Source organism: Streptomyces capparidis (assembly GCF_054782095.1).
On the sequence record NZ_BAAGTD010000036.1, the window covers coordinates 1 to 54,883 of the forward strand.

The 54,883-nt window shown below is 76.7% G+C and carries 52 protein-coding genes (1 of these 52 cut by a window edge); 29 read left to right on the forward strand and 23 right to left on the reverse strand.

Annotated features, from left to right (window positions below; translation table 11 throughout):
- Positions 1-121: 121 nt before the first annotated feature.
- The 7 genes from ACYVO2_RS25450 to ACYVO2_RS25480 all read left to right on the forward strand — a co-directional run bounded on the left by ACYVO2_RS25450 (position 122) and on the right by ACYVO2_RS25480 (position 8,031).
- Positions 122-733, forward strand: coding sequence for a VOC family protein (locus ACYVO2_RS25450; protein ID WP_461010312.1), 612 nt, complete (start codon positions 122-124; stop codon positions 731-733).
- Positions 730-2,295 carry an FAD-dependent oxidoreductase gene (locus tag ACYVO2_RS25455; RefSeq protein WP_461010313.1) on the forward strand — a complete coding sequence of 522 codons (1,566 nt, stop codon included), beginning with the start codon at positions 730-732 and terminating at the stop codon, positions 2,293-2,295. Before ACYVO2_RS25450 ends, ACYVO2_RS25455 begins: the two co-directional genes overlap by 4 nt.
- A 199-nt stretch (positions 2,296-2,494) precedes the next feature.
- On the forward strand, positions 2,495-3,616 hold the full coding sequence (locus tag ACYVO2_RS25460) for an NAD(P)-dependent alcohol dehydrogenase (RefSeq protein ID WP_461010314.1): 1,122 nt from the start codon (positions 2,495-2,497) through the stop codon (positions 3,614-3,616).
- A 200-nt stretch (positions 3,617-3,816) separates the two neighbouring features.
- Positions 3,817-4,455 (forward strand): response regulator transcription factor, encoded by a 639-nt coding sequence (locus ACYVO2_RS25465; protein ID WP_461010394.1) that lies wholly within the window; start codon positions 3,817-3,819, stop codon positions 4,453-4,455.
- Between the two features lie 232 nt (positions 4,456-4,687).
- Complete coding sequence (locus ACYVO2_RS25470; protein ID WP_461010315.1) at positions 4,688-6,766, forward strand: sensor histidine kinase; 2,079 nt, start codon at positions 4,688-4,690, stop codon at positions 6,764-6,766.
- A 139-nt stretch (positions 6,767-6,905) separates the two neighbouring features.
- A complete protein-coding gene (locus ACYVO2_RS25475) occupies positions 6,906-7,049 on the forward strand; it encodes a hypothetical protein (protein ID WP_461010316.1) in 144 nt (47 codons plus the stop codon).
- A gap of 232 nt (positions 7,050-7,281) precedes the next feature.
- Positions 7,282-8,031 (forward strand): hypothetical protein, encoded by a 750-nt coding sequence (locus tag ACYVO2_RS25480; protein WP_461010317.1) that lies wholly within the window; start codon positions 7,282-7,284, stop codon positions 8,029-8,031.
- A gap of 72 nt (positions 8,032-8,103) precedes the next feature.
- On the opposite strand, the gene ACYVO2_RS25485 is transcribed toward ACYVO2_RS25480, so the two are convergent.
- Positions 8,104-8,871, reverse strand: a complete 768-nt coding sequence (locus tag ACYVO2_RS25485; RefSeq protein ID WP_461010318.1) for an SGNH/GDSL hydrolase family protein — start codon at positions 8,869-8,871, stop codon at positions 8,104-8,106.
- A 332-nt stretch (positions 8,872-9,203) separates the two neighbouring features.
- Positions 9,204-10,085, reverse strand: coding sequence for an RluA family pseudouridine synthase (locus tag ACYVO2_RS25490; protein ID WP_461010319.1), 882 nt, complete (start codon positions 10,083-10,085; stop codon positions 9,204-9,206).
- 279 nt (positions 10,086-10,364) lie between these two features.
- Here ACYVO2_RS25490 and ACYVO2_RS25495 point away from each other — a divergent pair, with 279 nt between their 5' ends.
- From ACYVO2_RS25495 to ACYVO2_RS25505, 3 genes are all read left to right on the forward strand, one after another.
- On the forward strand, positions 10,365-12,068 hold the full coding sequence (locus tag ACYVO2_RS25495) for an IclR family transcriptional regulator domain-containing protein (protein ID WP_461010320.1): 1,704 nt from the start codon (positions 10,365-10,367) through the stop codon (positions 12,066-12,068).
- A 143-nt stretch (positions 12,069-12,211) separates the two neighbouring features.
- A complete protein-coding gene (locus tag ACYVO2_RS25500) occupies positions 12,212-15,010 on the forward strand; it encodes an AfsR/SARP family transcriptional regulator (protein ID WP_461010321.1) in 2,799 nt (932 codons plus the stop codon).
- Positions 15,011-15,027: 17 nt separating this feature from the next.
- Positions 15,028-15,921, forward strand: a complete 894-nt coding sequence (locus tag ACYVO2_RS25505; protein ID WP_461010322.1) for a S1 family peptidase — start codon at positions 15,028-15,030, stop codon at positions 15,919-15,921.
- On the opposite strand, the gene ACYVO2_RS25510 is transcribed toward ACYVO2_RS25505, so the two are convergent.
- The gene (locus ACYVO2_RS25510; protein WP_461010323.1) at positions 15,915-16,625 is read right to left on the reverse strand and encodes a DedA family protein; all 711 of its coding nucleotides are present in this window, start codon (positions 16,623-16,625) and stop codon (positions 15,915-15,917) included. The genes ACYVO2_RS25505 and ACYVO2_RS25510 overlap by 7 nt on opposite strands.
- A 555-nt stretch (positions 16,626-17,180) precedes the next feature.
- Between ACYVO2_RS25510 and ACYVO2_RS25515 the strand changes: the two genes are divergently transcribed.
- Positions 17,181-18,305, forward strand: coding sequence for a sensor histidine kinase (locus tag ACYVO2_RS25515; RefSeq protein WP_461010395.1), 1,125 nt, complete (start codon positions 17,181-17,183; stop codon positions 18,303-18,305).
- Complete coding sequence (locus tag ACYVO2_RS25520; protein ID WP_461010396.1) at positions 18,305-18,940, forward strand: response regulator transcription factor; 636 nt, start codon at positions 18,305-18,307, stop codon at positions 18,938-18,940. The genes ACYVO2_RS25515 and ACYVO2_RS25520 overlap by 1 nt, the downstream gene beginning before the upstream one ends.
- Here the strand turns inward: ACYVO2_RS25520 and ACYVO2_RS25525 are convergent.
- Positions 18,925-19,641 carry a class I SAM-dependent DNA methyltransferase gene (locus tag ACYVO2_RS25525; RefSeq protein WP_461010324.1) on the reverse strand — a complete coding sequence of 239 codons (717 nt, stop codon included), beginning with the start codon at positions 19,639-19,641 and terminating at the stop codon, positions 18,925-18,927. The genes ACYVO2_RS25520 and ACYVO2_RS25525 overlap by 16 nt on opposite strands.
- Before the next feature lie 274 nt (positions 19,642-19,915).
- Here ACYVO2_RS25525 and ACYVO2_RS25530 point away from each other — a divergent pair, with 274 nt between their 5' ends.
- A complete protein-coding gene (locus tag ACYVO2_RS25530) occupies positions 19,916-20,467 on the forward strand; it encodes a GNAT family N-acetyltransferase (protein ID WP_461010325.1) in 552 nt (183 codons plus the stop codon).
- 28 nt (positions 20,468-20,495) lie between these two features.
- Here ACYVO2_RS25530 and ACYVO2_RS25535 read toward each other — a convergent pair whose 3' ends face one another.
- Positions 20,496-20,909: a VOC family protein gene (locus tag ACYVO2_RS25535; RefSeq protein WP_461010326.1), complete on the reverse strand. Its 414-nt coding sequence runs from the start codon at positions 20,907-20,909 to the stop codon at positions 20,496-20,498.
- Positions 20,910-21,038: 129 nt separating this feature from the next.
- Between ACYVO2_RS25535 and ACYVO2_RS25540 the strand changes: the two genes are divergently transcribed.
- A complete protein-coding gene (locus tag ACYVO2_RS25540; RefSeq protein WP_461010327.1) occupies positions 21,039-21,629 on the forward strand; it encodes a TetR/AcrR family transcriptional regulator in 591 nt (196 codons plus the stop codon).
- A 15-nt stretch (positions 21,630-21,644) separates the two neighbouring features.
- On the opposite strand, the gene ACYVO2_RS25545 is transcribed toward ACYVO2_RS25540, so the two are convergent.
- The 6 genes from ACYVO2_RS25545 to ACYVO2_RS25570 form a co-directional block, all read right to left on the reverse strand.
- Complete coding sequence (locus tag ACYVO2_RS25545) at positions 21,645-22,436, reverse strand: DUF72 domain-containing protein (protein WP_461010328.1); 792 nt, start codon at positions 22,434-22,436, stop codon at positions 21,645-21,647.
- 57 nt (positions 22,437-22,493) lie between these two features.
- Positions 22,494-22,997, reverse strand: a complete 504-nt coding sequence (locus ACYVO2_RS25550; RefSeq protein ID WP_461010329.1) for a cupin domain-containing protein — start codon at positions 22,995-22,997, stop codon at positions 22,494-22,496.
- A gap of 168 nt (positions 22,998-23,165) precedes the next feature.
- Positions 23,166-24,071, reverse strand: coding sequence for an aldo/keto reductase (locus ACYVO2_RS25555; RefSeq protein ID WP_461010397.1), 906 nt, complete (start codon positions 24,069-24,071; stop codon positions 23,166-23,168).
- A gap of 334 nt (positions 24,072-24,405) precedes the next feature.
- Positions 24,406-25,605 (reverse strand): amidohydrolase, encoded by a 1,200-nt coding sequence (locus ACYVO2_RS25560; RefSeq protein ID WP_461010330.1) that lies wholly within the window; start codon positions 25,603-25,605, stop codon positions 24,406-24,408.
- Positions 25,606-25,696: 91 nt separating this feature from the next.
- Positions 25,697-26,524, reverse strand: coding sequence for an ABC transporter permease (locus ACYVO2_RS25565; RefSeq protein WP_461010331.1), 828 nt, complete (start codon positions 26,522-26,524; stop codon positions 25,697-25,699).
- The gene (locus tag ACYVO2_RS25570) at positions 26,521-27,489 is read right to left on the reverse strand and encodes an ATP-binding cassette domain-containing protein (protein ID WP_461010332.1); all 969 of its coding nucleotides are present in this window, start codon (positions 27,487-27,489) and stop codon (positions 26,521-26,523) included. The genes ACYVO2_RS25565 and ACYVO2_RS25570 overlap by 4 nt, the downstream gene beginning before the upstream one ends.
- Positions 27,490-27,659: 170 nt before the next feature.
- On the opposite strand from ACYVO2_RS25570, the gene ACYVO2_RS25575 reads away from it, so the two are divergent.
- Positions 27,660-28,448 (forward strand): TetR/AcrR family transcriptional regulator, encoded by a 789-nt coding sequence (locus ACYVO2_RS25575; protein ID WP_461010333.1) that lies wholly within the window; start codon positions 27,660-27,662, stop codon positions 28,446-28,448.
- Between the two features lie 137 nt (positions 28,449-28,585).
- Here ACYVO2_RS25575 and ACYVO2_RS25580 read toward each other — a convergent pair whose 3' ends face one another.
- The 3 genes from ACYVO2_RS25580 to ACYVO2_RS25590 are packed head-to-tail and all read right to left on the reverse strand — an operon-like array spanning position 28,586 to position 31,548.
- Entirely contained in the window at positions 28,586-29,458 is an 873-nt protein-coding gene (locus ACYVO2_RS25580) for an ATP-binding cassette domain-containing protein (protein ID WP_461010334.1), read from the reverse strand.
- A gap of 4 nt (positions 29,459-29,462) precedes the next feature.
- Complete coding sequence (locus ACYVO2_RS25585; RefSeq protein WP_461010335.1) at positions 29,463-30,530, reverse strand: ABC transporter permease; 1,068 nt, start codon at positions 30,528-30,530, stop codon at positions 29,463-29,465.
- A 4-nt stretch (positions 30,531-30,534) separates the two neighbouring features.
- Complete coding sequence (locus ACYVO2_RS25590; RefSeq protein WP_461010336.1) at positions 30,535-31,548, reverse strand: substrate-binding domain-containing protein; 1,014 nt, start codon at positions 31,546-31,548, stop codon at positions 30,535-30,537.
- Between the two features lie 243 nt (positions 31,549-31,791).
- Between ACYVO2_RS25590 and ACYVO2_RS25595 the strand changes: the two genes are divergently transcribed.
- Both ACYVO2_RS25595 and ACYVO2_RS25600 read left to right on the forward strand, forming a co-directional pair.
- Entirely contained in the window at positions 31,792-32,826 is a 1,035-nt protein-coding gene (locus ACYVO2_RS25595) for a LacI family DNA-binding transcriptional regulator (protein ID WP_461010398.1), read from the forward strand.
- Positions 32,827-32,922: 96 nt separating this feature from the next.
- On the forward strand, positions 32,923-34,827 hold the full coding sequence (locus tag ACYVO2_RS25600; RefSeq protein WP_461010337.1) for an endoglycosylceramidase: 1,905 nt from the start codon (positions 32,923-32,925) through the stop codon (positions 34,825-34,827).
- 96 nt (positions 34,828-34,923) lie between these two features.
- Here ACYVO2_RS25600 and ACYVO2_RS25605 read toward each other — a convergent pair whose 3' ends face one another.
- Complete coding sequence (locus ACYVO2_RS25605; RefSeq protein WP_461010338.1) at positions 34,924-36,009, reverse strand: helix-turn-helix domain-containing protein; 1,086 nt, start codon at positions 36,007-36,009, stop codon at positions 34,924-34,926.
- A 284-nt stretch (positions 36,010-36,293) separates the two neighbouring features.
- On the opposite strand from ACYVO2_RS25605, the gene ACYVO2_RS25610 reads away from it, so the two are divergent.
- Positions 36,294-40,751, forward strand: coding sequence for a cation-translocating P-type ATPase (locus tag ACYVO2_RS25610; protein WP_461010339.1), 4,458 nt, complete (start codon positions 36,294-36,296; stop codon positions 40,749-40,751).
- Here ACYVO2_RS25610 and ACYVO2_RS25615 read toward each other — a convergent pair whose 3' ends face one another.
- The 4 genes from ACYVO2_RS25615 to ACYVO2_RS25630 form a co-directional block, all read right to left on the reverse strand.
- Positions 40,752-41,984, reverse strand: a complete 1,233-nt coding sequence (locus ACYVO2_RS25615; RefSeq protein ID WP_461010340.1) for a hypothetical protein — start codon at positions 41,982-41,984, stop codon at positions 40,752-40,754. It abuts the gene before it with no gap.
- A 4-nt stretch (positions 41,985-41,988) separates the two neighbouring features.
- Positions 41,989-42,510: a SigE family RNA polymerase sigma factor gene (locus tag ACYVO2_RS25620; RefSeq protein ID WP_461010341.1), complete on the reverse strand. Its 522-nt coding sequence runs from the start codon at positions 42,508-42,510 to the stop codon at positions 41,989-41,991.
- Positions 42,511-42,574: 64 nt separating this feature from the next.
- On the reverse strand, positions 42,575-44,491 hold the full coding sequence (locus ACYVO2_RS25625; protein ID WP_461010342.1) for a glycosyl transferase: 1,917 nt from the start codon (positions 44,489-44,491) through the stop codon (positions 42,575-42,577).
- Positions 44,488-45,243 (reverse strand): dolichyl-phosphate beta-glucosyltransferase, encoded by a 756-nt coding sequence (locus ACYVO2_RS25630; protein WP_461010343.1) that lies wholly within the window; start codon positions 45,241-45,243, stop codon positions 44,488-44,490. The genes ACYVO2_RS25625 and ACYVO2_RS25630 overlap by 4 nt, the downstream gene beginning before the upstream one ends.
- 221 nt (positions 45,244-45,464) lie before the next feature.
- Here ACYVO2_RS25630 and ACYVO2_RS25635 point away from each other — a divergent pair, with 221 nt between their 5' ends.
- Together ACYVO2_RS25635 and ACYVO2_RS25640 are read left to right on the forward strand one after the other, a co-directional pair.
- Positions 45,465-45,896: a GNAT family N-acetyltransferase gene (locus ACYVO2_RS25635; RefSeq protein ID WP_461010344.1), complete on the forward strand. Its 432-nt coding sequence runs from the start codon at positions 45,465-45,467 to the stop codon at positions 45,894-45,896.
- 115 nt (positions 45,897-46,011) lie between these two features.
- Positions 46,012-46,557: a hypothetical protein gene (locus tag ACYVO2_RS25640; protein ID WP_461010345.1), complete on the forward strand. Its 546-nt coding sequence runs from the start codon at positions 46,012-46,014 to the stop codon at positions 46,555-46,557.
- 22 nt (positions 46,558-46,579) lie between these two features.
- Here the strand turns inward: ACYVO2_RS25640 and ACYVO2_RS25645 are convergent, their stop codons facing one another.
- Positions 46,580-47,497: an alpha/beta fold hydrolase gene (locus ACYVO2_RS25645; RefSeq protein WP_461010346.1), complete on the reverse strand. Its 918-nt coding sequence runs from the start codon at positions 47,495-47,497 to the stop codon at positions 46,580-46,582.
- A 161-nt stretch (positions 47,498-47,658) separates the two neighbouring features.
- On the opposite strand from ACYVO2_RS25645, the gene ACYVO2_RS25650 reads away from it, so the two are divergent.
- The 3 genes from ACYVO2_RS25650 (at position 47,659) to ACYVO2_RS25660 (ending at position 49,795) form a co-directional block, all read left to right on the forward strand.
- Positions 47,659-48,255, forward strand: a complete 597-nt coding sequence (locus ACYVO2_RS25650) for a CGNR zinc finger domain-containing protein (protein WP_461010347.1) — start codon at positions 47,659-47,661, stop codon at positions 48,253-48,255.
- A gap of 161 nt (positions 48,256-48,416) precedes the next feature.
- Positions 48,417-49,142, forward strand: coding sequence for an SDR family NAD(P)-dependent oxidoreductase (locus ACYVO2_RS25655; RefSeq protein WP_461010348.1), 726 nt, complete (start codon positions 48,417-48,419; stop codon positions 49,140-49,142).
- A 143-nt stretch (positions 49,143-49,285) separates the two neighbouring features.
- A complete protein-coding gene (locus tag ACYVO2_RS25660; protein WP_461010349.1) occupies positions 49,286-49,795 on the forward strand; it encodes an allene oxide cyclase barrel-like domain-containing protein in 510 nt (169 codons plus the stop codon).
- 105 nt (positions 49,796-49,900) lie between these two features.
- Here the strand turns inward: ACYVO2_RS25660 and ACYVO2_RS25665 are convergent, their stop codons facing one another.
- Positions 49,901-50,416 (reverse strand): RICIN domain-containing protein, encoded by a 516-nt coding sequence (locus ACYVO2_RS25665; RefSeq protein ID WP_461010350.1) that lies wholly within the window; start codon positions 50,414-50,416, stop codon positions 49,901-49,903.
- A gap of 291 nt (positions 50,417-50,707) precedes the next feature.
- Here ACYVO2_RS25665 and ACYVO2_RS25670 point away from each other — a divergent pair, with 291 nt between their 5' ends.
- Both ACYVO2_RS25670 and ACYVO2_RS25675 read left to right on the forward strand, forming a co-directional pair.
- Positions 50,708-51,277 (forward strand): TetR/AcrR family transcriptional regulator, encoded by a 570-nt coding sequence (locus tag ACYVO2_RS25670; RefSeq protein WP_461010351.1) that lies wholly within the window; start codon positions 50,708-50,710, stop codon positions 51,275-51,277.
- Positions 51,278-51,288: 11 nt separating this feature from the next.
- Positions 51,289-51,885 carry a DUF4865 family protein gene (locus ACYVO2_RS25675; protein ID WP_461010352.1) on the forward strand — a complete coding sequence of 199 codons (597 nt, stop codon included), beginning with the start codon at positions 51,289-51,291 and terminating at the stop codon, positions 51,883-51,885.
- Positions 51,886-51,914: 29 nt separating this feature from the next.
- Here ACYVO2_RS25675 and ACYVO2_RS25680 read toward each other — a convergent pair whose 3' ends face one another.
- Positions 51,915-52,505, reverse strand: a complete 591-nt coding sequence (locus ACYVO2_RS25680) for a helix-turn-helix domain-containing protein (RefSeq protein ID WP_461010353.1) — start codon at positions 52,503-52,505, stop codon at positions 51,915-51,917.
- A 64-nt stretch (positions 52,506-52,569) separates the two neighbouring features.
- On the opposite strand from ACYVO2_RS25680, the gene ACYVO2_RS25685 reads away from it, so the two are divergent.
- From ACYVO2_RS25685 to ACYVO2_RS25700, 4 genes are all read left to right on the forward strand, one after another.
- The gene (locus tag ACYVO2_RS25685; RefSeq protein ID WP_461010354.1) at positions 52,570-53,244 is read left to right on the forward strand and encodes an AzlC family ABC transporter permease; all 675 of its coding nucleotides are present in this window, start codon (positions 52,570-52,572) and stop codon (positions 53,242-53,244) included.
- Positions 53,244-53,567, forward strand: coding sequence for an AzlD domain-containing protein (locus ACYVO2_RS25690; protein ID WP_461010355.1), 324 nt, complete (start codon positions 53,244-53,246; stop codon positions 53,565-53,567). Before ACYVO2_RS25685 ends, ACYVO2_RS25690 begins: the two co-directional genes overlap by 1 nt.
- A 63-nt stretch (positions 53,568-53,630) precedes the next feature.
- A complete protein-coding gene (locus tag ACYVO2_RS25695) occupies positions 53,631-54,164 on the forward strand; it encodes a DUF1697 domain-containing protein (RefSeq protein WP_461010356.1) in 534 nt (177 codons plus the stop codon).
- A 161-nt stretch (positions 54,165-54,325) separates the two neighbouring features.
- Entirely contained in the window at positions 54,326-54,652 is a 327-nt protein-coding gene (locus tag ACYVO2_RS25700) for a zf-HC2 domain-containing protein (protein WP_461010357.1), read from the forward strand.
- Positions 54,653-54,720: 68 nt separating this feature from the next.
- Here ACYVO2_RS25700 and ACYVO2_RS25705 read toward each other — a convergent pair whose 3' ends face one another.
- Positions 54,721-54,883 carry the 3' end of a PIN domain-containing protein gene (locus ACYVO2_RS25705; protein WP_461010358.1) on the reverse strand. Its footprint extends 221 nt past the window's final position, so 163 of the gene's 384 nt are visible here — the last part of the coding sequence; its start codon lies off the right edge, out of view; the stop codon is at positions 54,721-54,723.

Genomic DNA, 54,883 nt, shown 5'->3' on the forward strand with positions numbered 1-54,883 from the left:
GCCACCCCGCCCCCGCCGCCCCCGCCGCCCCGCCGCGGCCCCCGCGCCCGGCGTCCCCCGCCGCCGCGGCCCGAGCGGCCACCGCCCCCGAGCACCCCGAGCACCCCGAGAGGAACCCGTCATGACCCGCCTGCGCGTCCCCGGCGCCACCGCCGTCCACCACATCGCCTACACCGTGCCCGACCTGGAGCAGGCCGTCGCGTTCTGCACCGACGTCCTCGGCGCCGAGCTCGCCTACCGCACCGGGCCGATCCGCGACCCGGAGGGCGACTGGATGAGCCGCCAGTTGGGCGTCCACCGCAAGGCCACCGCCCACATCGCCATGCTGCGCCTGGGCCCGGTCACCAACCTGGAACTGTTCGAGTACTCCGCCCCCGGGCAGTGGCGCGAGCAGCCCCGCAACAGCGACTGGGGCGGGCACCACCTGGCGCTGCACACCGAGGACTTCGACGCCGCCGTGCGGTACCTCACCCGGCAGCCCGGGGTGCGGCTGCTCGGCGAGCCGCAGACCGTCGGCGAGGGGCCCATCGCGGGCACCCGCTGGGTGTACCTCACCACGCCGTGGGGGTTGCACCTGGAGCTGGTGGCCACCCCGGCCCGGCTGCCGTACCACGCGGACACGCCGGTGCGGCTCTTCGAGCCCGCCACCGCGCCGCGGGCATCCGTGCCCGCGCCGCACATCCCCGGCCCCGCGGGGCGGGCGGGGCGCGCGGGGAAGGGGGCCGCCCGATGACCGCCCGTGTCTTCGGCCCCGGCACCCCGCCCGTCGTGCGCGGCCACGCCGACACCTACGACGCCGACGTGGCCGTCATCGGCTCGGGGGCGGGCGGCGCCACCCTGGCCTGGGCCCTGTCCACCACCGGTGCCCGCGTCCTGCTGCTCGAACGGGGCGGGTTCCTGCCCCGCGAACCCGCCAACTGGTCCCCGAAGGCCGTGTTCGCCGAGGGCCGGTACCACAACGCCGGCCCCTGGCGGACCCCGGAGGGGCGCCGCTTCACCCCCTCGGCGCACCACGGTGTCGGCGGCACCACCAAGGTCTACGGCGCCGCGCTGCCCCGGCTGCGCGAGGACGACTTCGGGGAGGTTGAGCACGCCGGCGGCACCTCGCCCGCCTGGCCGTTCACCTACCGCGACCTGGAGCCGTACTACGCGGAGGCGGAGCGCCTGTACGCGGTGCACGGCCGCGCGGGCGCCGACCCCACCGAGCCGCCGCGCTCGGGGCCGTTCCCGTGGCCGCAGGTCCCGCACGAGCCGGCCGTCGCCGCCCTGGCGGAGCGGCTGCGCGCCCAGGGCCTGCACCCGTACCCGCTGGAACTCGGCATCGACCTGGCCCCCGGCGGCACCTGTGTGCGCTGCGGCACCTGCGACGGCTTCCCGTGCCGCGTCGGCGCCAAGAGCGACGCGGAGACCCGGGCGCTGTGGCCGGCGCTGCGCAGCCCCACGGTCCGGCTGCTCACCCACACCCGCGCGGAGCGGCTGCGCACCGACGCCTCCGGGCGGCGGGTCACCGCCGTCGAGGCGGTGCGCGGCGGGCGCAGGACGGTGGTGCGGGCGGGCACGGTCGTGGTGTCCTGCGGTGCCGTGGGCTCGGCCGCGCTGCTGCTGCGCTCGGCGTCCGCCGCCCACCCGGACGGGCTCGCCAACGGCAGCGGGCTCGTCGGGCGGCGGCTGATGCTGCACAACAACACGGTGCTGCTCGCGGTGGACCCGCGCCGCCGCAACCCCGTCACCTTCCAGAAGACCCTCGCCGTCAACGACCACTACCGCGCGGGGCCGGGCAGCCCGTACCCGCTGGGCAACATCCAGCTCATGGGCCGGGTGCCCGGCGAGGCGCTGCGGGCGGACGCGCCGTGGGCGCCAGGGTTCGCCCTGGACCTCGCGGCGGCGCGCGGGGTGCCCTGGTGGGTGATGTCGGAGGACCTGCCCGACCCCGGGAACCGGGTGCTGCCCGGGTCGGGGGACGCGGAGGTCACCGTGCGCTGGCGGCCCACGAACACCGCCGCCCACCGCCGCCTGGTGCGGGTCGCCGCGGCCATGGCGCGCCACGCCGGATACCCGCTGGTGCTGCGCCGCCGGATGGGTGTGGAGGCCACGGGCCACCAGTGCGGCACCACCGTGGCGGGCGAGGACGAGGCCCGCTCGGTGCTCGACCCGTACTGCCGCAGCCACCAGGTACGGAACCTGCTCGTGGTGGACGCCGGGTTCTTCCCGTCCTCCGCCGCGGTCAACCCGACCCTGACGATCGCGGCGCAGGCGCTGCGCGCGGCCCGCGCCCTGCACACGGCCGGGGGGTGAGGGCCCGCCTCCACGGGAGCGGCGCCCTCCGGAGGCCGGGGCGCCGCCCCCGGGCCCCCGACCCGTCGTCCGGCATCAGCCGTCCGCCGATGGCCATTAGCCGATCGCCGATCGCCGATGCGGCAATCACCGTCCGCCATCCGCCATCCGCCATTCCCCAATTGCCATTCCCCGTTCGCCATTCGAAAGAGGTTCCACCATGCCCATCGCCACCGCCGCCGTGGTCCGCTCCCGGGGCGGGCGCTTCGCCCCCGAGGAGATCCGCGTCGACACCCCCCGCGCCGACGAGGTGCTGGTGCGGGTGCGTGCCGCCGGGCTGTGCCACACCGACCTCAGCGTCCGCTCCGGCCGCACCCCCTTCCCGCTGCCCGCCGTCCTGGGACACGAGGCCGCGGGCACGGTGGAGCGGGTCGGGCCCGCGGTCACCGCTGTCGCGCCGGGGGACACGGTCGTGCTGACCTTCGACTCCTGCGGGGCGTGCCTGCCGTGCCGCACCGGTCGGCCGGTGGGGTGCGCGCACTGGCCCGCCCTGAACCTGTTCGGCGGCACCCGGCTGGACGGCAGCCCGACGGTGCGCGGCACCGGCCGCCACGTGGGCGCACCGCTGCACGGCCACTTCTTCGGCCAGTCGTCGTTCGCCACCCTGGCGCTGGCCAGCGAGCGCAACGCGATCGCGGTGCCCGCGGGGCTGCCGCCGCGGCTGCTGGCGCCGCTGGGATGCGGGGTGCAGACGGGCGCGGGCGCGGTGCTCAACGTGCTGCACCCCGGCCCCGGGGACACCCTGGTGGTGTACGGGGCGGGCTCGGTAGGCCTGTCCGCGGTGATGGCGGCGCGGCTGACCGCGGCCACCCGGGTGGTGGCCGTGGACCGGGTGCCGGCCCGGCTGGAGCTGGCCCGCGAGCTGGGCGCCACGCACACCGTGGACGCCCGGGACGGCGACCCCGCCGGGGCGGTGGCCGAGGCGACCGGGCGCGGCGGCGCCGAGTACGCGCTGGAGACCACCGGCAGCCCCCAGGTGCTGCGGCAGGCGGTGGACGGCCTGGCGGTCGGCGGGACCTGCGGTGTCGTCGGGGCGCCGCCCGCCGGGACCGAGGTGCGGCTGGACGTGCCCGCGATGCTGGACCGCGGGCCGCGCGTGGTCGGGATCAACCAGGGCGGCAGTGTGCCGCGGCGCTTCCTGCCGGTGCTGGCCGAGCTGTGCCGCTCGGGGCGGCTGCCGGTGGCGGCGATCACCCGGTCGTTCCCGTTCCCCGCGGTGGAGGAGGCCGCCCGGGCGGCGCTGTCCGGCGCGGTGGTCAAGCCGGTGCTGGAGATGCCGTGACCGGGCGTCCGGCGCCGGCGGGCGGCGCGGCGGCGCGGCCGGGCAGTCCCGGATATCCGGGCGTCGTCGGCCGCGCCGATCACCGTCCGTGCGCCGTGGCCACTAGTATCCGTGGCGGGGGCGATCCTGTGGACGTTTCTCCCGGCGATCCTGTGGGTGATCACGTGGGCGAGGAAGAGGACCGGCCCGAGCTGCGCGTCATGATCGTGGACGACCATCCGCTCTTCCGCGAGGGGCTGCGGTTCGCGCTGGAGAGCGCCGAGGGCGTGCAGGTCGTCGCGGAGGCCGAGACCGCGGCCGAGGTGCCGGGGGCGGCGGAGCGGGGCCAGCCCGACGTGGTGGTGATGGACCTTTCGCTGCCGGACGCCTCCGGCCTGGAGGCCACCCGCAGGCTGCACGAGGCCCACCCCGGGCTGCCGGTGCTGATGCTCACCATGAGTGACGACGACGGCAGCCTGCTGGCCGCCCTCCAGGCGGGGGCGCGCGGCTACCTGGTCAAGGGTGCCGGGCGGGAGGAGACCCTGCACGCGGTGCGCACGGTGGCCGCGGGCGGCGCGGTGTTCGGGTCGGAGGTGGCCAGCCGCCTGGCCGCGCTGGTCCAGGGCGGCCGCCGCAGGGACGCGGAGCAGTTGTTCCCGGAGCTGACGGCGCGCGAGGTGGAGGTGCTGGGGCTGATCGCCCGCGGGTACGACAACCGGCGGGTGGCGCGGGAGCTGGTGCTCTCGGAGAAGACGGTGCGCAACCACGTCACCCACATCTTCGAGAAGCTGCACGTCGTCACCCGGGCCGAGGCGGTGGCGAAGGCCAGGGACGCGGGCCTGGGCGCCGACGACGACTGACCCGCGCCCCGCCCGTCCGTTCCTCCCCGCCCGCCCCGGTCCCCCCGCCCCGTCCGGGCCGGTCCCTGGCCGCGCCCGTCCCGGCCGTCCGTGACCGACGACCGTGACCGGGACGGGACCGGGGTCCCGGGTGTTCGGGACATCGGGCGGTCCACGCTGGAAGGACGGGTGCGCGACGGGGGACGGGGGACTCGGGGGCCAGTCCGCGTGCCCCGCCGGAGGTGGAGGACCCGTGACCGCATCACAGACAACTCCCGTGTCGCCGCCCGGTCTGCTCCGCGCGTACGGCCTGTGCGCGCTGGCCCTGCTCGCCGCGTTCTGCTGGCTCGGCGCGGCCCTCGGCAACCTGGACACCCCCTGGATGGGCGACTGGTTCCCCTGGGGCGCCAGGAACCTGCTGCTGGGCTGCGCCCTCGCCGTCTCCGGCGCGTTCCTGGTGGCCCGGCGCGCGGCGCGGTCGCTGGGGTGGCTGCTGCTCGGCTCCGGCTGCGCCCTCAACCTCGCCGAGGCGGTGTCCCTCACGGCCGCCCTGGCCGGGGTGCCGCAGGGGCCTTACACGCTGCTGTTCTGCGCGGTGCTGGCGCTGCGGGCGCCGTATGTGGCGGTGATGCTGGCGCTGCCGCTGTGGCTGCCCGACGGGCGCCTGCCGCGCCGGTGGGGCCGCTGGGCGGTGGCGGCCGTCGCGGCCTGGTGCGCGCTGCTCGTGCTCCACGACGGGCTGCTGTGGGGCGAGCACTACGGGGTGCCGATCGTGCTGCCGGAGTGGGCGGGCGCCGGGCTGACCGAGGCGCTGGGCCCGGACCTCGACCTGCCGATGCTGGCGGTGACGCCCACGCTGCCGGTGGCGGCGCTGGCGGTGATGGCCGTGCGGTGGCGGCGCTCGCCCGGTCGGCACGGCGGGCTCGCCGTGCTGCTCACGCCGTACCTGCTGTGGATGGCGATGGTCTTCTCCGCCCCCCATCTGCCGCTGTCCCCGGTCGCCACCGAGGTGGTGTACCACGTGGGCACGGCGATCTGGCCGCTGGCCGTGGTGCAGGGCTTCGCCAGGGACCGCACCTGGTACCTGGACCGCACCGACCGGCGGGTGCTGACGGGCTTCCTGCTCACCTACGGGCTGGCCACGGTGTACGGCGGCGCGATCCTCGCCCTGTCGCTGCTGGTCCCGGGCGCGCTGACGCCGGGGGCGCTGTCCATGGCGGCGCTGGCGCTGGTCGTCGGCGCCCTGGCGCGTCCCACGGGGCGCTGGGCGGCGCGGATGGTGGACCGCTACTACTACGGCGAGCGGGCCCACCCCTACCAGGTGGTGCGGGAGCTGGTGGACCGGCTCGGCCGGGCCGGGGACCCCTTCGACGCCCCCCGGCTGGTGTGCGCCACCGTGGTGCACACCCTGGGGCTGCCCGGCGCCTGCCTGGTGGTGGACACCCGGAGCGGGCCCCGGGAGCTGGCTCGCCTCGGGGACGTGCGGCGGCCCTGCGAGGACCATTCCCTGACCTACCGGGGCGAGGTGATCGGCAGGCTGACGGTGCCCGCGCGCCCCGGCGAGCACGCCCTGGACCGCCAGGACCGTGCGGCGGTGCGGGACCTGGCCGACCACGCGGCGCCCGCGATCGCCTCGCTGCGGCTGTACCAGGATCTGCGCTCCAGCCGCGAGCAGATCGTCCTCGCCCGCGAGGAGGAGCGGCGCCACCTGCGGCACGACCTGCACGACGGCCTCGGTCCCGCCCTGTCCGGGCTGCGCCTCCAGGCGGACGCGGTCCGCTCCTGCCTGCCGCCCGACGGCGCCGGGGCGAGGGCCATGCAGGCCGTCTCCGAGGGCATCGGGCAGGCCATCACGGAGCTGCGCCACATCACCGAGGGCCTGGCCCCCGCGGCGCTGAGCCGGGCCGGGCTGACCGCGGCGCTGCGTCAGCTCGCCGACCGGATGGCCGGGCCCTCGTTGTCCGTGGCGACCGCGTTCCGGCCGGACCCGCTGCCGCCGTTCCCGGCCGCGGTGGAGGTGGCGGTCTACCGGATCGCGGCGGAGGCGCTGAACAACGTGGTGCGGCACTCCCGGGCGGAGCGGGCGGTGCTGGAGGTGCGGGTGGAGGGCGGAGCGGTGACGGTGGAGGTGCGCGACGACGGGCACGGCTTCCCGGTGCACCGGGAGGGCCCGGGGCTCGGCCTGCGGTCCATGGCCGAGCGGGCCGAGGAGCTGGGCGGCGCCTTCGCGGTGTCGAGCGCCGCGGACGGGACGAGGGTGAGCGCGTCGCTGCCGGGGACGGTGGTGGAGGGGGAGCGGGCCGCGCGGCGGGAGGCGTGCCCCGGCGGCTGACGGGCGCGGGCCGGGACGAACGCGGGACCGGTGCCTCAGGCGTCCGGGACAGGCCGGGGACCACAGTGGACGCAGTAACCGCACATCGACCCCGCGACGCGGGCCGGGGTCACGCACGGAAGGCACGGTCGCACCCATCATGACCCACAGCACCACTCGGACGAGCGTGAAGACGCTCACCGCCCTGACCGCGGTCGGCGGACTGTTCGCGTTCCTCGCGCCGAAGGGCGCGAAGAACGCCGTCCGGTCGCTGGCCCGCAAGTGCACGGGGCCGCACTGGTGAGCGCACCCCCCTCACGGGGGTCCCGGGGCCCGGGCCGGTTCTCCGGCCCGGGCCCTTCCCTGTGCGCCCGCCCGCGGCGGCGGGGTGGCCGTTCCCCACGTCCGCGGGCGGGCGCAACTTCTGTTGCTGCAATCGGGGGCCATGTCGGTATGGCGCGTAATGTCCGATATGCCGGTTCTTCTACTGTCTGTGATGAAAGGCACACCCACTTCTTCCACAGTGAGGTCGCTTCATGTCCAAGTCCATCTATCGCGCGGTCGCCGCCGCCGGTCTCGCGGTGGCAGCCACTGCACTGCCCCTGTCCGGCACCGCGAGCGCCGACGACATCTTCATCGGGGGCGGCTGCGGCGGGTACGGCGGGTACCACCACGGCGGCTACACCGGTGCCACGTACGACGACAACGGCTACGGCCACGGCTACGGCGACGACCGGGGCGCGAAGGACGACGGCCGCGGGGGTGACGGCCGCGAGGGCGACCGGTACCGCGACGGCGGTGACAACGGGTACGGCGGCGGCGACTCGTACGGCGGCGGCGACTCGTACGGCCGCGACGGCGGCGAGAAGGGCCGCGACGGCGGCGACGACCGGAACGGCGACGACCGGAACGGCGGCGACGACCGGAACGGCAACGGCCACGGTGACGAAGGCCGCAACGGCGGGAACGACCGCGACGGCGGCCGGTACGGCGACGAGGGCCGCGACGGCGGCGACGACCGCAACGGTGACGACGGCCGCAACGGCAGCGACGGCCGCAACGGCAGCGACGGCAGCGACGGCGAGGGCCGCCACGGCGACGACGGTCGCAACGGCGACGACAACGGCGGCGGCAACAGCTACGCCGAGGGCGAGGGCTTCGGCGGCGACCACAAGAACGGCTCGGTCTTCAACGGCGTGGGCGGCTTCTACGACCAGTGCAACTACTACAACTTCCTCAGCTTCCGGGAGTGGGCGCAGGCCGACGACGGCTTCGGTCTCTTCTGACGGGCGCGCAGCACCGCGGCGGCTCCGCCCTCCGGGGCGGAGCCGCCGCGCGTGTGCCGTGCCGCGGCGCCGTCAGGCCAGGCCGCGGGGCAGCACCGCCGTCAGCGAGGGGTACCAGCGGTCGGACATCTTGCGGTCGCCCGAGGCGTTGGGGTGCACCCCGTCGTAGGTGTCGGTGGCCGTGTTGAACCCGCTCCACTGGTCCACCACGGTGATCGGCGAGCGGGTGGTGCTCAGGCCGCGCGCCCAGCCCGGGATCGCCGCGTTGAGGTTGACCACGCGCTGCCCGCACGCCGAGCAGCTCGACGGCGTCATGGGGATGATCTGCGCGACCAGGATCCGCATGTTCGGGTTGCTGGCGCGCATCTGCCCGACCAGCTTGGTGTAGGCGTTCAGGATCGTCGCGGTGGGAACGTTGCTCCACACGTCGTTGGTGCCCAGGTGCATCATCACCACGTCGGGGCGAGTGGCCGACAGCCAGCCGGGGAGCTGGTTCTGGTTGGCGATGTTGGTGGCCAGGTAGCCGCCGTGCCCCTCGTTCTCCCCGTCGTGGGGGAAGCCGCAGCCCTGGGCGGGCAGGGTGCCGACGAAGTCGACGCCGCTGTAGCCGGTGTTCTGGAGGCGCTGCCACAGCAGTGCCCGCCAGCAGCCCGGGGACCCGGTGATCGAGTCGCCGAGCGGCATCACCCTGGTCGGGGCCGCGGACTGGGCGCTGCCGCCCGTCAGCAGGACGCAGGTGGCCGCGAGCAGGGTGAGGACGATGCCGTGCACGAGCGCGCGGAACGGGCCGCGCGCCGCGCCGCCCCCCGTCGCCCCCGGTGTCGTGACGCTGGTGCTCATGGCTCCTCCCGGATGCCGGTGGTGGCCGAGTCGATGGCATGCACATGCTGCACGAGGTTGGCCGCGCTGAGAAGGCATGCGGCGTGAACCGGTTAATACGGCTGGATGCTGTGCTCCGCGCGGCCAGGCCCGGGCGCCGGGACGAGCCGGTTCACGAACCGCCGCCCCACCCGGCGCGGCGCGAGCTCCCGGCCGGGCGCCCGGCACGGACTCACGCCCGGGAGCCGTACTCCCTCGTGGCGCGCCCCGGCGCCGGACGCGCGGCGTCGACCAGCGGCCGCGCGAAGCGGCGCGCACCGGCCGGCGAGGCCCCGCGGCGAAGGGCCGGCAGGTCAGTCGCCGTCCAGCGCGCCCGCCTGCTCCGCGGCCCCCTCGGGGACCCCCGCCTCCGGGAACCGGGCCCCGTCCGCCGCCTCGAGCACCGCCTCGGGCCCGCCGCCCGGCAACCGGCCGGCGACCGCCGCCCAGAAGTCCCGCCCGGGCGGCGCCGTCACCGTCATTCGCGCCCGCGGGCCCGCCCACGCCGCGTCGAACGACAGGCGCCACGAGTGCAGCGCCGTGCGGGCGCCGCGCGCCGCGCTCTGCTTGTCGAACAGCGGGTCGCCCTCGATGGGGTGGCCGATCCAGGCCAGGTGCACCCGGATCTGGTGCCGCCGCCCGGTGACCGGCCGCACCGCGAGCACCGCGTTCTCCCCGTCGTCCCACAGCCGGGCGAAGGAGGTCAGGGACGGGTAGGTCCGCACGTGCGTGAACACCTCGGACTCCGGCGCCGACCACCGCCCGTCCCCGGAGCCGGGCGCGGTGTCCGCCCGGATGCTCGCGCGGTGCGCCGCGATCCGCACCCGGTTCTTGCGGCCCACGCTCAGCGGCAGCTCCACCGTGCCCCGGCCGGGCAGGCCGCCGGGGCGGACCACGGCCAGGTACGCCTTGCCGACCGTGCGCCGGGTGAACTGGCGGGTCAGGTCCGGGTGGAACCGCATGTCCTTGGCGAACAGGATCACCCCGGAGGTGACCTTGTCGATGCGGTGCACGGGGTAGAGCCGCTCACCGGCCTCGCGGGCGAGCGTGACCAGGTCGGTCTCGTGCCGCTCGCCCATCACCGAGATCCCGGCGGGCTTGTCGAGCACCAGGACGGCCTCGTCCTCGAAGCACACGGACTCGCGCCGGATCCGCGCCCACTCCGGCCTCTCGGCTTCCCCGGCTCCCTCATCCACGTGTCGTTCACCGCTCCCACTGGCGTGTCCGCGGGGCGGTCGGCGCCCCGTCGCAGGTGATCGTAGCCGCCGCGGGCGGGTGCCCGCCGGGCCGGGACGCCCCTCCCCTCGTCCACCGCCACCAGCGACGTTCGCCAGGTGAACTTGCGTTCACTATGATGGCGGCCCGCGGCCCGCGCCCGCGGGTGTCCATCATGCGGCACCGCCGCCCGGCGCGCCCCGCCCCGCCCGCCGGCCCGCGCGGCCCGCCGCACGGACCCCACCGCCGAGGAGCCCGCCATGCCGCGTCCCGCACCGTCCGCCGCCGCGCCCGCGGCCCCCCGCGCCCGGGCCGGGGAGACCGTGGTCGGCCCGCTGGAGCGCGGCCTGGCCGTCCTGGAGGCGATGGCCGCCTCGGGCGAGCGCCGCCTGCGCGCCAGCGACCTCGCCCGCTCCACCGGCCTGGCCCGCTCCACCGTGGACCGGGTCGTCGGCACCCTGCTCCGCCTGGACCTGCTGCGCGAGGCCGGGCGCGACGTCGAGCTCAGCCCCCGCCTGATGGAGTTCGGCAACGCCTACCTGACCGGCTGCGGCGTCCCCGCGGCCCTCGGCCCGCTCGCCGGGCGGCTGGCCGACGAGTTCGACGAGTCGGTGTCGGTCGCGGTGCCCGACGGGGACGGGGTGCGCTTCGTCGTCCAGGTGCCCCGCCGCCGCGCCGCCATGCCGGTCTTCCGCGTCGGCGACCTGCTGCCCGCCGAGCGGTGCGCGCCCGGCGCCCTGTTCGCCGCCGAGTGGCCCCCGTCCGTCTTCGCCGCCTGGCGGGAGCGGCGCCGTGCCGACCCGGAGGGCCTCGGCTTCCCCGCGCTGCCGCGCGGCGCGGCCCGGGCGGGCCACGACGCGGACGGCGACGCGGAGGAGGCGTTCCGCCGCAGGACCGCCGAGGCCGCGGCCGCGGGCTGGTCGGCGGACGACCAGCTCATCGAGCGGGGCCTGGTGGCGGTCGCCGTGCCCGTCCGCGACGCCGCGGGGCGGATCGCCTGCGCGGTCGGCGTCGTCAGCCACACCAGCAGGCACACCGCGCGGTCGCTGCGCGAGCGGTGCCTGCCGAGGCTGCGCGAGCGGCTCCCCGCCATGGAGCGGGCCCTGGCCGCGCCGCCGCCCGCCGCCGTGCCCGCGGCCGGCCCCGTGCCCGACCCCGCCAGGGCCGCCAAGCAGGAGCTGGGGGCGGGCTTCCTCCAGTCGCTGGCCCGCGGCCTGGCCGTGCTCGTCGCCCTCGGCGCGGGTCCTGGCGGCCGGACCCTGTCGCAGACCGCCGAGGCCGCGGGGCTGGCCCGCGCCACCGCCCGCCGCTCCCTGCTCACCCTGGAGCAGCTCGGCTACGTCGAGGCCCGCGGGCGCGCCTTCCACCTGCGGCCGAAGGTGCTCGACCTCGGCCACGCCCGGCTGGCCCGGCTGGACTTCACCGACATCGCCGAGCCGCACCTGGCCCGCCTGGCGGCGCGGGTGCACGAGTCGGCGTCGCTGGCCGTCCTGGACGGCAACGACATCCGCTACGCCGCCCGGGTCCCCGCCTACCGGATCATGAGCGTGGACATCACCGTCGGCACCCGCTTCCCCGCCTACGCCACCTCCATGGGCCGGGTGCTGCTCGCCGGGCTCGACCCCGCCGAGCGCGCCGCCCGCCTGGCGCGCACCGAGCCGCGCCCGCTCACCCGGCACACCGTCACCGACCGCGCCGAGCTGGCCCGCGTCCTGGCGGAGACCGCGGCGCGCGGCCACGCCCTGGTGGACGAGGAGCTGGAGGAGGGGCTGCGGGCCATCGCCGTACCGGTGCGGGACCGCGACGGCCGCGTCGTCGCCGCGCTGAACGTCTCCACCCACACCGGCCGCGCCACCGCCGAGCAGTCTCTGGCCGCGCTGCTGCCCCCGCTCGCCGAGACCGCGGCCCGGATCGAGGCGGACCTGCACACCGCCTCCCGCTGGACGGCACCGCGCCTGCCCTGAACCCGGCCCGCCCCCGGCGCCGTCCGCACCCCCCGTGTGCCCCGTGTCCGGAACCGGCCTTGAGGAGAACTTGAACGCGCTGGTCGCAGCCGGGATCCTGAGCAGGACTCAGGCGGACCACGACGGGGACGGTCGCGTTGACGGTGGAGTTCGTGCTCCTGGGCACGGTGGAGGCGCGCGTCGGCGGACACCCTGTCGACCTCGGCCACGCGCGGCAGCGCTGCACCCTCGCGGCGCTGCTGGTGGACGCGGGCCTGCCGCTGCCCGCCGACCTGCTCGTGGACCGGGTGTGGGGCGACCGGGCGCCGCAGCGCGCCCGCGGCACGCTCTACAGCTACCTCTCCCGCCTCAGGACCGCCCTGGCCCCCGCCGACGGGGTCACCATCGCCCGGCGGTCGGGCGGCTACGTCCTCACCGTCGAGCGGGACGCGGTGGATCTGCACCGCTTCCGCGACCTGACCGCGCGCGCCCGCGCCGCCGACGGCGACGAGCGCGCCCACGAGCTGTACGAGCAGGCGCTGGCCCTGTGGCGGGGAGAGCCGTTCGCCGGGCTGGACAGCCCGTGGATCGGCGCCACCCGGGCCACCCTTGAGCAGGAGCGACACGCCGCCGAGCTGGACCGCAACGACGTGGCGCTGCGCCGCGGCCTGCACAGCGGCCTGACGGCCCACCTGAGCGCCCGCGCCGAGGAGCACCCGCTGGACGAGCGGCTCGCCGGGCAGTTGATGCTCGCCCTGTACCGGTGCGGCCGCCAGGCCGACGCGCTGGCGCACTACCGGCGCACCATGCGCAGGCTCGCCGACGCGCTCGGTATCGACCCCGGGCCCCGGCTGCGCCGGCTCCACCAGCGGATCCTCACCGCCGACCCGCGGCTGCACGGCCCCGCCCCCGGCCCCCCGCGCGCCGCCGCGACGGCCCGCGCCACCCCGGTGCCCCGCCAACTGCCCGCGCCACCCGCCCTGTTCACCGGCCGGGAGCGCGAACTGGCCGCCTTGGACGCGGTGCTCGCCGGGCGGCCCGGGGGCACCGTGCCGGTCGCCGCCGTGTGCGGCCCCGGCGGCATCGGCAAGACCTGGCTCGCGCTGCACTGGGGCCACCGCAACCTCGACCGGTTCCCCGACGGGCAGCTCCACGTCAACCTGCGCGGCTTCGACGCCGAGGCGGAGCCGGTCGCCCCGGCGGTCGCGGTGCGCGGCTTCCTCGACGCGCTCGGCGTGGACCCGGCGTCCGTGCCCGTCGACCCCGACGCCCGGGCGGCGCTGTACCGCAGCCTGGTCGCGGGCCGCCGCCTGCTGGTGGTGCTGGACGACGCCCGCGACGCCGAGCAGGTGCGCCCGCTGCTGCCGGGCAGCCCCGGCTGCGCGGTGCTGGTCACCAGCCGCAACCGCCTCACCGGCCTGGTCGCCACGCACGGCGCCCGGCAGGTGGCGCTCGACACCCTCGGCGACGCCGAGGCCCGCCGCCTGCTCGCCCGGGTGCTGACCGCGTCCCGGGTCGCCGCGGAGCCCGAGGCGGTCGCCGCCGTGGTGGACCGCTGCGCCGGGCTGCCGCTGGCGCTCGGCATCGCCGCCGCGCGCGCCGCCGCCCAGCCCGAGTTCCCGCTGGCCCTGCTCGCCGAGGAGCTCGCCGAGGCGGCCACCCGCCTGGACGCGCTGGACATCGGCGAGCTCAGCGGCGACCTGCGCGCGGTGTTCGCCGCCTCACTCGGCGCGCTGCCCGCCCCCGCGGCCCGCCTGTTCGCGCTGCTCGGCCTGGTCCCCGGGCCGGATGTCGCCGCCGACGCCGCGGCCTCGCTCGCCGCCGTCCCGCCCGCCCGGGCCAGGGCCCTGCTGCGGGACCTGGAGGCCGCCCACCTGGTGCGCCGGCACACCCCCGGCCGCTACCGGCTGCACGCCCTGGTCCGGCTGTACGCGGCCGAACGGGCCGCCGAGCGGACCGGGCAGGAGCGCGCCGCCGCGCTGAACCGCCTGGTGGACCACTACACGCACACCGCGCACGCCGCCTGCCGCGTCCTCCAGCCCGAGCACATCACCCCGGAGACCACCCCCGGGCCCCCGGCGCCCGGCTGCGCCGTCACCGCCCTCGACGACCCGGCCGCCGCCCTGGCCTGGTTCGACGCCGAGCACGCCGGGCTGCTCGCCGCGCAGCGGCTCGCCCTTGAGGCGGGCCTGGACGCCCGGGTGTGGCAGCTCGCCTGGTACGCGGCCCTGCACCACTGGCGCCGCGGCCACCTGCACGACGACCTCACCGCCTGGCACACCGCGCTGACCGCCGCCCGCAGGCACGGCGACCCGCGCGCGCTCGCTCTCACCCACTGGCGGCTGGGCCACGCCTGCTCCCAGGTCGGGCGCCGCGACGAGGCGCTTGAGCACCTGGCGCAGGCGCTCGCCCTGTTCGAGCGCACCGGGGACACCGTCCGCCGCGCCCACCTGCACCGCACCCTCGGCTGGGCCTGGGAGCAGCACGGCGACCCCCACCGGGCGCTGGAGCACGCCGAGCGCGCCCTGGGCCTGTACCAGCGGCTCGGCGCCACCACGTGGGAGGCCAGGCAGTTGAACTCGGTGGGCTGGTGCCTGGCGCAGTTGGGCCGGTTCGAGCCGGCCCGGGAGCGCTGCGAGCGGGCCCTGGCACTGTTCCGCAAGGGCGGCTCGGGCGGAGGTGAGGCGTCAACTCTGGACAGCCTGGGCTTCATCGCCCACAGTACCGGGCAGTACCTCACCGCTCTCGAGCACTACCACGAGGCGCTCGCCCTGTTCGCCGCGTCGGGCAACTCCTACGCCGAGGCCGACAGTTGGCTCCGCCTCGGCGACACCCACCGGGCGCTCGGCCGCGCCGGCGAGGCCCGCCACGCGTGGGAGCGCGCGCTCGACCTGTACCGCGCCCAGCACCGCGCCACGGACGCCCGGCGCGTCCAGGAACGCCTGGAGGCGCCCGGCCCATGACCCCCTAGGAGGTTCGGGTGAAGGTCAGCAAGGCGAAGGCGAACAGAGCACGTCCGGCGTTGTTCTCCAGGCCCGTGGCCGCCGTCCTCGGCCTCCTCGCCGCGGCCGCCCTCGCGCTGCCGGGCGCCGCCCCCGCGGGCGCCGCGCCCGGCCCGGCCGCCGCCCCCCTCCTCGTGCCCGAGTTGCCGTCCGTGCCCGGCACCGCCTGGTCCGCGGACGAGCGCACCGGCGCCGTCCGGGTGCTCGCCGACTCCACCGTCGATCCGGCCGCCCTGGCCGGGCTCCGCCGCGCCGCGGCCCGCGGCGGCGCCGAGGTGACCGTCGAGCGGATCCCCGGCGAGCTGCGCACCCTGCTCTCCGGCGGCGACGCCGTCCACTCCGGCGGCGCGCGCTGCTCCGCCGCGGTCAACGTCCGCAGCGGCACCACCTACTACTTCCTCACCGCCGGGCACTGCGCCCAGGCCGGCACCACCTGGTACGCCGACGCCGCCAACACCACGGTGGTCGGCTCCACGGCGGGCGTGAGCTTCCCCGGCAACGACTACGGCCTGGTGCGCCACACCAACCCCGCCGTCCCGCGCCCCGGCACGATCGGCCTGGTGGACGTGGACGGCACGGCCGGCGCGTACGTCGGCATGCAGGTGTGCCGCCGCGGTTCCACCACCGGGGTGCGCTGCGGGCAGGTCACCGGGGTGAACATGACGGTCAACTGGGGGAGCGGGGACGTCGTGTACGGCCTGATCCGCACCAACATCTGCGCGGAGCCCGGGGACAGCGGCGGCCCGCTGTACTCGGGCACCAAGGTCGTCGGCATCCTCGTCGGCGGCTCCGGGAACTGCTCGACCGGGGGCACCACCTTCTACCAGCCGATCCAGGAGCCGCTCGCCGCGTACGGGGTGGCCGTCTACTGACCGCGCCCTGCCCCGCTCCGGTCCCGGGGGGAGGCGCCCGTCCCGCGCCGTCTGCGGCCGTTGCCCGGCTTCAGGGCGCGCCGGACCACGAACCCGAGGACCGCGAGCGCGGCCAGGCCCAGCACGACCTTGGAGTACATGCCGACGTAGGTGGTGACCGCGTCCCAGTTCTCGCCGAGCAGGTAGCCGGCGAGCACGAACAGGGTGTTCCACACGGCGCTGCCCAGGGTGGTCAGGCCGAGGAAGGTGCCCAGTGGCATCCGCTCCACGCCGGCGGGCACCGACACCAGGCTGCGGAAGACCGGGATCATCCGGCCGAAAAGCACCGCCTTGCTGCCGTGCTTGAGGAACCACTCCTCGGTGCGCAGCACGTCCGCGGTCTTCACCAGCGGCAGCTTCTCCGCGAGCGCCAGGGTGCGGTCGCGGCCGAGGGCGGCGCCGACCCAGTACAGCGCGAGCGCGCCTATGACGGAGCCGGCGGTGGTGAACAGCAGCGCGGCTATCAGGTTCATCTCGCCGCGGCTCGCGGTGAACCCGGCCAGGGGCAGGATCACTTCGCTGGGCAGGGGCGGGAAGAGGTTCTCCAGTGCGATGGCGAGACCCGCGCCCGGGGCGCCGAAGGTCTCCATCAGCCCGGTGGCCCAGCCGGTGACCCCTCCGCTGGGGGCTTCCCCTTCCGCGGCCACGAGATATGTCCTGATCATGGGTCAAACGCTACCCATCCCGGAGCCGCCCGCCCATGCGGGCTCCCGCCAAGACGGTGTGCGGACTTCCACAGGGGGTCCTGGGGGGATCCGCAGGGGTGCGGGCCGCCGCAGCGGCCGCTGCGGGAAACCGCAGGGACGCGGAGGGCGCGGGATGGCTAACGTGGCGGTGCGCCGGGTGGCCGGTGCGCCGGGTGTGCCGCGTCCTCCCCGGGCCGGTGACCGGCGCGCGGCGTGGGCGGCGTCGGCCGCCCCCGGACAGGGAACCGCAGGACAGAACGGGACCGCACCGATGACGACGAACCGACACCCCACGACCGTACCGGCACCACGATGATCGGTGAGCGTGCCGCGGAACGAGACGACGACCCGCTGACGGCCGCTTCCCGGGCGGGGGACAGCAGCCGTGGGGAGGGGCGCGGCGGCCCGGTGGGCGGTGGGAACGCCGCCGGGCGGGACCACCGCCCCCTTGCGGACGCCTCCCGAGTGGGGGGCGGCAGCCGCCAGGGCCGGGCCGGTGTCCCGGTGGGGCCCTGGGCGCGGGGGCGGCAGGTGTTGCGGGTGGCCCTGGGGCTGCTTGTCGGGGTGGGACTCGCGGTGGTGGTGCTGGTGGGGCTGCTCGTGGCCGGGGTGGTCCTGCTGCCCGTCCTGCCCTGGCCGCGGGCCAGGCGGGGACTGCTGGGGCGGGGCCGGGCCGCGGTGCGGGCCCTGAGCGGGCTGGAGCGGCGCCGGCTGGCGGCGTACTTCGGCGAGGAGACCTCCGGCGACCACGGGGACCTCCGGGCACTGCGGTACCTGGCCGCGCGGGTGCCGCTCGGCGGCCTCGCCGCCCTGGTGCTGGCCTCGGGGGCGATCGGCGCGGCGTACGGGAGCCTGCTGGTCTGGAGCTGGTTCCTCTACCGGGGCGAGCACTCCCTGGTGCTGGTGCTCTCCGGCGCGGGCGGGCTGTTCCTGCTGTTCCTGTCCGTGCACGGGGCGTTCGCCGTGGTCGCGCTGGAGCGGCGGCTCGCCCGCCGGCACCTGGGCCCCAGCCCCAGGGAGCTGTTGCAGCGCCGCATCGACGAGCTGTCGGCCAGCAGGGCCGGGGTGGTCCGCGCGGTGGACGACGAGCGGCGGCGCATCGAGCGGGACCTGCACGACGGCGTCCAGCAGCACCTGGTGGCCCTCGGCATGCTGCTGGGCCGCGCCCGCCGCAGCGCGGACGAGGCCAGGTGCCGGGAGCTGCTCGCCCAGGCCCACGAGGAGAGCAGGCGGGCCTTGGAGGAGCTGCGCGAGGTGGCCTGGCGGGTGTATCCGTCGGCCCTGGACGAGGCGGGGCTGCACGCGGCGCTGGAGACCGTCGCGGAGCGCTCGGGGCTGCCGGTGCGGGTGGAGTACCGGCTGGCCCGGCCGCCGGGGCCGACGGTGGCCGCGGCCGCCTACTTCGTGGTGTGCGAGGCTGTCACCAACGCGGCCAAGCACGCGGCGGCCGACCGGGTGGAGGTGCGGCTCACCGAGCGGGCCGGGCCGGGGGAGGGGATCGTGGTACGGATATCCGACGACGGGTGCGGCGGGGCCGATCCCGCGGGCGGCGGCCTGGTGGGCCTGGCCCGGCGGGTGGCCGCGGTGGACGGCGCCCTGCGGGTGGACAGCCCTCCCGGCGGACCCACCGTGATCACCGCGGAGCTGCCGTGCGGGTGATGCTCGCCGAGGACTCCACCCTGCTGCGGGAGGGGCTGGTCCGGCTCCTGACCGAGGAGGGGCACGAGGTCGCCGCCGCGGTCGGCGACGCCGAGTCGCTGCTGCGGGCGGTGGACGAGCAGCCGCCGGACGCCGTCGTGGTGGACGTGCGGATGCCGCCGACGCACACCGACGAGGGCCTGCGCGCCGCCCTGGAGATCCGGCGCCGGGCCCCGGGCACGGCCGTGCTGGTGCTGTCGCAGTACATCGAGCGGCGCTACACCACCGAGCTGCTCACCAGCAGCGCCGAGGGCGTCGGGTATCTGCTGAAGGACCGCGTGGTGCAGGTGGACGAGTTCCTCGACGCCCTGGCGCGGGTGGCCGCGGGCGGGGCCGCGTTCGACCCGGAGGTCGTCCGGCAGCTCCTGGCCCGCGGCACCCGCGCCGACCCGCTGCGCCGCCTGACCGGCCGGGAGGGCGAGGTGCTGCGGCTGATGGCGCAGGGGCACACCAACGCGGCCATCGCCGGGCAGTTGCACGTGTCGCAGAGCGCGGTGGAGAAGCACATCAACGCCATCTTCGACAAGCTGGAGCTCGGCGACAGCGCGGGCTACAGCCGCCGGGTGCTGGCGGTGCTGCGCTACTTGGGCTCCTGACCGGCGGGCTTGCGCCACACGGACGCCGCGGAGACCGGGTGGCCGAGGAAGCGCCGCCACTTGGGCTTGAGCTCGAGCCACCCCTCGTCCACGACGGCCTCGCGCAGCTCGGCCAGCTCCCAGCCGGCGCCCAGGGCGGCCGAGACGTGGTCGCCGAACAGGTGGACGTGGGTGGCGATGGCCACGTCCTCGCCCGAGGCGCTGGTGTAGTGGGTGGGCATGCCGGAGGCCATGATGAAGTGCGGGTGGAAGCTCACCAGCGCGAACAGCCCCCCGGGCGCGGCCAGCCGCCACGCCTCGGCGTACAGCGGGGCGAGGTCGGACAGGTGCTCGTCGATGAGGCTGGACACGATCAGGTCGTAGCCGCCGCCGTCCAGGCCGGTGGCGGCGACGTCGGCCTCCACGAGGCGGTCGTGCGCGCCCCGCTCCCGCGCCACCGCGAGCATCTGCGGGGTGAGGTCCACCCCGTCCACGGCGGGCACTCCGGCGCGCCGCAGCCAGGCGCCGGTGCGGCCGGTGCCGCAGCCCAGGTCGGCGGCGCGGCGCACGGCGCGCCAGCTCGGCACGGTGAGCCGCTCCAGCAGCGCGATGTCCATCGCGTCCTCGACGGTCTGCTCGTAGGTGGCCACCCACTCGCCGTAGCCCGTCCGCACGTCCACCGTCCGGTAGCCGCGCGTGTCGAAGTCCGCGAATCGTGCCACTGGTCCGCTCCTCATGTCGTTGTCGTCGCCGCCGTCGTCACCGCGGGGGTCCGGAGCCCGGCAGGTACGCTGCCCGCTGCGCGAGCCTCGCAGCGGGCGGGGCACACGATCAACCGGATTACCGGCGTGATCGAGCGGGGAGCGGTCCCCGGCGCGGGGCCGCGGCGGGCGGGAACGAGCCCCCGAAGCCGGGGGGAAGCGGAGCGGTCGGATGAGCGGGGCCGGTGATCCGGTGGGACGGGTGGGCGGCGGTCGGGACGGTGGCGGTGCGGCGGTGCGGCACCGCACGGGGACGGAGCTGCTCCTCCTCGCCGAAGAGGTGGAGCGCGTCTACGCCGAGGTGTTCTCGGCGCCGCCGTGGAGCAAGTCGGGCGAGGGCCTGGCGCAGTTCGGCCGGCGGCTGCCGGAGGACGCCCGCCGCCCCGGCTTCCGCGCGGCCGTCGCGGGCGCGCCCGGCCGGATCGACGGCTTCGCCACGGGGTGGACCACCCAGCGCCCGTTCCGCTCCGACCGCGCCTACGGCCGGGTGTCCGCGCAACTGGGCGCCCGTCGGGTGGAGGAACTGCTGGTCGGCGCCCTGGAGGTGGACGAGCTCGCGGTGCTCCCGCGGGCCCGCGGCACCGGGCTCGGCCGGGCGCTGCTCGCCGCGCTGACCGGGGGCGCCCCGGGCGGCCGGGCCTGGCTGCTGACCGCCCGCGGTGCCGCGGACACCGTGGCCTTCTACCACCGGGTGGGCTGGCACGAGGTGCCGCCGCTGCCGGGACGGGAGAACGACGTGGTGGTGTTCCTCGCCCCCGGGCACCCGGGGGCGGCCGAACCGCGGTGAGCCGCGGTGAGCCGCGGCCGGTCCGCCGTCAGGCCCCGGCGTACCGCGCGGCGTACTCGGCGGAGGGCGGGATGGGGGTGATGACGTCGACCAGCACCCCCGCGGGGTCGGCGACGATGAAGTGCCGTTGTCCGAAGTCCTCGTCGCGCAGGGGGAGTTCCGGGGCGAGCCCGCCGCGCACGACGAGCCGCTCCCACTCGGCGTCCACGTCCTCCACCTCGAAGTTGAGCAGCAGCCCGCGCACGGGGGCGCGGTAGGGCGCGGGCAGCGTGGGGTGCTCGTGGTCGAGCAGGGCGAGCTCGAAGGGCCGCGGCCCCGGCCGGCGCAGGCTCACGTACCAGTCGGCCTCGAAGGTGGGCTCGAACCCCAGCAGCCCGGTGTAGAAGTCGCGGGACTCCTTGATCCGCGGGGTGCAGATCACGGGATAGAAGCTGGTCAGCATGGTGGCGGGACTCCTTGCCGGCGCTTTCGGCGCCTTCGCGTACCATCGGTATGCGAAGTGAACGTATTCGCGTACCATCGGTATGTCAACCGGGTGGCGCCCCGAGGGCGGGCCGGGGAAGGGAGCGGGATGGCGGGCGGCGTCAGGGAGCGGCAGCGGGAGCGGACCCGGCAGGACCTGCTGCGCGCGGGCCGGAGCCTGTTCGCGGAGCGGGGCTACGGAGCGGTCGGCCTGGCCGAGGTCGTGGCCGCCGCCGGGGTCACCAAGGGCGCGCTCTACCACCACTTCGACGGCAAGGCCGCCCTGTTCCGCGCCGTGCTGGAGCAGGTGCAGCAGGAGGTGGCGGGCAGGGTGGTCGCCGCGGCGGAGGCCGAGAGCGACCCCTGGGCCCGGCTGACCACCGGCTGCCAGGCGTTCCTCACCGCCTGCGCCGACCCGGACATCCAGCGGATCATGCTCGTCGACGGCCCCGCCGTGCTGGGGTGGGGCCAGTGGCGCGCGATGGACGAGGCGGCCTCCGCCCGCCACCTCGCCGAGGCGCTCGGCGACCTCGTCGAGCGGGGGGTGATCCCGCCGCAGCCGGTCGCGCCGCTCACCCGCCTGCTGTCGGGCGCGATGAACGAGGCCGCCCTGTGGCTGGCCGAGTCCGGCGCCCCGGGCGACCTGGCGGACACCCGGGCCGCCCTGTCCCGGCTGCTCTTGGCGCTGCGCGCCCGGTGACCCGGCGGGCGCCCGTCACGCTCGGCCGCCGCGCTCCTCGGCGGCGCCCGGCGGCCGGGGCACCCGGCCGACCGTCAGGCCAAGCCGGGCCGCGGTGCGGGCGAACACCACCGCGTCCAGGACCGCGGCCCCGCCCGGGTCGTTGTTGAAGTACACGAAGGCGTCCGCGGACCGCGGCCAGGTGTCGGCCAGCCGCTGCGCCCACGTGGCCAGGGACCCGCGCCCGTACCGCGGCCAGGGCCTGGCGAGGCCCGCGTGGAACCGCAGATAGCCGAAGTCCGCGGTGCGCCACAGCGGGGTCACCGGGCGGGCCAGCCGGTCAGCCCAGCACAGCGCGGCGCCGTGCCGCTCGAGCACCGCCCGCACCTCGCCCGTCCACCACGACTCGTGGCGCGGCTCCACGGCCACCCGGACCTCGGGCGGGAAGCAGGCCAGGCAGGCGTCCAGCACCGCGGGGTCGCCGCGCAGCGTCGGCGGGAGCTGGAGCAGCACCGGCCCGAGCCGGTCCCCCAGCTCCCGGGCGTGGGCGAGCAGCCGCCGCACCGGCTCCTCAGGGTCCCGCAGCCGCTTGACGTGGGTGAGGAACCGGCTGGCCTTCACGGCCATCACGAAGCCGTCCGGGGTGCTCGCCCGCCAGGAGGCGAACGTCTCGGGGGAGGGGAGCCGGTAGAAGGCGGCGTTGTTCTCCGCGGTGGGGAACCGCAGCGCGTACTCCCGCAGCCACAGCCGCTGCGGTGTCCCTGGCGGGTACAGCACCCCTCGCCAGTCCCGGTACTGCCACCCGGAGGTGCCGACGAGCACAGGCACCCGTCCATTCTCCCACCGCCGCCGCCCCGCCGGCCGGGGCGGCGGCGGTGGGAGGGGTCAGTCCCCGTCCCGGCAGTCCGGGGCGGGCGCGTCCACCGCGAGGGGGCTGCCCTCGGGGAGCAGGTAGGTGGCGTAGAGCACCACGGGCTCGGTGCCCAGGTTCCGGCCGGTGTGCGGCCGGCGCGGGCCGAACGGCTCGACGAAGGAGTCGCCGGGGCGGGAGACCTCCGTCGAGCAGTCGCTGAGCGTGCGGGTGAGCGTCCCCGAGCGCACGACCACGATCACCGGGCCGTCGTGGTAGTGCCACCCCGTGCTGCCGCCCGGCGCGATGGTGATCTCCCGGAACACCACCTCGGTGCGCCCCCGGCCGCGCACCGCTATCGCCTCCGCCGAGGTGCCGGAGGCGAGCAGGGCCGCGCTCACCCCCCGCGGGCCGCCGCCGTCGGAACCCGGTGCCGCCGCCTGGGCGGGGACGGGCCGCAGCGCCAGGGGGGCCAGGGGTGCCAGGGAGGCGGACAGCACCGCCCTCCTGGTCCTGTTCTTCACGGGTCGCTCGTGCACGCGCGCAACTCCCTCGCTCTTGTGAAGCGCCGGTCACTGTCCGTAATGGATGAGGTAGAACTATCACAGGACCGGTGCGCGGGGGAGGGGAACGGCAGGGGCGCGTACGGCCGGACCCCGGCGCCCGCCGGGCGGCGGGCGCGGGAGGTCCGGCTCCGGGCGCCGGGGTCAGGCGGGCTCGTCCAAGCGCCGCCGCTGGTCGTCGGTGAGGACGAGTCCGGCCGCGCCCAGCGCCTCGTCCAAGTGCTCCGGCCTGGTCAGCCCCACGATGGGGCGGATCCCCTGCCCGGTCAGCCAGGCCAGCACCACCTGGCCGGGCGCCGCCCCCGTCTCCGCGGCCACCTCGGCCAGCGCGGCCAGCCGCCGGGTGGTGCCGGGGTGCTCGTAGTGCTCCGGAAGCGGCCGGTCCGCGCGCCCGCTGTAGACCCCCATCAGCAGCGGGCTGTACACCCACAGGTCCAGGCCCTCGGCGCGGGCGAAGTCCAGGCTCTCCTCGGTGACCTGCTGGTGGCCCCCCTCGGGCAGCGCGGCGCCGGGCCGCGGCCGCAGGTAGGAGTGCCGCAACTGGAGCGCGGTCCAGCCGGGCACGCCCAGGTCGCGGGCGACGCGGCGGGCCCGCTCCACCCGCCAGGCCATGTGGTTGGACGCCCCCAGGCGCAGCGCGAGACCGGACGCCGCGAGCTCGCCGAACGCGCCCACGGTCTCCTCCAGCGGCACCGAGCGGTCCTCGGCGTGCGCCCAGTACAGGTCCACCCGGTCCGTGCGCAGCCGCCGCAGGCTCTCCCGCAGGGCGTCGCGGATCACCGGCGCGGACAGGCCCTCGGCCGACTCGGGCCACCGCCCGGCGACGGTGGGCTGGTGCCGCACCTTGGTGCTGATCCGCACCCGGTCCCGCATGCCGGGCCTGGCGGCCAGCCACCGCCCGATCACGGCCTCGCTCTGGCCGCCGAAGCCGCTGGGGTCGTGCCAGAACGCGTAGCAGTTCGCGGTGTCGATCCAGGTGCCCCCGCCGTCCACGAAGCGGTCGAGCAGCCGCATGGAGTCCGCCTCGTCCACCCGGGTGCCGAATTCCATGGCGCCCAGCGCGAAGGGCACCGCCTCGCCGCGCTCGCCCCGGTCGTCCGCCGTCGTGCCGGTGGTGGCACCGGCCGGTGTGTTCGCCGTCATGCGAGGACCCTCGCTGCTGGAGTGCACTCCACGTCAAGTGGGGGCCCGTGCGCGGGTGCCGCGGGCGGGGAGGGGCGGAGCCCCGGCCCCGGGGTCCGGCTGCGGCGTGCCGAGGGCGCCGGACGCGGTGCCGGTCGCCGGGCGGGTGTTAGCGGCGCGCGGCCCGCCGCCGGTCGCCCCGCCGGGGCGGGAGCCGGAGCGGGCGCGGGACACCGGACCGGGCGCGCCCGGCCGGACGCCCTCAGCGTCCCGCCGCCTCCTGCTCCCGCAGGCACGCCCACGCCCGCGCCGTGGTATCCGGGCACAGCAGCACGTCGGCGGCCGTGCACGCCAGCGCCTGCGCCGACGCCAGCATGGCCCGCCGGCCCCGCTCGCCCGCCGCGGCCCGCGCGAACTCGGGGGTGTGGTCGGACCCGTCCGGGTCGGCGATGGCCACGAACGGGTGGATCGCCGGGACCCGGGCGCTGACGTCGCCGATGTCGGAGGAGCCGAGGAACACGCCGGGCTCGGGCTCGGTCACCCGGATGCCCGCCCGGTCCAGGTGGCGGGCGAACAGGCCGGCCAGCACCTCGTTGCCGCGGAAGTGGCGGTAGCCCGCGGTGGCCCGGGTGACCTCCGCCCTGGTGCCGGTGGCGCGCGCGGTGCCCTCGGCGGCGGCCGTCAGCTCCGCCACCAGTCGCTCGCGGGCCGCCGTGGTGGCCGCCCGCACCCCGAACAGGCCCTCGGCGCGGTCGGGGACGATGTTGGTCGCCTTCCCGCCGTCGGTGACGATGCCCTGGATGTGCGAGCCGGGCGGCAGCCGCCGGTGCAGCACGTTCAGCGTGGTGAAGAGCTGCACCAGCGCGGCCAGCGCGTCCACGCCCTCGGTCGGGTTGCCGGTCGGGTGCGCGGAGCGCCCGTGGAAGGCCACCCGGATCTGCACCTGCGCGGTCAGCGGCGCCCACGACCAGTCGTGCACGCCCGGGTGGAACATCAGCGCCGCGTCCGCGCCGTCGAAGACGCCGGCCTCCGCCAGCGCGACCTTGCCGCCGCCGCCCTCCTCCGCGGGGGTGCCGACGGCCAGCAGCGTGCCGTCGAACCCGCCCGCGTCCAGCGCGGCGCGCACGGCCAGGGCGGCGCCGAGCGAGGCCGCGGCGATCAGGTTGTGCCCGCAGGCGTGGCCGAGTTCCGGCAGCGCGTCGTACTCCAGCAGCAGCGCCACGCACGGCCGCCCGCCCCGGCCCGCCCGCGCGGTGAACGCGGTGGGCAGCCCCGCGGTCCCCCGCTCCACCGCGAACCCGGCGGTCTCCAGCTCCCCGGTCAGCAGCGCCGCGGCGTGTTCCTCCCGGTAGGCGAGCTCCGGGTTGCGGTGCAGGTCGAGGGCGACCTCCCACAGGCGGTCCGCGCGCGCGGCCACCTCCCGGCGGATCCGCTCGTACCCGGCGTCGTCCGGTTCCGGCATGCCTGCTCTCCCTTCGCACGGCTCCTGTGCGAGGGGCTACCCCGGGCGGCCCGGCGCACTCCGGCGCCCGGGCCGCCCGGGGCGGGGCGGGTCAGCGGTCCAGGTCGCGGTAGCGGCGCACGGACAGCGGGAAGAACACCGCGACCAGCAGGGCGGGCCAGACCAGGGCCATCTCCACGGCGTGAGCGGCGATCCAGGAGTCACCGCCCGCGCCGGGGTTGCCGAACAGCTCGCGGGCGGCCGCCACCGTGGACGACATCGGGTTCCACTCGGCGACCGCGCCCAGCCAGGCGGGCATGTCGTCGGCGGCGGTGAACGCGTTGGACAGGAACCCGACCGGCCACACCAGGATCTGCACCGCCACCAGCGCCTCGGGGTTGCGCATCACCAGGCCGAGGTACACCCCGACCCACAGCAGCGCGAACCGCAGCAGCAGGAGCAGCCCGAACGCGGCCAGCGCCCGGCCGGCGCCCTCGTGCCACCGCCAGCCGACCGCGAGCCCGCACAGCGCCATCGCGGTCAGGCCGAGCAGGGAGTTGAGCATGTCGGCCGCGGCCCGGCCGCCGACCACGGCGGAGTCGGCCATCGGCATGGAGCGGAACCGGTCGGTGACGCCCTTGGAGGCGTCGTTCGCCATCGCCGCGAACGTGGTCTCCACGCCGAACAGCATGGTCATCGCGAACATGCCGGGGAGCAGGAACTCCCGGTAGTCGCCCCCTCCGGGGACGGACATGCTGCCGCCGAAGAGGTACCCGAACATCAGCACCATCATGATCGGGAACAGCAGGGTGATGGCGATCTGCCCCGGTGTGCGCGCCCAGTGGGCGAGTTCGCGGCGGGTGAGGGTCACGGTGTCCACGACCGCCCAGCGCAGCCGGGCGGCCCCGGCCGCGGGGGAAGGGATCTGCTGGAGGGTCACGCGGGGCTGCCTTCCTTCCGCCGGTCCTGGCCGGTCAGGCGCAGGAACACCTCGTCGAGGGTGGGGCGGCGCAGCGCGATGTCCTCCACCGCGACGCCCCGGTCGTGCAGGGCGCGGACCAGTTCGGTCAGCGCGCCCACCCGGTCCCGGACCGGGGCGCTGACGCTGCGCAGGTCCGGGTCGGTCTCGGGCTCGGCGCCCGCCGCCGCGCGGACCAGGCCGGCCGCCGCAGGCAGGTCGGCCGCGTCCCGCAGGACGACGGTGATCCGGTCGCCGCCGATCAGGGACTTCAGCCGGTCCGGGGTGCCCTCGGTGATCACCCGGCCGGACTCGACGACGGAGATCCGGTCGGCGAGCTGGTCGGCCTCGTCCAGGTACTGGGTGGTGAGCAGCACGGTGGTGCCCGCCCCGGCCAGCGAGCGCACGGCCTCCCAGACCTCGTTGCGGCTCCTCGGGTCGAGCCCGGTGGTGGGCTCGTCGAGGAAGAGCACGGACGGGGCGAGGATCATCCCGGCGGCGAGGTCCAGGCGGCGCCGCATGCCGCCCGAGTACCGGGCGACCGGCTTGTCGCCGGTGCCGGCCAGGTCGAACCGCTCCAGCAGCTCGGCGGCGCGGCGCACGGCGTCCGGCCCCGGCAGGTGGTGCAGGCGGGCGAACAGCTCCAGGTTCTGCCGTCCGCTGAGCACCTCGTCCACCGCCGTGTGCTGGCCCACCAGGCCGATCCGGTGGCGCACGAGGCGCGGTTCGCGGGCGATGTCGTGCCCGGCGACCTCGGCGCGCCCGCCGTCGGGCCGCAGCAGGGTGGCGAGGATCCGCACCGCGGTGGTCTTGCCGGCGCCGTTCGCCCCGAGCAGGCCGTGCACCGTGCCCGGGGGCACGGCCAGGTCGAAGCCCCGCAGGGCCTCGTGGTCGCCGTACCGCTTGCGCAGCCCTTCGGCGAGGACCGCGTGGTCGGTCGAGCCCATCACTCTCCAAACTATTTACGGTGTACAGAGTTGCTGGCGAGTAATACCGTACACCGTAAAGAGTTTCTGCGCGAGTCCGTTCCGCGGACGGCGGCGCCACCCCCGCCCGCGGGCGGCGGCGCGGTACGGCACAGTGGGCGGAGCGCGACCGAGACGGGCGAGGAGAGGCAGTGGCGACGGAGTACAGCGGGGGCGGGGACCCCAGGCGCAGCATGGAGCTGCTGTGGCGGACCGGGGAGCCGCCGCGGCGCGGCCCCAAGCCCAAGCTCACGGTGGACGGGATCGTGCGGGCGGCGCTCGCCGTCGCCGACGCCGAGGGGCTCGCGGCGCTGACCATGCGCCGGGTCGCCGAGGAGCTCGGGGTGACCGCCATGTCCCTGTACACGTACGTGCCGGGCAAGGCCGAGCTGCTCGACGTCATGCTCGACACGCTCTACGGGGGGATGCCGCGCACCCGGCCCCGGGAGGACCACTGGCGGGCCCGCCTGGAGGCCGTCGCCGACGACAACCGCGCGCTGTACGCCCGGCACCCGTGGCTGGCCTCGGTCGCCTCGGTCACCCGGCCGCCGCTGGGCCCGGGCACCCTGGAGAAGTACGAGTACGAGCTGCGCGCGTTCGACGGCCTGGGCCTGGACGACGTGGAGCGCGACGACGCGCTGGCCTTCCTGCTCGGCTTCGTCGCCTCCTGCGCCCGCGCGGACGCCGACGCGAAGGCGTCCCGGCAGGCGACCGGGGTGAGCGACGAGGAGTGGTGGGAGGCGAACGCGCCGCTGCTGGAGCGGGTCTTCGACCCGGAGCGGTACCCCACGGCGGCCCGGGTGGGCGCCGCCGCGGGCCAGGCCCACCAGGCGGCGTACGACCCCGACCACGCCTACACCTTCGGCCTGCGCCGCGTTCTGGACGGCCTTGGGGTGCTGGTGGAGGCCCGCGAGGGGCGACGGGACGGGGCGGGGGAGTAGGGGCGCGCGGGCACCCGCGGGCCCGCCCGGCGCGCCGCGCACCGGGGCCGGGCCGCCCCCGACGCGAACCGCCCCCCGTGGCGGCCCCTCGCCGGGAGGGCGCCGCCGCGGGGGGGGCGGGGAGGCGGGAGCGCGGTTCAGGAGGAGCCGGGCCCGCCCTCGGGGTCGTCGGGCACCGGGCCGCCCAGGCGCTCCAGCTCGTGGCGGAGCGCGTCCAGCTCGGCCCCGCCGGCCATGTGCAGGGTCAGGTCGTCGAGGGTGACCTCGCCCCGGGCCGCGTCCAGCTCCGTCTCGCCGCGGTTGAGCACCACGAAGTGGTCGCCCACCAGGAACGCGTGGTGCGGGTTGTGCGTGATGAACACCACGGCCAGGCCCGCGTCCCGGGCGGCGGCGATGTGCTTGAGCACCACCCCGGACTGCTTGACGCCGAGCGCCGCCGTCGGCTCGTCCAGGATCAGCACCCGCGCCCCGAAGTGGACCGCCCGGGCGATGGCCACGCACTGCCGCTGGCCGCCGGAGAGGGTGCCGATGGGCTGCTCCATGCTGGGCAGGTGGATGCCCATGTCCCGCAGCGCCTTGTCGGCGGTCCGCTTCATGAAGTCGATGTCCAGGCGGCGCAGCGGCCAGACGCCCTTGCTGACCTCGGAGCCGAGGAAGAAGTTGCGCCACACCGGCATCAGCGGCACCACCGCCAGGTCCTGGTAGACCGTGGCGATGCCGCGGTCCAGCGCCTCGCGCGGGGAGCCGAGGCGCACCGGCTCGCCGTCTACCCGGTACTCGCCCTCGTCGTGGCCGTGCAACCCGGAGATGATCTTGATCAGGGTGGACTTGCCCGCGCCGTTGTCGCCCAGCACGCAGGTCACCGAGCCGCGGCGCACGGACAGGCTGATCCCGCTCAGCGCCCGCACATGGCCGTAGCTCTTGCCCACACCGGCGAGCTCCACCACGGGCGCGTCCCCGCCGGGCGGCCCCGGGGGCCGGTTGTCGGACGTTTCGGTTGTCGCGGTCATGCTCCTACCTCCGGGTCGCCTGGCGGCGGACCCACGCGTTGACGAGGGTGGCGAGCAGCAGCGTGGCACCGAGGAAGAACTTGAACCAGTCGGGGTTCCAGTCCGCGTACACGATGCCCTGCGTCGTCATCCCGAAGATGAAGGCGCCGATCGCCGAGCCCACCGCCGAACCGTACCCGCCGGTGAGCAGGCAGCCGCCGATGACCGCCGCGATGATGTACAGGAACTCGTTGCCGACGCCCTCGCCGGACTGCACGGTGTTCAGCGAGAACAGCAGGTGCATGCCGGTGAACCAGGCGCAGAAGCCCACGATCATGAACAGGGCGATCTTGGTGCGCCGCACCGGCACGCCCACCGCGCGGGCGCTCTCGGCCGAGCCGCCCACGGCGAAGATCCAGTTGCCGAACGTGGTGCGCAGCAGCACCCAGGTGGCCACGGCCACGAACAGCAGCCACCACAGGATGGTGATCTTGAAGTCCACGTCGCCGACGCCGATCTCCGAGGCGAAGACCTTCTTCGCCGAGTCGAACCCGTCCATGTCCGAGATGTCCTCGCTGGACACGCTGTCGGTGAGGATCTTGGTGACGGCCAGGTTCAGGCCCTGGAGCATCAGGAACGACGCCAGCGTGATCAGGAAGCTGGGCAGCCCGGTGCGCACCAGCAGATAGCCGTTGGCGGCGCCGACGCCCAGGGCCAGCGCCAGGGCCACCACGACCCCGAGCCACACGTTGGCGGTCATCTCGAAGGCGAACATCGAGGCGGTGAGCGCGGAGGTGGTCACCGCGACACCGGCCGACAGGTCGAACTCGCCGCCGATCATCAGCAGGGACACGGCCACCGCCATGATCCCGATGGTCGAGCTGGCGTACAGCACGTTGGCCAGCGAGTTGGTGCCGCGGAACGGCTCGGCCACCACGAAGAAGAACGCGAAGACGAGCACGGCGCCGACGAGCGAGCCGACCTCCGGCCGGCCGAGGAAGGCGCGCAGCAGCGAACGCCGGGCGTCCGTGCCGGCCTTGTCGGCGGGGGGTGCGGAGGGCGGGGTCACCGCGGGGACGGTGGCGTTGCTCATGCGGTCACCGGGTGCCCTTCTCGGCGAACTCCGCGATCTCGCCGATGTTGTCCTTGGTGATGAACGCGGGGCCCGTCAGCACCGGCTGGGCGCCGCCGCCGCTGTAGTTGCCGTTGGTCTCGAACAGCCACGCCGCGTCCACCGCCAGGTACCCCTGGAGCCAGGGCTGCTGGTCGACGGCGAACTGCACCTCGCCGGACTCGATCGCGCCGACCAACTGCTTGTTGGTGTCGAACGTCGCCACCTTCGCGTCGCTGCCCGCGTCGTCCACCGCGTCCACGGAGGCCAGCGCGAACGGGGCGCCGAGGGTGACCACGTAGTCGATGCCGGAGGCCTGCTTGAGCTTGGCGTTGACCGTGGACTTCACTGACGGCATGTCGGCGCCGTTGACGTACAGGTTCTCCGTCTCGCCCCGGAAGGTCTTCTTCAGGCCCGCGCAGCGCGCCTCGAGCGCCACGCTGCCCTGCTCGTGGATCACGCAGACCGCGTGCTTGGCGCCGACCTCGTTGAGCTTCTCGCCGAACTTCTCGCCCGCGATGGTCTCGTCCTGCCCGAAGAACTCCAGCATGCCCAGTTCCTGCCACTGGTCCAGGCCCGCGTTGACGCCGATCACCGGGATGCCCGCCTCGCGCGCCTTGGCGACCACCGGCTTCATCGCGTCCGGCTTGGACGCGGTCACCACGATGGCGTCCACCTTCTGGTCGACGGCGTTCTGCACGAGGTTGGCCTGGTCGTTGGCGTTGGGGCTGCTGGAGTAGACGAGCTTGATGTTGTCCTTCCTGGCCGCGGCCTCGCCGCCGCTGCGGACCATGTCCCAGAAGGTGTCACCCGGGGCGGCGTGCGTGACCATCGCCACCTCCATCCGGGGGGTGTCCGCGACCTTGCCGCCGGCCTCGGAGTCCGTGCGCTCCTGGGCCTTCTTGCCGCCGTCGCTGCTGCATCCCGCGGCGAGCAGGGCCCCGGCGGCGACGAGCGCGGCGAGGGCGGTGGCACGGCGGGTTCTGTTGCCTCGGTGCATCTTCTGACGCCTATCTGTCCACGACTGTATGTACATGCTTGTGTGGGTTTGGGCGGCATGCCTGTTGGCCGGAAGGCTAGAGCGCTCTGCTAGCGCGCTCTAGTGCCCGGTACTGTGCTGTAGGTCACAACGGATGTCAATAGCGTATGAACAGACGCTGGAGGGCCTGTGTACGAGCGTGACCCGGGACAGGGCGGGGAGAGGGGGCCCGCCGACGCCGCGGGGCGCGGCCGCCGGCCCACCATGGCGGACGTGGCCGCCCGCGTCGGCGTCTCGCGGGCCCTGGTGTCGATCGTGATGCGCGGTCAGCCCGGCGCCAGCCGCGAGACCAGGCGGAAGGTGCTGCGGGCCGCGGAGGAGCTGGGCTACCGGCCCGACAGCGTCGCCCGCGTCCTGGCCAGCAGCCGCAGCCGGGTCCTCGGCGTGATGCTGACCGTGCGCAACCCCTTCCACGCGGACCTGGTCGAGGGCATGTACCCGGTCGCCGAGCGGCTCGGCTACGACCTGCTGCTCAGCGCCAGCGCCCCCACCAGGGACGAGCGCAAGGCCGTGGACGCGCTGCTCGGCCACCGCTGCGAGGCGCTGGTCCTGCTCGGCCCGACCGCCCCCGCCCGCCACCTGGCCGAACTCGGCGGGCGCACCCCCGTGGTGGTGGTCGGCCGCAGGCTGCCCGGCGCCGGCCTGGACACCGTGCACACCGCCGAGGCCAAGGGCGTGCGCCAGGCCATCGACCTCCTGGTGGCGCTCGGCCACCGGGACATCGCGCACGTGGACGGCGGCGACGGCGCGGGCTCGGCGGAGCGCCGCCGCGCCTACCGCAGGGCGATGCGCGGCCACGGGCTGGCCGACTTCACCCGGGTGCTGCCCGGCGACCAGACCGAGGACTGCGGGGTCGGGGCGGCGCGGGCCCTGCTGGAGTCCGGCCCGCTGCCCACCGCCGTCCTGGCCGGCAACGACCGCTGCGCGGTGGGGCTGCTCGACGCCCTCAACCGGCGCGGCGTGGACGTGCCCGGCGACGTCTCGGTGGTCGGCTACGACGACAACCACATCGCGCACCTGGCGCACATCGACCTGAGCACGGTCCGCCAGGACGCGCAGCGCACCGCGGAGCTGGCGGTGCGGACCGCCGTCGAGCGCCTGGAGGAGCCGGGGCGGGCCCCCAGGGAGCTGGTGCTCGACCCGAAGCTGGTGGTGCGCGGCACCACGGCCCCGCCCCGCGGCGCGGCGCTGCCCCGGCCGCGCGGGGCGGAGGAGGGCGGCGCGGTGCCCGCCCGGTGAGCGGCCCGCCCCGGCGCGCCCGGCCGCCGTTGCGGCCCCCGCGGGGGTTACCGGGCGGTATTGACCGGCCGTCAGTCCTGGGTGACCGTAATGCCCATGACGATCTCGAGAGGACGTGTGTCCGCCTCCGCGGTGCCCGCGGTGGTGCTCGGCCTCCTCGCCTCCCTCACCCTGTGGGGGGCGCCGGCGGCACCCGCGGCGTCCGCGCCGCTGTGGTTCGACGGCCCGGCGGCGGCAGAGGCCAACGTGACCGGCGACAGGTTCACCGACGGGCACGGCCGCGAGGTCGTCCTGCGCGGGTTCAACGTCTCCGGCGAGGTGAAGCTGGACGAGAACAAGGGGTTGCCGTTCGCCTCCACCGCCGACGCCCGCCTGTCCGCCGAGGCGCTGCGCGAACTCGGCGGGGCGAACACCGTGCGGTTCCTGCTCTCCTGGGCCTACGCGGAGCCCGCGCCGGGACAACCGGACGGCGAGTACCTGCGGAAGGTCACCGACCAGATGCGGGTGTTCCTCGACGCCGGGTTCCGGGTGCTGCCCGACTTCCACCAGGACCTGTACTCCCGCCACCTCTTCCACAAGGACAGTTGGTACACCGGCGACGGCGCGCCGAAGTGGGCCGTGGACGCGGCCGGCTACCCGCGGGAGGACTGCGGCGCCTGTGTGCACTGGGGCCAGAACATGACCCAGAACCAGGCCGTCAAGCAGGCCAAGCGGGACTTCTGGCGCAACCGGGTGCTGAACACCTCCGCCGGGCCCGTCGGCGTCCAGGACGCCTTCCTGGCCACCGCCGAGAAGACCATGGCCCACCTGCGGCAGAACCTGACGGCCGGCCAGTTCTCCGGCGTCGTCGGCCTGGACGTCAACGAGCCCTACGCGGGCGAGTTCACCGAGGGGCAGAACAGCCGCACCTGGGAGCGGGACCTGCTGTTCCCCTTCTACGAGCGACTGCGCGCGCGCATGGACCGCGCCGGCTGGCAGGACAAGCCGATGTACGCCGAGCCCAACGTGTTCTGGAACGGCAACATCGACCTGCTCCGGCAGGAGGGCGGCTTCCTCGACGAGCGCGACCTCGGCCCCGACTACGTCTTCAACGCCCACTTCTACGACCAGAAGGCCCAGTCCGGCGTCCTGATGCCCGGCAAGGCGGGCGACGGCCAGTACGCTGCCGACTTCGAGAAGCTGCGCGAGCGCGCCGCGACCCTGCGCACGGCGAGCGTGCTCACCGAGTTCGGCCACCCCCTGACCGGCTACACCTCCGACAAGGCGCCCAGCGTCGGCAAGGCCATGTACCAGGCGCTGGACTCCCGGCTGCCCGGCGCGCGGTGGTGGGAGCAGGCGGCCGGGTCCGGCCCGGTGCTGTCCGCCACCCAGTGGCAGTGGGACATCTACAGCGGCCGCCACCACGAGCTGATGAACGGCAACCCGGAGAAGGTGCTCACCGAGGCCGACGCCTGGAACGGCGAGGACTTCTCCTCCGTCCGGCTGAACGACTCCGGCGCCCCCGAGCTGCGCCAGGACGCACGCCTGATCGACCGCCTCTACCCGTCCGCGGTCGCCGGGCGCACCCTCGCCTTCACCTACGAGGACCGCTCCCGCGACGGCGGCACCACCATGACCTGGAACCGGGTGCCGTCCACCCTGCCGAACGTCGCCAAGCTGGTCGGCTCCGGGCAGTACGGCGTGCTGGTGTGGCGCGCGGCCGACACCGCGGGCGCCCCCACCGAGCTGCACCTGCCCCGCTCCTTCGACCCCGCCCGCACCACGGTGGTCTCCGACCTCGCCACCGTGACCGGCCTGCCCGCCTACACCGGCGGCCAGGCCGTGGCGACGGCCCCCGAGCCGGGCGGCACGGACGCCGACCGCCTGCTGCTCACCGCCCCCGCGGGCGCGGGCGCGGTGCACTACGCGCTGGTCGCGGACGGCACCGCGGCGCCGACCGCCGAGGTGCGGGCCGCCGCGAAGCAGGAGCTCGACCGGTGGGCCGCCGCCACCTTCCGGTGACACCCGCCCGCTGAGCCGGACCCGGCCCGGCGGCACGGCCGGCGACCGCCCGGGCGACCCCGCCCGGGCGGACGCGGACCGCGCCGCCGCGGCAGGCTACGACCGGCCCTCCCACCCCTCGCCCCAGCGGCGGGCGGGAGGCCGGTCGTCCGCCCCGGCGTGCCCCGCGTCCCGGCGCCTGGCGCGGAACTCCTGCGGGCTCGCCCCGAACGCCCCCCGGAAGACCCGGCTGAAGTGCGCCGGGTTGAAGAACCCCCAGTGCGCCGCGATGGAGTGGATCGGCTCCTCGCCCAGCCGCGGGTCCGCCAGGTCCTGGCGGCAGCGCTCCAGCCGGCGCTGGCGGATCCAGCCCGACACCGTCCACTCCTGGTCGTGGAAGAGCCGGTGCAGGGTGCGCGTGGAGACGTGGTGCGCCGCCGCGATCGCCGCGGGCGTCAGCTCCGGGTCGTCCAGGTGCTCGTCCACGTACGCCCGGATCCGCGCCATCAGGGTGGGCTCCACGGCCTCGCGCGGCAGCGCGGCGGGCGCCTCCAGTTGGTGGGACAGCAGCGAGGCGAGCAGGTCGAGGACCACGTTGCCCAGCCGCGCCGCCTCCCGCGGCCCGTACTCGTCCCGCCCCGCGTCCGCCACCAGCCGGTTGAGCATCCCCATCAGCAGCGCCCCGATCCCGCCGCCGCCCGGCAGCGGGGTGCCGGTGACCCGCTCCACCTGCCGCCGGGACAGCGGCAGCAGGTCGCGGGGGAACAGCACGGTCAGGTGCCGCAGGGCGCCGCACTCGGCGTACGACGTCGCCCGGAACGGCCGCGACACGTCGTACACCGCCAGCTCCAGCGGGCGCAGCCGGCTCTCGTACCGGTCCCGGACGAAGGTGTGCCGCCCGTGCAGCACCGCCTTGAGGACGAGGAACTCCCGGCCCGGCGGGTCGCCGCGGTCGGCCGGGCGCCGCACCTCGCACGAGGCCGCCGCCACCGACAGGATCTGCACGGCCCCGAACTCGGCGTGCACCGCCTCGACCGGGAAGGACCGCGACGGGGCGCTGCGCACCACCAGCGGCACCGGCAGCGTCGCCAGCAGGCGCTGCCACCGCGCCCGCCGGTCGCCCTCCGGTTCGGTGTCCTCCTGGTGCGGGTCCCGCCCCGGGGCCGTGCCCGGGCACGGCCGCTCCCCGCAGGTCTTCACCACCTGTCTCCCCCCGGATCGGCTCGGTGTGCCCCCGCGCTCGCGCGCGGAAAGGGCGTGTGCATCCGATTACAGCTCTCCGCTGGTCGGGACAAAAGCCCGCGGGTGCCCCCGGTGCCGGGCCGCCGCCGGGTAACGACCCGTTTGCGCAGGTACGGACGGCCCGCAGGTGTGAAATGCCGCCTTCGGGTTACACGTGCAGCAGGCTCCCCACCCGGCGGCCGCGCGGCCGCGTCCGGGGAGCCGTGCCACGAGGACCTTGAAACACGGGGCGGGAGGGCCGCTAGATGTCGTTGTTGCCGGGGCTTCGGGTGCCGACGCCGGGCCTGGGTGCGCTGTACGGCGGGGTGACCGCGGGCGTGCGGGGAGCGGCGGGGCTCGCCGGGCGTCTGGTGGGGGTGGGGCCGCGTGCTGTGTGGTCCCGCCCGGGGCGGTGCCACATCGCGGTCAACGGGCTGCACGGGCCGGGCGCGGAGCGGATCGTGCGGCGCGTGGAGCGGGTCCTGGAGGGGCACCCCGGTGTGCTGTGGGCGCGCGTCAACGGCCCTTCGGCGCGGGTCGTCGTCGCCCTGGCGTCCCCGCCCCCGCCCGTGGAGGAGCTGGTCGCGCTGGTGGAGCGGGCCGAGTCCCGCGAGATCGTCGAGGAGGACGAGCCGGACCCGGGGGAGTTCTGCGCCGAGCCGCACCACCCGTGCGAGGGCCCCAAGACCCGGCAGTCCGTCTCCGGCCTCGCCGCCGACCTGGTGGGCCTGGGCATGAGCACCCTCGGCAGGATCTCCCCGTGGGCGCCGCTGCCCGCCGAGGTGCCGGCCGTCATCGGCGCCCTCCAGCACCACCCCAAGCTGCGCGGCCTGGCCACCAGGAGCCTCCAGGGGCCCGAGCACGCCGAGTCGCTGCTGCCCGTGGTCACCGCGCTCGCCCAGGGCGCGGCCACCCGCAGCGGCGGCATCGTGCTCGACGTGGCGGAGCGCGTCGCCCAGTGGCGTGAGGCGGAGGCGCACCGGCAGGCGTGGGACGAGGCCGAGCCGCGGCTGATCCGCTCCGCCGAGGACGCGGCCGCCGAACTGCTGGTCGTGGAGCGCCCGGGGCCCGCGCCGAAGGACTCGGCGGAGGAGTACGCCGAGAAGGCCATGGGGGTCGGCGCGCTGGTGGGCGCGGCGGCCGTCCCGTTCGTGGGCCCGCGCCGCGGACTGGCCACCGCCCTGGCGAGCGTGCCGAAGGCGCCGGAGGCCGGGCGGGAGGGCTTCGCCACGGCGCTGGGCCGCTATCTGGCGCTGCGCGGCACCGTCGCCATGGACCGCGGGGTGCTGCGCCGGCTCGGGCAGATGAACACCCTGGTGCTGGACGAGGACGCGCTGCGCAGCGACCGCCTGGAGCCCGCCGACTTGGAGCTGGTCGGCCGCGCCGACCCCGGGCGCACCGCGGAGCGGCTGTTCTCCCTGTTCGACGGGTCCCGGCCGGACCAGGTGGCGCGCGACGACGACGGCTGGGCCGTCGGCCCGCTGGACCGGCTGGGGCTCAACGGCTCCGCGGGCCGGCGGGCCGCCGAGCGGCTGCGCGGCTCCGGGTGCGCGGCCGTGCTGGGCATCGCCAAGGGCGACCGGCTGCACGGCGTGGCGGGCCTGGCCGTGCAGACCCTGCCCGGCGCCGACGCGGTCGCCGCCGCCGCCCGCCGCGCCGGGATCCGCGTGGTCCTGGCCAGCGACGCGCCCGAACCCGCCTTCGACTTCGCCGACGCGGTGGTGCCCACCGGCGGCCGCCTGGTCGCGTCGGTGCGCGAACTCCAGGCCGACGGCGCCGTGGTGCTGCTGGTGTCCGGCAACCGCAGGGGCCTGGGCGCCGCGGACTGCGGCGTCGGGCTGCACCGCGACGGCGAGCCGCCCGCCTGGGGCGCCCACCTGCTGGTCGGCTCCGACCTGGAGGCCGTGCGGCTGATCGTGGACGCGGTCGGGGTGGCGGCCCGGGTGGACCGGGACGCCACCATGCTGGCCGCGGGCGGCAGCGGCGTCGGTGCCATCGCCGCGGTCCAGGCCCCGCCCGCCCAGGCCACCGGACGCGGCGCCGCCGCCACCAACACCGCGGCGTCCTTCGCGTTCGCCCTGGGCCTGTGGCGGGCCAGGCAACTGCTCTCCCGGCCCGCCGAGACCCACGAGCGGGCCGCGCCCTGGCACCTGATCCCGGCCGACCGGGTGCTGGAGCGGCTGCGCACCGCGACCGAGGGCCTCAGCGAGAAGGAGGCGGCCGAGCGGGCCGCCCACGCCGGCACGGACGAGGGGCCGGAGCGGATCGGCCTGGCCGCCGCGTTCGTGGAGGAGCTGGCCAACCCGCTCACCCCGGTGCTCGCCGCGGGCGCGGCGCTGGCCGCCGCGGTGGGCTCGCGCACCGACGCCGGCATGGTCGCCGCGATCACCGGCACCTCCGCGCTGGTCGGCGGCGTGCAGCGGGTGCGCACCGAGCGCGCCCTGGCCGAGCTGTTCGCCCGCTCCGCGATCGGCGCCCGGGTGCGCCGCGACGGTGAGGAGCGCGTGGTGCCCGCGGGCGACCTGGTGCCCGGCGACATCGTGCTGCTGCGCGGCGGTGAGGTGGTGCCCGCCGACTGCCGGGTGCTGGAGGCCAACGGCCTGGAGGTGGACGAGTCCTCGCTGACCGGCGAGTCCCTGCCCGTCGCCAAGGACCCGGCGCCCGTGGTCGCCGCCCAGGTCGCCGACCGCACCTCGATGCTGTACGAGGGCACCACCGTGGCCGCGGGCGACACCGTCGCCGTGGTGGTGGCCACCGGCCCCGACACCGAGGTCGGCCGCGGCCTGGCCACCGCCCGCCAGGCCGCGCCGTCGGTGGGCGCCGAGGCCCGGCTGAACTCGCTGACCCGCACCAGCCTGCCGGTCGCCATCGGCTCGGCCGCGGCCGTCATCGGCTCGGGACTGCTGCGCGGGCACCGCCTGGCCGACACCCTGTCCTCCGCGGTGAACCTCGCCGTGGCCTCCGTCCCCGAGGGGCTGCCGTTCGTGGTCAACGCCGCCCAGTTGGCCGCGTCCCGGCGGCTGGCCGAGCACGGCGCGCTGGTGCGCAACCCCCGCACCATCGAGGCGCTGGGCCGCGCCGACGTGCTGTGCTTCGACAAGACCGGCACCCTCACCGAGGGCGACCTGCGGCTCACCTCCGTGCACGACGGGGAGCGCGACATCCCCGTGGACGAGCTCGACGACCGCGGCCGCGCCGTGCTGGCCGCCGCGCTGCGCGCCACCCCGCCCGACCGCGACTCCGAGCCGATGGAGCACCACACCGACCGCGCCGTCGTCGCCGGGGCCCGCCGCGCCCGCGTCGGGGTGCGCCGGGGCGCCGGGACGTGGAAGCGGGTGGACTCCCTGCCGTTCGAGCCGTCCCGCGCCTACCACGCCACCGTGGGCAGCTCCTCCCGCGGCGTCCTGCTCAGCGTCAAGGGCGCCCCGGAGAACGTGCTCGCCCGCTGCCGCACCCGCATGGACGGCGGCGAGCGCCGCGAGCTGGACAAGGCGGGCCGGAAGGCGCTGGCCGCCACCGCGGACGAGCTCGCGGGCGCCGGGCGGCGGGTGCTGGCCGTCGCCGAGCGCGCCATGGAGGAGGGGGAGCGGCTCGACGACGACTCCGTGGACGGGCTGACCTTCCTCGGCTTCGTCGCCCTGTCCGACCCGGTGCGCGACAGCGCGGCCCCGGCGATCGCCCGGCTGCGGGAGGCCGGAGTGCAGACGATCATGCTCACCGGCGACCACCCCGCCACCGCCGACGCCATCGCCGCCACCATCAACGACGAGCAGCACCACAAGGTGTGCACCGGCGCCGACCTGGACCGGATGAGCGAGGAGGAGCTGGAGAAGGTCCTGCCCGAGGTGGACGTCATCGCCCGGTGCAGCCCGCACCACAAGGTCCGCATCGTGCAGGCGTACCAGCGGCTCGGCCGGGTGGTGGCGATGACCGGCGACGGCGCCAACGACGCCCCCGCGATCCGGCTCGCCGACGTCGGGATCGCCCTCGGCAGGCGCGGCACCCCTGCCGCCACCGCCGCCGCCGACCTCGTCGTCACCGACGACCGCCTGGAGACCATCATCTCCGCGCTCATGGAGGGCCGCGCCATGTGGACCTCCGTGCGGGCGGCGCTGGCCATCCTGGTCGGCGGCAACCTGGGCGAGGTCTCCTTCAGCGTGCTGGCCGCCGCGCTCACCGGCACCTCGCCGCTGAACGCCCGGCAGATCATGCTGGTCAACCTGCTCACCGACCTCGCGCCCGCGCTGGCCATCGCCACCCGCGAGCCCACCACGGAGGCGGGGGAGCGGCTGCTCCAGGAGGGCCCGGACCGCTCCCTGGGCAACGCCCTGACCACCGAGCTGCTGCTGCGCGCCGCCGTCACCACCTCGGGCGCCTCCCTTGCCTGGGGCGCGGCGCGGCTGACCGGCAGGTCGCGGCGGGCGAGCACCGTGTCGCTCGCGGCGCTGGTCGGCACGCAGTTGGCGCAGACCCTCACCACCGGCGGTCTGGACCGCAACGTGCTCATCGCCAGTGTGGGCTCGGCCGCCGCCCTGGCCGGGATCATCCAGACGCCCGGGCTCAGCCAGTTCTTCGGCTGCACCCCGCTCGGCCCGGTCGGCTGGGGCATCGCGGTCGGCTCGGTGGCGGGCGCCACGGCGCTCAACACCGTGCTGACCCCGGTGGTGCGGCGGCTGGCGCCGCTGCTGCCCGCGGCGACCCCGGAGCCGGACGGCGGCGCCTGATCAGGACGGGGGCGGCGGCGCGCCCGCGGCGAGGGCCCGCCCGCCGCCCCGGGCGCCGTCGGCGTCCGCCGAGCCGGAGGCGGACGGGACCTGCGAGCCGGACGGCGACCGCGAGGTGGAGGTGGAAGGGGACGCCGGCGAGCCGGACTCCCCCAGCGACGCGGACGGGTCCGGCGAGCCGGACGACTCCGGCGCGGACGGCGACCACGATCCGGACGGCGACCGGGAGCCCGACGGCGACCATGATCCCGACGGCGACCGGGAGCCCGAGGACGGCGACGCGCCCGGCAGGGCCACCGCCTCCGCCAGCGCCCGCAGCCCGTCCCCGCCGCCGGCCCGCAGCAGCGTCCCCTCGTCGCTGGCCTCCGCGTACACCGCCCTGCCGTCCCCGGCCGGGCGCACCCACCGGGTGGCGGTGGCGGCCACCTTGCCCGCGGGCTCCGCCACGCCCACCGCCACCCACCCGCCGCCGCCGTCCCGGAGGCCGTAGCGCACCGCCACGCCCTGGGCGCCGCCCGCCGCCCCGTAGGAGGTGACCGTGCCGACCGGGCGGCCGAACCGGCCCGGCAGGGACGGCTCGACGGTGAACGGCACCTCCACCCGCGCCTCCGGCCGGTGCGCCACGTCCCCGGCCACCGCGCGCGCCAGCTCCCGGTCCCCGCCCGTGAGCGCCAGCACGCCCCACGCGCCGCCGCGCCACTCCCAGGCCAGCCGCACCTCCCCGGCCGCGGCCGGGGCCAGCCAGCGGGCCCGGTGCCCGGCCACGTCGGGCGCCGCCCGCACCGAGGCGCCGGCCGGGGCGGGCAGCCTGCCCGGCGCGTGCATCGTCACCACGGCCGCGGGCCCGCCGCCGGGCGCCGCCAGGCGGATCCGCTGCGACCAGCGGCCCGTCTCGTAGGAGTCCACGGCGAGCCCGGCGGCCGGCGACACCGCGAACTCCTGCCGCAGCACGTCGAACCCGCCGTCCCCGGGCCCGGCCGGGCGCGGCTGCGCCCCGGACACCATCCGCCCGAGCAGCGCCGCCGCCACCACAACCAGCGCCACCGCGCACACCGCCCCGGCCGCCGCCGCGGCCCGCCGCGCCCGCGCCCTGCGCCGCCCGGAGGCGATCGCCCGGGCCACGTCCACCCCGCCGGCCCCCTCGCCGGGCAGGTCGCCGTCCCCGGCCGCCCGCAGCGGCGCCAGCAGGCGGGCGGCCTCCCGGTCGTCCCCCTCGTCCGCGCTCCTTCGCATCCCGCTACTCCTTCGTCACGGCGGTGGTGGCCGGTTCGCCCAGCAGCGCCCGCAGCTTCGCCAGGCCCCGGGCGGTCTGGCTCTTGACGTTGCCCGGTGAGCAGCCCAGGGTCGCGGCGACCTCCGCCACCGACAGGTCGCACAGGAAGCGCAGCACCAGCACGGCCCGCTGCCGGGGCGGCACCCGGGACAGCGCGGAGTGCACCACGGCGCGGGTCTCCACGTCGGGGCCCGGCGCCGCGGGCGGGTCCGGGGTGTCCCGGGGCGCACCGGTGAGGCGGACCCGGGCCCAGGCCAGGCGCTGCTCGCTGAGGAAGCAGCGCACCAGGATCTGCCGCACGTACCGGTCCGTGTCGTCCGCCGCCCTGGCCCGCCGCCAGTGCACGAACAGGCGGGTGACGGCGGTCTGCACCACGTCGTCGGCCCGGTGCTCGTCCTTGCACAGCAGCACGGCGAGCCTGCGCAGCTCGGGCAGGCGCGCGGTGACGTAGGCGGTGAACTCCTCCTCGTCGCGCGCCGCTCTCACCCGCCCCCTCCCCGTCCGCGGACGCGGCGTGCGGAGGGCGGGCGGCGCCGGGGCCGGCGGCCGGTCACGGGGGCGCCGTCCGCGACGAACCCGCCACGTCCCACACCCACAGCCCCCCGACGTCCTCGCCGGGCCCGAGGAGCCGCTCCACCGTCTCGTGCAGCTCGGTGCGGCGCGGGTGCGGGCCGAGCACCACCGCGTCCGCGCGCCAGTGCGCGAGGTCCGCGCGGGCCTCCCGGCGCTGCCTCGCGGTGACGCGGGGCACCCGGCCGGTGTCGGCGACGTCGTGCAGCAGCTCGGAGGTCGGCCGCCGCAGCGCCCCGTAGGCGCCCTCCCGGGTGCCGCCCCACGGGCCGACGAAGTAGCCCTCGGGCAGGTTGAACCCGAAGTCGGCCGCCACCTGCGCGTGCAGCGCCGTGGCGTCGCCCGTGCCCGGCGGCGGCACCGGCACCAGGGTGCGGCCCGGCCTGACGTGGTCCCGCCACAGCCCCTCGGCGTAGAACGGGTGGGTGGGCAGCCGGTCGGCCGCGGTCAGCGGGGTCGGGGCGACGGCGCCCAGCGCCAGGGCGCCCGCCACCACGCCGCACAGCAGCGGGAACGGGGTGTACCGGCCGGGGCCGACCGCGACCCGCGCCCGCTCGGCGGCGAGGGCCAGCAGCACCCCGATGGCCGGGACGCAGATCATCGTCATCCGCGACTCCAGCACCGACTCGAACAGCGGCAGCCTCGCGAACAGCCACCACGGCCCGGGGACGCCCGTGCGCTCGCCGTCCACGACGATCTCCGGGCCGAGCGACAGCAGGGCGGCGGCGAGCACCACCAGGCCCAGCGCCCGGGCCAGGACGACGCGCCGCAGCCACACCGCGATCGCCACCAGCAGCACGGCCAGCGGCCAGCCGAAGAACGCGTTCTCCTCCGTGCGGTTCAGCGACAGCCGGGCCGCGGTCTCCTGGTCGCCGGCCACCGACTGCCCGGCGAAGGAGAACAGCGCCAGCACGTCGTTGCCCGCGTGCCCGTGCAGCAGCCGGTCGTAGCTCTGCGGACCGTGGAACTGCCAGGCCAGGGGGTAGGCCACCAGCGGCAGGCAGACGGCGAGCGCCACGCCGAGCCCGGTCAGCAGCGGGCGCGCCGCGGCCCGCGCCCGCTCTGGGCGCAGCAGGCCGAAGGCGGCCAGGAACAGGGTGAGCCCGGTCGCGGTCAGCAGCAGCGGCTCCTCGCCGAGGAAGACCTGGAACGCGGCGAGCAGCCCCAGCACCACCCCGTCGCGGCCGGGCCGCGTGCCCCGGCACAGCCTGATCACCTGCCGGACCAGGAACGGCACGACGAACAGCGCCACGAAGTTCGGGTGCGCGTTGGCGTGCGAGATCATCGGCGGCGCGAACCCGCAGAACGCCCCGCCGAGCGCCGCCGCCGCCCGGGACCCGACCACCTCGGCCGCCAGCACCCGGTACCAGCCGGCGGCGGTCCCGGCGAGCCCGCAGGTGAGCACCAGCGCCCAGGTGAGGCCCGGCCCGCACAGCGCGGTGACGGGCGCGAGCGGCACGGACACCCCGAGCATGACCGTGTTCGCCATGAGGTTCACACCGTCGGGATGGTTCTGCGCGGTGGTGAACAGCGGGTTCTCGCCGTGGGTGACCGCGTGCGCGGTGACCGCGAAGAACCACTCCCACTGGTTCTGGTCCTGCCCGCTGTCCACCAGGTAGCGCGAGCCGGGACCGGCCCACAGGCCCTTCAGCACGAACACGGCGAGCAGCAGGTAGCCCGCGGCGACCGCGAGGTCCCCGGCGCGCCGCCGGGTCGCCCACCGGGCCACGCGCCGCCCGAGCCCCTCCGGCATCCGCCCGGCGGCCCACGCCTTCGCGGCGGCGGCCCGCGCCGCGAACCCCCGCCCGGACGGGTCCCCCGCGGCCCCGCCCGCGCCCCCGGCGTCCTGTGCCGCGCCGTGCTCCCGTACCCGCTGCGCCGGGCCGACCCGGGTCACCGGGAGGCCGCCGGGGCGGCGGGCACCCGGCCCAGCCGCACCCGCAGGGTCTCACCGAGGACCCTGGCGTAGTCCAGCGGACGCACCTTGGAGCCCGGCTGGTGCGCCCAGCGCACCGGCACCTCCGCCACCGTCCAGCCGAGCCGGGTGAACAGCAGCAGGATCTCCACGTCGAAGCCCCACCCGTCGATCCGGGCGAGGGCGAACGCGGCGCGCGCCTTGTCCCCGTCGAACAGCTTGAAGCCGCACTGGGTGTCGTGGATCCCGGGCACCGCCACGGCCTGGATGAACCGGTTCCCGGCCCGGCCGAGCCCGCGGCGCAGCGCCGGCCGCCCGTCCCGCGCCGCGGAGCCGGCCCGGGACCCGATCGCCGCGTCCGCCCCCCGGTCGAGGGCCGCCGCGAGACCGGCCAGCTCCTCGATCGGCGTGGCCTGGTCCGCGTCGCAGAACAGCACCCGGCGGCCCCGCGAGGCCAGCACCCCCAGCCGCACGGCGCTGCCCTTGCCCCGGTTCACCGGGGAGGCGAGCAGCCGGATCCGCGGCTCGCCGCCCGCCGCGGCGCGCACCAGCCGCGCCGTGCCGTCGGTGGACCCGTCGTCCACGACGATGACCTCCCAGCTCGCCGCCGAGGCGGCCAGGTACCGGCCGACGGTCTCCAGGGTCGCCCGCAGCCTGCGTTCCTCGTTGTACGCCGGGATGACGACGGAAAGACCCAGGTCCGCGCGGACGCGGCGGGGGTGCGGCGCGCTCACGCGCGCCGCGAGTGGATCGGACGTTGCGCTCATGCCCCAGTGACCGCGCCGGGAGTCCGACGGGTTGCACGATCTTCGAAAAAATTTTTGATCCGGCGGTCCCCGGCGTGTGAATGCCCCCAAGACCCCTTTTGGGCTGGTGGGTTGACAACATGACGGCCAGTCAGGCAGGGGGTTCCGCCGCCGGGCCGCGCCGGCCGCCGGCACTACGATGCCGCAACATGATCACTCGCAGGGATGACGGCTACGAGCTGTCCACCGACCCCGGCCGCCTGGACATCGGGCTGGTGCACCACTGGCTGTCCACGGACACCTACTGGGCCACCGGCCGCGACCGGGACAGGGTCGAGCGCGCGGCGCGCGCGTCGCTCAACTTCGGGGTGTACGGCGAGGAAGGGCGCCAGGTCGCCTACGCCCGGGTCGTCAGCGACCTGGTGACCTTCGCCTGGCTGTGCGATGTCTACGTGGACCGGGCGCACCGCGGCCGGGGCATCGGCACCTGGCTGGCGACCGCCGTCCGCGACCACCTGGCCCCGCACGGGATCAGGCGGGTGCTGCTGGCCACGGGCGACGCCCACGGGGTCTACGCCAAGGCCGGGTTCGCGCCCCTGGCCGAACCGGAGCAGTGGATGGTGCTCACCCTCACACCGTGAGGCGCGGCACCGCCCCGCCGCCCACCGCACCGGAAGGCGCCCGGAGCGGACGACTCGTCACCGGGCGCCGCGCCCGGTCCCGGCGCCCGGTCCGCCCGGGCGGCATCATGGTGCGGTGCAGCCGACACCGCCCCTCCTCCTGCTCGACGTCGACGGCCCGCTGAACCCGTTCGCCGCGCCGCCCCACCGCCGCCCGGCCGGCTACACCACGCACCGGGTGCTCCCCGAGTCGTGGGTGGCCCGCAGCCGCAGGCCGCGCCGGTTCGTCCGGCCGCTGCGGCTGTGGCTCAACCCCGACCACGGGCCGGCGCTGCTCGGGCTGCCGTTCACGCTGGTGTGGTGCACCACCTGGATGCACGAGGCCAACGAGTGGATAGCGCCGCGGGTCGGCCTGCCGGAGCTGCCGGTCATCGTCTGGCCGCGCGTCCACCACCGGGACCCGGACGGCATCCACTGGAAGACCCGGCATCTGGTGGAGTGGGCGGCGGGGCGCCCCTTCGCCTGGGTGGACGACGAGCTCGGCGACCGGGACCGCGCGTGGGTCGCCGCGCACCACGGCGAGGCGGCGCTGCTGCACCGCGTCGATCCCAGGATCGGCCTCACCGGCGACGACTTCGCCGCCCTCACCGCCTGGGCCGGGGCCCTGCCGGACACGGCCTGAGCCCCGCCCCGCGGGCGGGACCTTAGGGGCTGCCCTCCTGCCCGGCCAGGAACGCCAGCAGGTGCGCCGCCAGTTGCTCCGGGCGCTCCTCGGCGATGAAGTGGCCGCACTCGGGGATCTCCACCCCCGTCACGTCCGCCGCGTAGGCGCGCCAGATCTCCTCCACCGGCAGCCTGGCCGCCAGGCTGGAGGAGCCCCACACCGCGAGCACCGGTGCCTGCACCCGCCGGCCCGCCGCGAAGTCCGCCTCGTCCAGCGCCACGTCCTCGTCCTGGGCCCGGTAGTCGTCGAAGCCCGCCCGCAGCGCGCCGGGGCGGGAGAACGCGCGCACGTACGCGTCCACCGACTCCGGCGGCAGGCCGTGCCGGTCGTGGCTCCAGCGCTCGAAGAAGAACTCCAAGTAGGCGCGCACATTGCCGCCCACGAGCAGCTCCGGCAGGTCCGGCTGGAGGTGGAACAGCCAGTGCCAGTACCCGGGGGCCACGGTGGCGTCCATGCGGCGGACGGCCTCCCGGGTGGGGACGATGTCCAGCACGGCCAGCCGCTCCACCTGGTCGGGCCGGTCCAGGGCCCAGCGGTGGGCGACCCTGGCCCCGCGGTCGTGGCCCACCACGGCGGCCCGCTCGAAGCCGAGCGCGGCGACGAGCCCGGCCATGTCCGCGGCCATGCGCCGCTTGTCGTACCCGGTGGCCGGCTTGTCGCTGAGGCCGTAGCCGCGCAGGTCGGGGGCGACCACGGTGTGCGCGGCGGCGAGCCGGCCCAGCACCGGCCGCCAGCACAGGGACGTCTGCGGCCAGCCGTGCAGCAGCACCACCAGCGGCCCCCGCCCCGCCCGGGTGTAGTGCAGCCGCACCCCGTCCACCAGGGCCACGCCCGTGGTCACCGCCGGGTCCGCCGCCGCCGTGTCCGCCGCGGCCCCGCCTGTCGTCGCCGTGGTCATCGCGCCTCCCGTTCGCTCGCCGTGCCGTCGCGCACCATGAACTAACCCTCTCAGAGGGTTAGTTCCCGGAACGCGGGGAGCGTAACCCGGCGCCCCGGCCCCGCACAACGCCCCCGGCCGCCGCCGGGGGAGCCCGGGGGAGCGGGGTGGACAATGGACCCATGCCTGCGGACGACGGGTGGATCAGGGACGGCGGGCGGGTGTGCCTGGACTTCGTCAACACCCTCCGCAACCGCTGGGACGTGCCCCGGGAGACCCTGCGCGCGCCGGAGGAGCTGGCGCGCTGGCTGCGCGGGGCCGAGCTGCTCGCGCCGGGCCCGCACCCCGTCGGGGACGGGGACCTGGAGCGGGCCAGGGCGCTGCGCGAGGCGGTGGACCGCGCCGTGCTCGCCGCCGCCGGCGGAGGGCTGCCCGGCGGCGCCGACATCGCCCTGATCAACGACTGCGCCGCGGCGGCCCCGCGCCCCGCGCCCCGACTCGCCGTCCGCGGCGGCCGCCTGGCGCCCGAGCGCGCGCCGAGCACCGCCGACGGCGTCGCCGGGGCGCTCGGGCTGGTCGCGGTGGACGCCGTCGAACTGCTGCTGTCCACCGAGGCGGCGCGGGTCCGGGTGTGCGGCTCGGACACCTGCGGGCTGCGCTTCGTGGACCGCTCACCCGGCCGCAACCGCCGCTGGTGCTCCATGGCCCGCTGCGGCAACCGCACCAAGGTCCGCCTGCACACCCGCCGCCGCAACGCGGCGGCGGACCGGCGCGGCTGACCCTCGCGCCACCCCGGCACGCCCGGCGCGCGGGGGAGTCCTCCGCCCCGCGCCCCGCGCCGCGCGCCGCGCGCCGGTCCGGCGCGGACGGCCGGGCACCCCCCGGCCCCCGACTCCCGGGGCGGTGTGATCATGGGTGGGAGCGGAAGAAGGAGGAGAGCATGCGCCACATCGTCGTGACCGGAGGCGGCACCGGCATCGGACGTGCCGTCGCCGAGGCGTTCGCCGAGCAGGGGGACCGGGTCGTCGTCACCGGCCGCCGCGCGGACGTGCTGGAGCGGGCCGCGCGCGAACTGGGCCCCTCGGTGCGGCCCGTCGCCTTCGACGCCGCCGACCCCGCGGCGGTGCGGGCCGCCCTGCCCGCCCTGCCCGAGCGGGTCGACGTGCTGGTCAACAACGCCGGGGGCAACACGGACATCGGCGCGGAACCGGGCGAGGGCCTCGACGGGCTCGCCGCCGCCTGGCGGGCCAACCTGGAGGCCAACGTCCTCACGGCGGTCCTCGTCACCGAGGCGCTGCGCCCCCGCCTCGCCCGCGGCGGAGCCGTCGTCAGCATCGGCTCCATCGCCGCGCACCGCGGCGGCTCCGGCTCCTACGGCGCCGCCAAGGCCGCCGTCGAGGCGTGGAACCTCACCCTCGCCCAGCGCCTGGGCCCGGACGGGGTCACCGCCAACGTCGTCGCCCCCGGCTACATCGAGGACACCGACTTCTTCGGCGGCGCCATGACCGAGCGGCGGCGCGAGACCCTGATCGCCGAGACCTCCACCGGCCGCGCCGGGAACCCGCGGGACGTGGCCGGGACCGTGCTGTTCCTCGCCTCGCCCGCCGCCTCCCACATCACCGGGCAGACCCTGCACGTCAACGGCGGGGCGCTGGCCGGGCGGTGAGAAGGCCCGCCCCGGCGGGGCGGGCCGACTCCGAACGGTGGAAGCACGCAACCCGGGTGCGGCGGCGGCAGTTAACAGCGCAGCCGCCATGTCCGGCGGGGGTGGCCGACACCACCCAGTGCACCATCCCACTGGAGCAGTCAGTGACCGTGACATCCACCAAGTTCTCCTGGCCCGGGCCCAAGGCCGTCTGGGCCGCGACCGCCGCCACCGCGGCGCTCGTGGCCGCCGCGGGCTGGACCCAGTCCTCCGCGTCCTCGGCGAGCGACCCCGCCGGGCGCGGGGCGCGGGTGACCTACACCAGCAGGCTCGTCTCCACCGACCGTCCGAGCGAGCTGCGCACCGGCGACACCTGGGTGTCGTACTCCCACCTGTTCGACGCCAAGGGCAGAAAGGTCGGTGACGCGAGCGGCCAGTGCGCCGCCGTCCACGTGGCGGGGAACACCAGCACGATCTCCTGCCTGCGCATCCTGCGCACCGCCAAGGGCTCGGTCTCCATGCACCAGTTGGCCGACTACCGCGACGGCCGCCGGATCGTCTCCGACGCGCCGCTGACCGGCGGCACCGGCGTCTACCGCGACGTCAAGGGCGGGGCCGTGGTGGACACGGTGGGCGGTTCCGGCGTCGTCAAGCAGACCTTCCGGACGCCCTGAGGCGCGTCCGCCCCACCCCGCCGGATCCTCTCCGAACCCGTGCGACCCGGTGCGGCCCCTGCTCGCAGGGGCCGCACCGGGTCGCGCCGGGCGCCGTCCCCGGCGTCAGGCGCTCTCCTCCGACATCCGGAAGAACGCCCACTGCTGCTCGCCGGAGCGCGGCGCGGCCCGCAGCAGCGCCACCCGGCCGCTGTCGTCCACCCCCAGGCAGCGGCCCCGGTGCACGGCGCTCTCCAGCACCACGTAGGTGTCGTCCACGATCCACACCAGGAACCGCTGCTCCGCCCGCCCGTCGCAGGTCCGCAGCCGCACCGTGCGCCGGTCCCCGCCGCGCGGGTCCGCGGTCAGGCACAGGTCGCCGCGCCCGGCGTCGCTGCGCAGCCTCAGCCCGCCCTGCACCTGCTCCGCCGCCCAGCGCTGGGCCCGCACCTGCCGGCACTCGGCCGTCACGGCGCCGTTCCCGGAGCGGGCGCGGGGGGTGTCCAGGCAGCCCTTCGTGGCCACGTTCGCCAGGTACACGTCGTCGTGGCCCCGGGCGGCGGCCGGTGACGAGGACAGCCAGAGGCCGGGGACCAGAGCGGCTGCGGCGAGTGCGGCGGCGAACCTGCGGGGGAGGGCCATGGGCTGCTCCTGAGGGTGAGTCACGGCTTGCGGGCAGCGCGGACGGGCCGCGTGCGGGGCCCGTCCACGTCTGCGCAAACATAGCGAAAATCGACCTTCACGGCCTTTGTTGTATATCCCCGAAACGAGGGAAACCTCCATTCGCGGCGCCCACGCCCGCGAACGTGCGCCCGCCCGCGGCTCCGGCGGCGTCGCCCGGGGACCCCCGGGGCGGGCCCGCCGTCCGACCCCCGCCCCGGTCGACCGGCCCGTCGCTGGACTCTGTACCTACTGGTATGTACAGTCGAGTCCATGACCACCTCCGACCGACTCATCGAAACCACCCGCGACCTCCTCTGGGAGCGCGGCTACGTCGGCACCAGCCCGCGGGCGATCCAGCAGCGGGCGGGGGTCGGGCAGGGGAGCATGTACCACCACTTCGCCGGGAAGCAGGACCTCGCCCTGGCCGCCATCCGCCGCACCGCGGCGGAGATGCGGCAGGCCGCGGACGCCCGCCTGTCCGGCCCCGGCACCGCCGCCCAGCGGATCACCGCCTATCTGCGCCGCGAGCGCGACGTGCTGCGCGGCTGCCCCGTCGGGCGGCTGACGCAGGATCCGGACGTCTTCGCCAGCCCCGAGCTGCGCGAGCCCGTGGACGAGACGCTCGCCTGGCTGCGCCGCCGGCTCGCCGAGGTGCTCGCCGAGGGCCGGGCGGACGGGGAGTTCGACGACGCCCTCGACCCCGGGAGCACGGCCGCCGCCCTCGTCGCCGTCCTCCAGGGCGGCTACGTCCTGGCCAGGGCGGCCGGCTCCGCCGAACCGTTCGAGCAGGCGGTGGACGGGGCGCTCGCCCTGCTCGCCGCGCGGACCGCACACGCCTAGGAGGGCCCGCCGTGTACGCGATGCAGTACGAGATCACCCTGCCCGCCGACTATGACATGGACGTCATCCGCCGCCGGGTGGCGACGCGCGGCCGCGCCCTGGACGCGGCGCCCGGGCTGGGGCTGAAGGCGTACCTGGTCAGGGAGCGGGGTGTGGACGGCTCGCCCGTCAACGCCTACGCGCCGTTCTACCTGTGGCGGGACGTGGGCGCGATGGGCGCGTTCCTGGCCGGGGGCGGCGGGTTCCAGGGCATCGTCGCCGACTTCGGCCGCCCCGCGGTGCGGCACTGGACGGGTGCCGCCTGCGAGCGCGGCCCGGCGTACGGCGCCGCGCCGCACGCCGCCTCCCGCCGCACGGCGCCGTTCCCGCCCGGTGAGGACCCGGCGGCGGCCGTGGAGCGGGCCCTGACGGGGGCGCGCGCCCTGGCCGCGACCGCCGGAGTGCACACCACCGCGGTGGCGTTCGACCCGTGCGCCTGGGAGCTGGTCCGGTTCACCCTGTGGGCCGGGGACGTGCCGGCGGACGAGGACCCGGCGGCCGAGCGCTTCCGGGTGCTGCACCTGTCCGCGCCGGAGCTGGCGGCCGTGGCGGTGGGCCGCCGCTGGTAGGCGCGGTCGCGCGGGGCGGGGATCCCGGGTCAGCCGTGCTCGGACACCAGCACCGCGCGGGTGCCCGGCTCCAGGGCGCGGAAGGTGTGGGGGAGGTCCCCGGGGTAGGCGACGTAGTCGCCGGGACCCAGCTCCACCGGCTCGTCGGTGAGGCCCACCAGGGCCCGGCCGCTCGCCAGCAGCACGTGCTCGACCACGCCGGGCATGTGGGGGTCGGAGTCGCGGGGCGCGCCGGGCTCGGCGTCGACGCGGTAGATGTCCCGCCGGGCGCTCCCGGGGCTCGCGGCGAGCAGGGTGGCCCGGTAGTCGGCGCCGGTGGCGGCGACCGCGGGGCCCTCGTCCGCCCTGATCACCTGCACCCGGGGGCGCGGCGGGTCGAGGAGCCGGGAGAACGGCACGTCCAGGGCCACGCACAGGGCCCACAGCGTCTCCAGGTTCGGGTTGCCGCCGCCGGACTCCAGTTGGGACAGCGTGGACTTGGCGACGCCCGCCCGGCGGGCCACCTCGGTGAGGGAGAGCCCGGCCCGGCCGCGCTCGCGCCGCAGGGCCGCCGCGATGGCCTCCATGGGGACCGCCGCGGACGCGGACTCGCGCCGGTTCTCCTGCCGTTCTCCCGCCATCGTTCACTCCATCGGTACGTCGTTCGGTTTGACGAACATCCCTGGGGTGTTCATTCTATCCGTCATGCATTCGCTGTGGCGAACACCGGATCGGTCCCCGCTGCGGGACATCGCGCTGATGTGCCTGGCCGTGGGCGTCGTCGGCCTCTCCTACGGCGCCACGGCCGCCGCGTCCCCGCTGCCCGTGTGGGTGCCCCTCGCGCTGAGCCTGCTCGTCCTCGCCGCCTCCTCGGAGTTCCTGTTCGTGGGGATCGTCGCGGCGGGCGGCAGCCCCGTCGCCGCGGTCCTGGCCGGGCTGCTGGTCAACGCCCGCCACCTGCCGTTCGGGCTGGCGCTGCCCGACGTCCTCGGGCGCGGCCCGCGCCGTCTGCTGGGCGCGCACCTGATGAACGACGAGACCGTCGTGCTCGCCCTGGCCCAACGGGACACCGCCCGCGGACGCGCCGCCTACTGGGCCTGCGGCCTGGGCATCGCGGTGTGCTGGCCGCTCGGCACGGCCGTGGGCGCCCTGCTCGGCACCGCCGTCCGGGACACCGGCGCGCTCGGCCTCGACGCGATGTTCCCCGCCGTCCTGCTGGCCCTGGTCCTGCCGGCCCTGCGGGAGCGGGACGGGCGCCGCGCCGCCCTGGCCGGCTCCGCGATCGCCCTGGCCGCCACCCCGTTCCTGCCCGCGGGAGTGCCGGTGCTGCTCGCCCTGGCCGGCCTCGCCCCGGCCGCCGTGTCCCCGAGGAGGCGGTAATGACCACCTCACCGGCCCTGCTCGCCGCCGTCCTGGTGCTCGCCGCGGGCACCTTCGCCCTCCGGCTCGCCGGACCGCTGCTGCGCAGCCGGGTCACCTTCCCGCCCCGCGCCGAGCGGCTGACCCGGCTCTCCGCCGTCGTGCTCCTCGCCGCCCTGGTGGCCACCTCCGCCCTCGCCGAGGGGCAGCACGCGGCGGGGGTCGCCCGCCCGGCCGGGGTGGCGGTCGCCGGGGTGCTCGCCTGGCGGCGGGCGCCGTTCCTGCCGGTCGTGCTGGCCGCGGCCGCCGTCACCGCCGGGCTGCGGCTGGCCGGGGTGCCCTGACGCCCGCCGCGCCGGGACGGCGGCGACCCCGCGTGTCCCGCGCGCCCGGTCCAGAATGTCCCCATGACCGGTGAGACCAGCCCCGTCCGCTGTGTGGCCCTGCTGCGCGGCGTGAACGTCGGCGGGCACCGCGGGGTCGTCATGAGCGAGCTGCGCGCCCTGCTGACCGGGCTCGGCCACACCGACGTCCGCACCCACCTCCAGATCGGCAACGCGGTCTTCACCGCCGCCGCCGGGCCCACCGACCGCATCGCGGCCGAGATCGGGGGCGCGCTCGGCGGGGTGAAGGTGATGGTGCGCACCGCCGCCGAGCTGCGCGGCGTCGTCGAGCGCAACCCGCTGCCCGTCCGGGACCCCGCCAGGCTGCTGGTGGCGTTCCTCGACGCGCCCGTGGACCGGCGGGCCCTCCGGGCGGTCGACCTCGCCGCCTACGCCCCCGAGGAGGTGCGCGCCGGGGAGCGCGAGCTGTACTACCACCTGCCGGGCGGCGCGGGCCGGGCCCGGCTGCCCGCGGCGGTGGAGCGCCGCCTGGGCGTCCCGGTCACCGCGCGCAACTGGAACACCGTGGTCAGGCTCCTGGAGATGGCCGAGAGCTGACCGGCGCCCGGCCCCGCTTCCGCGCCGTCCGCGCGGCGGAGGGAGACCGGCCGGGCGCCCGCGGAAGCGGACCGGGCGGTCCCGGCGGTGAACCGCGGACGGCTCGGGTCCGTATGGGGCCGGTGACGGTACGGGGGAACTCACGCCAGTGGAGAACAGCCGTGGACTGCGAGCAGGCGCGCGTCGATCTGGCCTCCCATGTGCTGGGGGCGCTGGACGCGGCGGACGGCGCGGAGATGGAGGCGCATCTGGCCGGCTGCCCGCTGTGCGCCCTGGAGCGGGAGTCGCTGGCCCGGGTGGCGGTGCTGGTGACCGTGGCGCTGCTGATCCGCCCGGCCGCGCCGCCGCCCGCGGACCCCGGGGACGGCCCCGCCCCCCCGCCCCCGCCCGCGGCCGCCCCCGAGCGGGCGGACCCCCCCGCCCCCGGCCGCGCCCGCCAGCAGCGCCGCCCCGGCCGGGGGCGGAGGCCGTTCCCGCCGCGCCGCTGACGCCCGCCCGGGCACGGCCCGCCCCGGCGGCCCCCCGGTGAGGGGCTCGCCCGGCGGAGCCGCGCCCCTCAGCCGAGTTCGACGACGGGGACCCGGGCCTTGCGGTACAGGGCGGGCCGGGTGGTGGCCAGCGGTATCCCCGACGGGTAGTCGGGGGTGGGCCGGGCCAGGTGGACGGCGTGGGCGTGCCGCCACTCCATGCCGTCCGAGAGCAGCGCCGCGGCGGCCACG

Coding starts and splice junctions, on each gene's coding strand:
- ACYVO2_RS25570 (WP_461010332.1), bottom strand. CDS start 27,489: ATGGGCTCGACCGACCACGCGGTCCTCGCCGAAGGGCTGCGCAAGCGG.
- ACYVO2_RS25645 (WP_461010346.1), bottom strand. CDS start 47,497: ATGACCACGGCGACGACAGGCGGGGCCGCGGCGGACACGGCGGCGGCG.
- ACYVO2_RS25475 (WP_461010316.1), top strand. CDS start 6,906: ATGACCCACAGCACCACTCGGACGAGCGTGAAGACGCTCACCGCCCTG.
- ACYVO2_RS25690 (WP_461010355.1), top strand. CDS start 53,244: ATGACCACCTCACCGGCCCTGCTCGCCGCCGTCCTGGTGCTCGCCGCG.
- ACYVO2_RS25665 (WP_461010350.1), bottom strand. CDS start 50,416: ATGGCCCTCCCCCGCAGGTTCGCCGCCGCACTCGCCGCAGCCGCTCTG.
- ACYVO2_RS25535 (WP_461010326.1), bottom strand. CDS start 20,909: ATGCTGACCAGCTTCTATCCCGTGATCTGCACCCCGCGGATCAAGGAG.
- ACYVO2_RS25450 (WP_461010312.1), top strand. CDS start 122: ATGACCCGCCTGCGCGTCCCCGGCGCCACCGCCGTCCACCACATCGCC.
- ACYVO2_RS25485 (WP_461010318.1), bottom strand. CDS start 8,871: ATGAGCACCAGCGTCACGACACCGGGGGCGACGGGGGGCGGCGCGGCG.
- ACYVO2_RS25465 (WP_461010394.1), top strand. CDS start 3,817: ATGATCGTGGACGACCATCCGCTCTTCCGCGAGGGGCTGCGGTTCGCG.
- ACYVO2_RS25520 (WP_461010396.1), top strand. CDS start 18,305: ATGCTCGCCGAGGACTCCACCCTGCTGCGGGAGGGGCTGGTCCGGCTC.
- ACYVO2_RS25460 (WP_461010314.1), top strand. CDS start 2,495: ATGCCCATCGCCACCGCCGCCGTGGTCCGCTCCCGGGGCGGGCGCTTC.
- ACYVO2_RS25685 (WP_461010354.1), top strand. CDS start 52,570: ATGCATTCGCTGTGGCGAACACCGGATCGGTCCCCGCTGCGGGACATC.
- ACYVO2_RS25480 (WP_461010317.1), top strand. CDS start 7,282: ATGTCCAAGTCCATCTATCGCGCGGTCGCCGCCGCCGGTCTCGCGGTG.
- ACYVO2_RS25555 (WP_461010397.1), bottom strand. CDS start 24,071: ATGGAATTCGGCACCCGGGTGGACGAGGCGGACTCCATGCGGCTGCTC.
- ACYVO2_RS25600 (WP_461010337.1), top strand. CDS start 32,923: ATGACGATCTCGAGAGGACGTGTGTCCGCCTCCGCGGTGCCCGCGGTG.
- ACYVO2_RS25590 (WP_461010336.1), bottom strand. CDS start 31,548: ATGCACCGAGGCAACAGAACCCGCCGTGCCACCGCCCTCGCCGCGCTC.
- ACYVO2_RS25670 (WP_461010351.1), top strand. CDS start 50,708: ATGACCACCTCCGACCGACTCATCGAAACCACCCGCGACCTCCTCTGG.
- ACYVO2_RS25510 (WP_461010323.1), bottom strand. CDS start 16,625: ATGATCAGGACATATCTCGTGGCCGCGGAAGGGGAAGCCCCCAGCGGA.
- ACYVO2_RS25540 (WP_461010327.1), top strand. CDS start 21,039: ATGGCGGGCGGCGTCAGGGAGCGGCAGCGGGAGCGGACCCGGCAGGAC.
- ACYVO2_RS25635 (WP_461010344.1), top strand. CDS start 45,465: ATGATCACTCGCAGGGATGACGGCTACGAGCTGTCCACCGACCCCGGC.
- ACYVO2_RS25560 (WP_461010330.1), bottom strand. CDS start 25,605: ATGCCGGAACCGGACGACGCCGGGTACGAGCGGATCCGCCGGGAGGTG.
- ACYVO2_RS25580 (WP_461010334.1), bottom strand. CDS start 29,458: ATGACCGCGACAACCGAAACGTCCGACAACCGGCCCCCGGGGCCGCCC.
- ACYVO2_RS25655 (WP_461010348.1), top strand. CDS start 48,417: ATGCGCCACATCGTCGTGACCGGAGGCGGCACCGGCATCGGACGTGCC.
- ACYVO2_RS25650 (WP_461010347.1), top strand. CDS start 47,659: ATGCCTGCGGACGACGGGTGGATCAGGGACGGCGGGCGGGTGTGCCTG.
- ACYVO2_RS25455 (WP_461010313.1), top strand. CDS start 730: ATGACCGCCCGTGTCTTCGGCCCCGGCACCCCGCCCGTCGTGCGCGGC.
- ACYVO2_RS25495 (WP_461010320.1), top strand. CDS start 10,365: ATGCCGCGTCCCGCACCGTCCGCCGCCGCGCCCGCGGCCCCCCGCGCC.
- ACYVO2_RS25615 (WP_461010340.1), bottom strand. CDS start 41,984: ATGCGAAGGAGCGCGGACGAGGGGGACGACCGGGAGGCCGCCCGCCTG.
- ACYVO2_RS25585 (WP_461010335.1), bottom strand. CDS start 30,530: ATGAGCAACGCCACCGTCCCCGCGGTGACCCCGCCCTCCGCACCCCCC.
- ACYVO2_RS25595 (WP_461010398.1), top strand. CDS start 31,792: ATGGCGGACGTGGCCGCCCGCGTCGGCGTCTCGCGGGCCCTGGTGTCG.
- ACYVO2_RS25695 (WP_461010356.1), top strand. CDS start 53,631: ATGACCGGTGAGACCAGCCCCGTCCGCTGTGTGGCCCTGCTGCGCGGC.
- ACYVO2_RS25680 (WP_461010353.1), bottom strand. CDS start 52,505: ATGGCGGGAGAACGGCAGGAGAACCGGCGCGAGTCCGCGTCCGCGGCG.
- ACYVO2_RS25610 (WP_461010339.1), top strand. CDS start 36,294: ATGTCGTTGTTGCCGGGGCTTCGGGTGCCGACGCCGGGCCTGGGTGCG.